Below are 57,056 nucleotides of genomic sequence, written 5' to 3'. Positions count from 1 at the left end.
AGGAGGGGCCTATGCGTCAACATCGCCAACGCTATACCGTTGTGAATACACGCGGTGATTATCTGGTTAATGATAACCTGCTGTTACTGCCGGAATGGACCCCGGATATTCGCCAGCTGTGGCTGACCACTAGCAAGGTCGAAGCCGCCCGAGTGGCCAACCAAGTCGGCGGTCGTGCCTGTGCGATCACCTTAGAGCCACTACCGGTCGAGACGCATCACGCGATGCGTGGGATTCCGGTAAGCGTGCAACAGCAGGTGATTACGCTGCACGAGCAAGGGTTGTCTTACCGCGAAATCGCTCGCTTGTTGTCGATTGCCAAGTCGACGGTGGGCAATATCGTCAATCGTCACTGAGCCATCATTGATTTTGCACAGACTGGGCATGCCGCCATCACGAAATCATCACAATTCGCCGGTAGTATTAACAACATAGAAATGAGCTACCCCCTTATTTCTACCAACCCAGTTTTCTTTTCGCACCGCACGTGCCCGCGTGTGGTGCACTCCTCCACGTCGAGTGCACACTCGACTAACCCCAACCCCGAGACCACCAAGCCCATGGTGGTCTTTTTTGATGGCATATTTTCTGACCAATGTCATGAAACCTGACATGAACAATGGACAACGCCCCAGATTTCCAATAAGGTTAAACTATTGTGTATTAATTCTGGAGTAGAAAGTGGTGTTGACATGAAACGTAAATGGCTTTGGTCCACCTTGGTTGCCGGTTTCGTCGCATTGATGGTGGGGTTTGTCCCGCAGCCAACTCAGGCGGCCACCGAATCGTACACAATCGGCACCGATGTCACCTTTCCGCCGTTCGAGTTTGCCAATAAACAAAACCAGTATGTCGGCATCGACATCGATTTGATGAATGCCATCGCCAAACAACAAGGCTTCAAGGTGACCATCAAGCCGCTGGGGTTCAATGCGGCGGTACAGGCTTTAGAGGCCGGGCAAATCGATGGCGTGATTGCCGGGATGAGTATCACCCCGGAGCGCCAAGAGAAGTTTGCCATGAGCGATCCATATTATCAGTCCGGGACGGTCATGGCCGTGGCCAAAGACGCCAAGATTAAGGGGCTGAGCGGTTTGCGCGGCAAGCGAGTCGCGGTGAAAACCGGGACCGCCTCGGCCGATTACGCCAACGCGCAAAAGAAGAAATATGGGTTCAGCGTCGTGACCTTTGACGATTCGAACAATATGTACCAAGACGTCATGACCGGGAACTCCGCGGCGTGCTTCGAGGATAAGCCGGTGATGCAATACGGCATCGCCAGCGGTATGAAGCTCAAAATCGTCGGCAAGACGACGATGAAGTCGGATTATGGGATTGCCATCAAGCGCTCGGAGTCGGCTACCTTGTTGAAGAAGGTTAACGCGGGGCTCAAGGCGTTGAAGGCCAATGGGCAATACGACAAGATTGTCCGCAAGTACCTCGGTAACGGTAGCGAAGCGGCACAGAAAAAGAAGACCGCGGGCACCAGTGAAACGGATCGCAGTTTCATGGGGTTGTTGAAGAGCAACTGGGGAACCTTAATGAGTGGGCTACAACAAACGTTGTGGCTGACCATTCTTGGGATCCTGTGCGCCACCATCGTCGGCGTATTGGTCGGCTTGCTCGGCGTCGTTCCTAACAAGTTTGCGCAAGGCGCGGCGACGACGTTCATCTACATTTTCCGCGGCTTGCCGATGATGGTATTGGCGCTGTTCATCTACAGTGGCGTGCCGAGCCTGATTAACGAGAAAATCCCCGCCTTCGTCGCCGGGATCATCACCCTGACGTTGAACGAAGGGGCTTATACCGCCGCCTTTGTCAAAGGGGGCATCGCTGCCGTTAACCCCGGCCAAATGGAGGCTGCGCGCAGCCTCGGCCTGCCATGGGGCAAGGCCATGCGGCGGGTTATCTTGCCACAAGGAATCAAAATCATGGTGCCGAGTTTCATCAATCAGTTCATCATCACCTTGAAGGATACGTCGATTCTTAGCGTGTTGGGGTTACTTGAACTGACCCAAACCGGGAAGATCATCATCGCCCGCAACATGGAAGGATTCAAGATCTGGTCGATGATTGCGCTGATTTATCTGATTATCATTACGTTGCTGACTTGGCTGTCGAATTGGGTTCAAAAGAGGGTGAATGCTGCATGACGATTCCACGTGTTGAAATGAAAAATGTCCGCAAGCGATTTGGGGACAACGAAGTCATCAAGAACATCAATCTCAAAGTCGACGATAACGAGGTCGTCGTGTTGATTGGACCATCCGGTGCCGGGAAAAGTACGGTGCTGCGCATGATCAACGGCTTGGAAACGACCACCAGTGGCGAGATTCTCATCGATGGTGACGATATTGCCCACGCCGGGAAAAGCATCAACCAGATGCGCGAGAAAATCGGAATGGTGTTCCAGCACTTCAACCTGTTTCCGAACATGTCGGTGCTGGATAACATCACGCTGGCGCCGGTCGAGCTCGGGATTCGCAACAAAGCCGATGCGGTGACGCAAGCCAAGCAATTTCTCGAGGTCGTCGGGCTGACGGATAAGGCCGACGCGATGCCGGCATCGCTGTCTGGCGGCCAAAAGCAGCGGGTAGCGATTGCCCGGGCGCTGGCGATGCATCCGGAGATCATGTTGTTCGATGAGCCGACCAGTGCGCTGGACCCGGAAATGGTCGGCGATGTGCTGGGCGTCATGCGGCGGCTGGCCAAGCAGGGGATGACGATGGTCATTGTCACCCACGAAATGGGCTTTGCCCGGGAAGTGGCTGATCGCGTCGTCTTCTTTGCCGATGGCGAACTGCTGGAACAAGGCACGCCGACAGACATCTTTGACCATCCGCAACATCCGCGCCTGCAACAGTTCTTGAAGCAAGTTCTAAACGTCTAATAACATGAAAACGGCCATCCTACTTTTGCAGGATGGCCGTTTTGACGTCTCGCAATTACTTTTGCTCGGCGAGTTTTTTATACAAGTCGACGATTTCGCCGGCCAAGTCGCGGAAGGTGATGGCGTTCATCAAGTGGTCTTGACCGTGCACCATGAGTAACGTGACCTTGGCGTGGTCACCATTGGCCTCGGCCGTGAGCATCCCGGTTTGGGCGTTGTGCGTCTCGGTCAGGAAGTTGTCTGCTTCCTTCAGCTTGGCGTCGGCGGTGGTGAAATCGTTGACCTTGGCGGCGTGGATTGCCTCGAAGGCGGCGCTTTTGGCGTTGCCACCGTTGACAATCAGGCCCATCGTTGCGGATAAGTTTGCGGATTCGTCTGCCATTATTCGTTCTCCTTTGCGTTGTCTAGCCTCATCATACCATGCCCGCCGTTTTCGTGGACAGGAGAAACCGCGTCTCGGTATGCTAAAGGCAAAAGGAGGCATTCATCATGGCACGCTTAGGCATTTCACTCTACCCAGAACAATCCACCCCCGCCGCGGATCGCGCATACTTGCAGCTGGCTCACGAGCTCGGGTACCGGCGGGTGTTTACTTCACTGCTGCAGCTCACCTCGGCCGACGGGGAGGACTTAGTTGCCCCGTTTCGCGACACGGTCGCTTTTGCCAACCAATTAGGCTTTGCCGTTATTGCTGACGTTAATCCCGCCTTGTTCTCTGACCTTGGCATCACCTATCAGGATCTCAGCTGGTTCGACGCGTTAGGCGTCTGGGGGATTCGGCTCGACGAAGGCTTCACCGGTAGCGAGGAGGCGGCGATGACCCGCAACCCCTTTGGCTTGAAAATCGAGCTGAACATGAGCCACGGTGGCCAGTACCTGGCCAACATCCTCAGTTACTCGCCGAACCGGGCCAACCTCATTGGCTGTCACAACTTCTATCCGCAACAATACACCGGGTTGGGGGATGCCCGGTTTACCGAGTATTCCCAGCCCTATCGCGAAGCAGGGTTAACCAGCGCCGCGTTCGTCACGAGCCACGAAGCGAGCTTCGGGCCGTGGCCGGTGAACGAAGGCCTCCCAACATTGGAAAGCGATCGCGAGCGGCCCATCGCCAGTCAAGTGATGCACCTGCGCCTCACAGATGCCGTCTCGGACATCTTGATCGGCAACGCCTATGCCAGCGATGCCGAGTTGCGCGCGGCGGCTGCCGCATTCTCGGCCCCTAATCCAGGGCTACAGGTCGAGCTGGCGCCAGACATCACCGCCATTGAGCGCGAAATTGTCTTGTTGCCCGCACATCTCTACCGCGGCGATGCCAGCGATTATTTGATTCGCGACACCCAGCCGCGCGTGACCTATCGCGCCGAAAGCATTTCCGCCCGCGCCGGGGCCGCTGCGCTGCGGCGCGGCGACGTGGTTGTGGTGAACAATGACTACGCGCGCTATAAGGGGGAATGCCAAATCGTGTTGCGCCCCGTCCCCAATGACGGTCGGCGCAATGTCGTGGGCCACATCGCCCAAAGCGACCTGGCGTTACTGGACGAGCTACGACCGTGGCAGCAGTTCGACTTGTTGGCAGATTAATTCAGCACCGCAGTGAGTTCGGCGGCCACACTGGCGGCATAGCCACCACCGAACTTGTCCAGATGCACCATCAAGTAATACAGCCGGTAAAAATGCGCGCGCTGGGCAAAGCCCGGCGCCAGCGGGTAGGCATTTTGGTACGCCTCATAAAATGCCGCATCAAAGCCGCCAAATACGGTGGTAATGGCCAAATCAAACTCGCGGTCACCATAAAACGCCGCCGGATCGATCAAGGCGGGTGCACCGCTGGTCGTAAACAAATAGTTGCCACCCCACAAGTCGCCATGCAACAGCACCGGTGTCGTGTGATGGGCGGCTAACGCAGCAACAATGACGGCGCGCGCCTGCTGGTAGCGCGCCGTTTCTGTGGCTTGCCAACGGCCATCCCGGCGCAGCTTGGCAGCTAAGGGGTCCAAGCGGTCCCCGATAAAGAGAGTCGCCCAATCAGCCGCCCAGTGATTAGTGAAGGAGATACTGGTGCCAACATAGGGGTAGTCGAAGCCGTACTGACCGGTGGGACTGGGGAATTGATGCAACTTAGCGACCAGTCGCCCCAAGTCGGCCTGACTGCCACGGCCACGTTCGAGGTAGGTTAAGACCAAGTAGGCGGTGCCGGCGTTAACACCGGTGGCGACCACTCGCGGGGCCAAGACACCAGCTTGGGCCAAGGCCTTGAGCCCGGCTACCTCGCCGGCATAAAAACTCGCCGGCTGGTGCGGTTGGGTCAGCAAAAAACGCGGTCCGGCAGTGGTGTCTAGGCGATAGGCGCGATTGACATCGCCACCGCCAACCGGGACGACCGCTTGCAGGCCGGGAATCGGTAATTGGGTAAACCAGGAGTTGGCCATCTTACTCACCCAGCCCAAATGCTGGGTCGTATTGAATCGTCCCGGTGATGGTGGCCAAGGCGTTAGCGCGAAGCGGGCGAATCTGCAAGTATGGCGCGCTGTGCGGAATCGGGGCGGTGATGCCGAACCGTTCGGCCAGCTTGAAACCAAACCGGGAATAATAAGCGGGGTCGCCAAGCACGCTAATCGCGGCGGCACTATTTTCGCCAGCTTGGACGCACAGGTAGTTGATTAAGGCGCTACCCAGCCCTTGACCTTGGAATGCCGGGGCGATGGCCACAGGCGCCAGCACTAAAATGGCGGTCGTACCGACGCGCGCAGGACTTAACAAGGCGCACCCGACGATTCGACCAGCGTCGTCGCTGACGACCGCGTCATAGTCGGCGCGGTAGTGTGGGCTGTCGCGCAATTTTGCCACGAGCTCGCCTTCCGTGCCGTCGTGGTGGGCGGCCTTGGCGAAGGCCGCCGTGACGACGGCCTGGCTAGCAATAAATTGACTTGGTTTAGTCGGGGTGATGCGCATGATGATCGTCCTTTCTTATGAATCTGGAAATAGGTGGTGAATAAAGCGGTCGGGGTCGGCCAGGAAGTTTCGCATGAATTGCACGTGGGCAATGTCGTCGAAGCGGGTCGGGGCAAGCGTGTCGCCCAGTTCATAGAGTGTTGCTCCGGGCAGTGCCATCAGGATCGGGGAGTGTGTGCTCAAGATGAACTGGGCCCCTGTAGCCGCCGCGTCGTGAATCAGCGCCAACAGGGCCAGCTGATTTTGCGGCGTCAACGGTGCCTCTGGTTCATCGAGGAGGTATAACCCGCCAGACCGCAACCGACGCTCAAACATCCCCAAAAAGGCCTGTCCGTGCGAAAGGTGGTCGAGGTTGGCGGCGTACATGTGGCGGATTTCCGCCAAGGTGTTTAAGTAAGGTTGCCGTTCGAGGCTGGTTGGGTCAACGGCGTCGATGCGGGCAAGCTCCTGAGTCGCAAAGGCTTGGCGCTCTCGAGTAGCCCGCAAGTAGGAAATAAAGTCGTCGGCGCGGAAGAAAAAGCCGCCTCGCGTCTTGTGCGTCCATTCGAGCTTGAAGTGTGCCCCGAGTTCGCGCGCTAAATCATACTCTTTATTATCGACCAAGGCGGCGCCACTCATGAGGATGGCCTCGTAGTTGGTGGCGATGGCTTCTAACAAGGTCGATTTACCGCTGCCGTTTTCGCCAACCAGAATGGTGATTGGTGTCGTGAACGTTAGGCCGGGCCATCCTTGCAACCAAGGAAGGTTGAAAGGATAGGCCTGAGTGGCGGCCGGGGCGTGATAGCGAATGCGGGTGAGTAACATGGGGACTCCTTAGTCTGTTGCCAGTAAAAATGGCGCAGTGGGCTGATACCAGGTGAGAATTTCGGTAATCGTGGCTAGCGGTAGGTAGTTCACGGTGAGTGTTTCGTTGCTGTCCCCGGCGCGCACGTTGACCTCGAGGTGGCCAAGATTATGCTGCGCGAGCCAGACGCTATTTTTCACTGTCAGCGACTGGATATTGGCTCGCCGGACGTAGAAGCGCTCGCGGGCCCACCAGCTGCCGGTTTGCACGCAGAGAATCGTCTCGGCAGCCACCGCCACACCGGATTGCCGGGCGGCATTGTATGCCTGTGCGCCGAAGAACACCAGCCAGAGGACTGCGCCTAAGCCTGCCCAGCCGAGCCAGCTCGGTAACCAAATCCCTGTAGCTACCAGCCCCGGCACCAACCAAACGAGGTTGCCGATGATCACATTACGCACGTAGTACCACCGGTGGGTCGGTGCCACCATCGTCAAGGTGGGGGCAATTGCCGGTAGCCAAGCGACAAACCGGCGGGCCGTGGCGAGACTGGCCGCAGTGCGCACCACCGGCAACATGACCAGGTCGTTTTCCTTTTCGTCGTCAGCCGCGTTGCTGGCGGTAAGGGCTTGGATGGTAGTGAGGCCGCACCACTGGCGAAGCAGGCTTTGCTTGAAGCGTAGGGCCTGGATGCGGTTCAAGCGCACGGAGACACTGATGGTTTTGAACAGGCCGCGCGTAGCCGTGAGGGTCTCCCCGGTACGGGTGAGGGTGAAGTGGAAATAGCGCTGCAGGATGTTCAAATACGAAACAGCCAGGCCAATGACGAGGACGATGACAACTAGAGCGGCAAGTAGCACCACGGCGAGGTGAGCCATTTGGTTGTCGATGGTGTGTTGCCAGGAATCCGGCGCCAAGTCGGTGAACTTGTCGATTAGCCAGAACATCCCGGTGATGATCGGGATGAAGCCTAACGAGGTTAAGGCGAAGACGTTCAGGTCATGCGCATCGATGCGGTAGCTGGAGCCAGCGGGGGTGGCGGGAGCGGCCTGTGAGGCCATTGCTGGCGTTGGCTCAGTTGGCTTGGGATGGTGGCGCCGAGCTTCGATGGCAGTGGCCACGCTCAGCGGCACGGCGTACAAGGCGGCTTCACCGCCTTTGCCTTCTTGGCCCGAGGTTTCAAGCGTCACGCTTTCTAAGTGAAAAGGGCGCAGAAAGAACCACTGCTGACGTTGGACGGTTTGGATTTTCGCGTAAGGGATGTGGCGTACTTTACGGACAAACAGGCCGGTATTGATAGTCACGGCGTCGACGTCGAGCAAGTAAGTGAAGCGGCCGTAGCGTACGCCTACCAGCACGAGGCACAAGGCCAATATCGCCAAACCACCGGCTAAGGCTTGCAGGCCGCCGCCTTTGAATAGGCCCACGACCATGATTAATAGCGCCCACCCCCAGCTCTTGACCTCTTCGATGAGCATCAGCACCAAGGCTAACACAGGCAGATGCTTAGGCGTCATCGCGCGCCTCCTGGGCCAGCTGCATGATCCGATCGCGGAGCTGGCCAGCCACGGCAGTCGTTACGCCGGCGATGCTGTGTTGCGTCGACGCCGTTTCGATTTGGACTTCCTGTAGTCCCTTGCTAGCGAGGAGTGGCCCCGCCTCAAGAGTGACGTTTTGGATGCGACTGATTGGTACGGCCTCTTCCTTGCGAAACACGAAGCCGCTTCGCAAATACACCGCCGTTTCGGTGATCAGATAGCGACCGAATGCGTAGCGGTACGGGATGAAGCTAAACTGCAGCAGGGGATGCAGAAGCCCAATGGCCAAGAAGATGCCGGCCAGCCACAGTGGCCAATGCCATAGCCCATGTGCGACGGTTAGACCCAAGGCGATGACAAGCCACACCCCACCCCAAATGACAGCGTGTAATCGCCACACCTGTTTGATGCTTGCTGGAAGCTGTTCACCCATGTTTTCTCCTCCGTGAAATCGAATTCAGCCATCACCGGGTAGTGTAGCATAGGCGACAAAAAAAGTCGCCGAAGTCGGCGACTGCATCAATAAGGCTGGTAAACGAATTCAACGAGTTGTTTGTGACTGGCGAAATTGATCTGAGTAATGGGTTGTTCGAGAATCTTCTGGTACTCTTCAAGCACGTCGTAAGGCAGCGGCGTCAGGAGATGCAAATCGTCGATCACATCGCTAACGGTCGTCGCGGTCGCGAGATCGACGAAGATATCCAATTTGTTCAGACAGTCACTCAACAACCCGGTGAACTCGCTGTCGGGTTTGCCGGTGGCGTCCGTCATCACAACTTGGGCGTGATTTAACGGCAAATGATCGAATTGAATCAGTTTCAATGCGGCAAAGACATTCATCGTGACACCTCGTGGCGGTTTTCCTTATTTTACGGCAATGCGTACCGAAAAAACAATCAGGTTCCCCAAACTGCTGTTTCACGTGAAACAAAAGGCGATGCCAGGGGCATCGCCACATTCTTATTTATCTGCGCGTTTTTGATACGTGCCGGTAGCGGTGTTAATCTGAATGACCTCACCCGTTTGGATGAATTCAGGCACGTTCACCACTAGGCCGGTTTCCAGGGTGGCGGGTTTGCCGCCAGAGGTCACGGAACCGCCCTTGATGGTCGGTTGGGTCTCGGTAATCTTCAAGTCGACGGTCGATGGCAGGGTAATCCCAATTACCTCGTCGCCGTAGAATTCGATTTGGACCATGGCGTTTTCGAGCAGATACAAGCGTTCATGCTCGATGGATTCGTCGGGGAGCTCGTATTGCTCGTACGTATCGGTGTCCATGAAGAAGCTGGTGCCATCTTGCTCATATAAGTATTGAGCGGATTTCTTTTCCAAGACGGCGGGGGTGATCTTTTCGGAAGGGCGCATCGTGGTTTGCACCGTGGACCCGGCGCGCACGTCGTACAACTTGAGCTGCATCAACGTGTTGCCTTTGCCTGGCTTGTGATGGTTGGACTCCAACACCTTGATTAATTTGCCATCTTTTTCAAACGTCATGCCTGCGCGTAATTCGATTGCTTCCATATTGTGCTCTCCTCATTGACCTGTTTCATCTATTCATGTGGGCGCCACAAACGTTGCGTGCGCCGCCCATTCCCGTAGCTCATTATGCCAGAGTTTACGGGTGGCGTAAACTCTGGCGCGTTGGCCGGGTGAGGATGTCTTGCTTGATGTAGTCGATGATTTGTTGATTCTCAGGCAAATCACTATGGCCGGCGTCTTGGCCGGACACGGTGATTTGCGTGTAATGCCGTACTTGGTTTTGAAAAATATACTTCCCTGCGCTGGCGCTGGTCAACGGAACTGTCCCGTCGCCAGCGTAGGTTTCGGTGCCGGCGACGGCATAAACAGTGAGTTGCTTTGGCAACTGGGCTCGTCCTTTGACCAAATCGTGGAGTAACTGCGTGCGGTTCAAGGGGTTAGACTCCTCGAGGTTGTACGGGGTACCAATGGTCATGAGCCGGGTCATGGTTGCGTCATCGGCGGTGAGGTATTTTTCTAGGAACAAGGTGAAAATCAAGCCGCCGTTACTGTGACCAATGCCGCGAAACTGGTTGAAATGGTACGTGGCAGCCAACTGTTTGAACGCGATGTTGAACCACTTGGCCTGTTGCTTAATGTGAGTGTAGCCGTCACGGTTATCCGAAAAGGCGACCACGATGTAGGGCTCATCGTCATGGGGCGCAATTGCTCCGGATTCACTTAGGCTACCGTCTGGGTGGACGGTGACCTTGAGGAGGCTGTGGCCGGTGGTTTGTTTGTTGAGCGTCGCAATTACGCTGTTGAAACGCTCCTGGGTGGCGCTTGAACCAGGAATGAAAATGATGGGTTGCAAACGGGAATTGTGGACGACGCGTTGCGAATGCACGGTTGACTTCATCCAGCGCTGAGCCGGCCAAGCCACGGCACCAATGAGTCCGCAGGCAAGCACGACCAGGAGCCACTTGACCCAAGGCTTATGCCACATGGCGCTCACCTCCTGCTTGAACCATCCGGACGAAAGGCAGGTAAATGGCCACGCTCACCACCAGGCACACGCTGGCCACGGCCAGTGCCGCCCAGTTGCCATTGGTGCCAAGCCATGCCCGTAACGGCCCAGGGGTTGAATCCGGGAGTGGGTAGACCGCCGGGGGCATCAGGTGTAGCGCCAAAGCGCCCCACGCGATCACTGAGCAGGCGGCCGGGGCCAACAAATAAGGAATTAGGAGCAGTGGGTTCAAGACCACGGGCACGCCGAGCCACAGAGGCAGGTTCAGATTAACCAACCCGGGACCTAATGCTGACCAGGCTAGGCGGCGCCGGTAGTGGCAAATGACCATTGCAATCAGCAAGCCTAGCGTTGCCCCCATTCCACCAAACGTCGCAAACGGGCGATAAATGGTGGCCGTGGTGAGTGGATACGGCACCTGGGTGAGGTGGGCGTGGGCCAAAGCGTAATTCAAGTTGGCCGCCCCGTGGGGATCGAGTAAGGCCAACTGCCGCACCGGCAGGCCTAGCCAACTGGCCAGTTGAATAATGGGTAGCCACAGGCCGCCGAGGAACCGTTCCAGTTCGGCAATTGCGCCAGTGACTACGGCGATGACGCTACCATGAGGAATCGCTTGTAAAGCGACTCGGCCGGCGGCGGCAATCGCCACCACCAGGCCCGACCACAACATGGCAAACCGGTGCCGAGCCAGCCAGCCACACCCAGCCCCAAGCAGCAGTCCGGCCAGCAACCAGGCACTGCTCAAGGCCGGTAGCGTCAAGGTCACAATGCCGCCGCGATCGGTGGTGGCGGCCAAGAGCAAGTAAGCAATCAACGCGGTACCCACGGCGAGGCGCTGGCGACCGGCGGATTCGGCGAAGACAAGGGCACTGATTCCCGCTGCGGCGATGCCCACCAGCCCCAAGGTGAACGTGCTCAGCAAGCTAAAGACTTGGTGCCAGTATGGGAAACCAGGGAGGCGGTGGGGCAGATCGTAGATTTGGGCGAAGAACCCGTCGCGGCTGACGCAACTGGTTAAAATGGCCTCACACCAGCTGCCAATCACGACCAATGGTAACAGCCGGGTAAACACGCGCTGAAGTTGCTGGTAGCTGTGATGTGCTTCTGTCCAGCGTTGAAGTGTAGTTAATTTTGTCCGCCACCCGTGCATGGTGCGACCTCCTCGTGGTACTCACTGTTATTCTAGCAGAGTTGTCGGTAGCTGATCGGGTGATTAACGGCAAGTTGGCCGCAAAAAAACCGAGCCTGAGCTCGGTTTCGGGTTAATGGATTTGATCGCCGCGAGCCGCAATGATTTTTTGGCCGTAGGGACTGGTATAGATCTTGGCCAGCTCAGCGGCAAACTCTGACTCGGGAATCGCGGCGCCAAAAAGTGGACTACCGGGTTCAAGCAACAAGCCAAAGCGCAATGGGCCGATGAAGAATGGGGTGAACCCGAAACGCGCCAAGACCGCTTCGACTTGCGGCTTGATGCTTTCGTGATCGGTGGCGTACGCCATCGCCCGCGGCACAGCAGGATGCCGGTCGACTTCGATTTCCAAGTCGTGGTAGCCCATGTGGTTGAATGCCTTGGCTACCAGCGCTTCGGGTAGCCAAGCTTGAATGACCTCGGATGATGATGTGTTAAAGTCCGAGATGAGATTCTTGGTGCCGTCGACTTCGGCCCAGTAGTTGGTGGCATCTAAGACGATTTTCCCAGCGAAGGCGGTCGGATCGAGGTCGCGGTAGCGGTTCAAGGGAATGGCAAGGATGATGATATCACTAGTCGCCACCACGGCTTCGGCCGTCATCGTGACAGCACCAGGCGCGAGGGTATCGATCACCCATTGCAAATCAGCGACGGAATGACGGCTGCCGATGTGAATCGACAGACCGGCTTGAACACCGATGCGGGCTAGAGTGGAACCAAGTTTGCCAGCGCCGAGAATACCGATAACTGGATCTGCCATTACGCTTCACCCCCTATGAGCTCCCGGACCCGTGGCACGACCTTGGTGGCGTAGTTCCGGATGGTCGCTTCGCGTTGGTGAATCAGCTGGCCGCCGGTGCCATACACGAGATCAAAACGGCTCATATCCAATGCCTTCATATTTTTGGCCAGCTTCTGCGCGACTTGCTCAGGCGTGCCGACATAGTAAGCCCCCTTGTCGATTTCAAACTCAAACCGGTCTCGCGTCATTGGGGCCCAGCCGCGGTCGATGCCGATGCGATCCATTTCGGCGCGAATGTATTGCCACCCGACCGATCTGGCTTCGGCTTCATCGTCAAGAATAATGCCATGCGCATGCATGCCCAACGGGTGCTCAGGTTTTTTCAGCTGTTGTGCCGCCTTGTGGTACAGGTCGACATAGGGCCGAAAACGCGTCGGTTCGCCGCCGATAATCGCAATCACCACGGGGATGTCGTAATAAACTGCCCGGATAATCGATTCCGGTGAGCCGCCTACCGCTAAGCTAGTGGCGATGGTTTCACCCTTGGGCAACTGCGGGTAAACCGTGGTGTTGGTCAGCTTCTGGGTGAACTTTCCCGACCAATTCAACTTGCCGCCGGCTAATAGCTTCTGCCACAGCGCGATTTTCTCCGTGAACAGTTCGTCGTAGTTCTGCAAATCGTAGCCATAAAGGGGAAAGGACTCGGTGAAGCTGCCGCGGCCGAGCATAATCTCCTCGCGGCCATGGCTGAGGCCATGCAAGGTGCTGAAGCGCTCGAAGACCCGCACCGGGTCGTCGCTGCTTAAGACGGTGACGGCAGTGCCGAGCTTGATCTGCTTGGTCACCATGGCGATGGCGCCGAGCACGATCTCAGGACTGCTGATGGCGAACTCCGGGCGATGGTGTTCCCCTAGCGCAAACATTTGCAAACCAAGCTCGTCGGCGAGCTGTGCCTCATGCACGACCTGACGCAGTGTCGCGTCTGCGCTCATGGCGGTCCCATCTTCTTGAAAGGCCAAGTCCCCAAACGTATCGAGGCCGAATTGTAATTTTGCTGGCATTATTTTTCCTCCGCGGTTACTTTTTGTAAGTATACTGTACCGAGAACCAAACCGAATTGCAAGTCCGAGGGCAAAATCGGTGACCATGGGGTAAAATGGCGAGGAACGGGAGGACGACTTCGTGGATCTTATCTTAGTAATGATTGCCGTGATGTTTCTTGGGAGTATTCGGCTGACACCGCGGCCCGATCACCTGGACCGCCAAACGACCGCTACCATTAATGGATTCTTTCTATTGTTGGTGATGTTCAGTCATTTCATCACCTATTTGCCTAGCGCGCCGCCGTTGACTCGGTTGTGGATGGGGACGAAAGGTGGACTGATTGTCACCACGTTTCTTTTCTTCTCCGGCTATGGCGTGATGACCCAAATAATGCGGCGCGGGCATGGCTATGTCGACAGTTTTCCCCGGCGCCAGCTGCTGTTTGTCTGGGTGAAATTTGCCGCGGCGATTACCGTGTTCCTTGTGGTGGCCTGGCTCCGGCACTTACCACTGCCGCCAATGCAGGTGGGCCTGGCCTTCGTGTTCGTTTTGCTCAGCACCCTAATCTTGGGCTGGGGCTTTGATCACGTCATCGACCGGACTTTGCGGCGGTCGATGCGCAAGGAGGTAACGGCATGACACAGTTAGTGACGGGCTTAGTGGCCCATGTTGATGCCGGCAAAACAACGCTAGCGGAGGCGTTGTTACATCGCGCCGGGAAGCTTCGGCAGCTAGGGCGAGTGGACAAAGGAGACGCGTTTCTTGATCCCGACGCCTTGGAAAAGGCGCGCGGTATCACAATTTTTTCACACACGGCGCGGTTGCAATACGACGATCTCACCTTGACCCTTTTGGATACACCCGGCCACGTGGATTTTGCCAGTCAAACCGAGCAGGTGTTGCCCGTGCTCGATGTGGCGATTCTGGTGGTGTCTGCCACTGCGGGCGTGCAAGGCTACACCCGCACCTTGTGGCGGCTCTTGGACCGGTATCGGGTGCCAACGGTGATTTTTGTCAACAAGTGTGACGCCGAAACTGCGAATTTTGCGGGCACATTGGCGCAGTTGCAAACGCAACTCGGTGCGGGTTGCCTCGACTGGACGGCCGGGTGGACCTCGGAGCTGGCCGAAGCGGTGGCGGTTCAAGATGACACCGTGTTGGCCGATTACCTCGAGCGTGGCGAGTTACCGCGAGCGACGGTTCAGGCGCTCATTGCCCAGCGCCAAGTTGTCCCAGTGTTTGCTGGCTCCGCCTTACGCGAAAACGGCATTGGTGAGCTGCTGACAGGGCTGAACGAGTGGGTCAAACCCCGTCCGGCCCAAGCCGAGTTTGCCGCGCAAGTATTTAAAATTACTCACGACAAGGCTGAGCGGTTGACCTGGTTGCGCGTGCTCGGCGGGCAGCTGCAAGCTAAGGCGATGCCGTTGCCCGAGCAGAAGATCAATCAGTTGCGGCAATACGACGGCGAGAAGTATACCGTCGTGCAGACGGCGCAGGCCGGCGATATTGTCGCGGTGACCGGATTGACCGGCACTTGGCCTGGCCAGGGGTTGGGGGCGGCCACCACCGAGCCGGCACCAATGCTGCAACCGGTGCTCACCTATGCCTTACAACCGGGTCCCAATGACATTCATGATTGTTTGGCCGCGTTGCGGGAACTGGAAGACGAGGACCCGTTGCTGCAAGTCAGCTGGTCTGAGCAACTGCAGGAACTGCGGGTACAACTGATGGGCCACGTCCAACTGGAAATCTTGACTGAGGTGTTGGCCTCGCGGTTTCACCTGACGGTCTCCTTCGATGCCGGCAGCATCTTGTACCGAGAAACTGTCACCAAGCCGGTGGAAGGCGTCGGCCACTTCGAACCGCTTCGCCATTATTCCGAGGTGCATTTACGCATCGAGCCCCTGCCGCGCGGGGAGGGCATCCGGTTTGCCAGTGAATGTTCACTAGAGGTGCTTGGCCGCAACTGGCAACATCAGGTACTGACTGCCCTTGAGGCCAAGACGCACCTTGGGGTATTGATTGGCGCGCCCCTTACCGACGTGGCGATCACTTTGACGGGTGGGGCCGCGAACTTGAAGCATTCAAGCGGCGGCGATTTTCGCGAAGCCACCTGGCGGGCAGTCCGGCAGGGGCTGATGATGTTGCGACCAACCGGGCTACAACTCCTTGAGCCGTGGTATCAATTCACTTTGCACGTGCCGAGCACTGCGGTCGGTCGCGCAATGAGCGATATTCAACGCATGAGTGGCGAATTTGCCCCTCCTGAGACCCAAGGCGACTGGGTGAGCCTCACCGGCACCGCACCGGTGAGCGAGCTGCAAGACTATGGCCCGGCCGTGACCGCATACACCCACGGGCAGGGACAATTGGACTGTGTCGTGGCGGGCTACCGGCCTGCGCATGATGCTGACGCCGTGATTGCCGCGGCGGGGTATGTCCCAACCGCGGACCTGCCGAACACGCCAGATTCCGTTTTTTGCGCACACGGGGCGGGGTATCCGGTCGCGTGGGATGCCGTGCCGCAAGCGGCGCATTGTCCCTATCAGTTGCAACCGTGAGTGCTATACTCAACACATTAAGGGGGCAATGAGTTTGGTTAAAATCGAAGAAGGCTACATGCCATTTCATGAATTCAAAACGTATTATCGCATCGTAGGTGAACGCACACCTGGCAAGGCGCCGTTGCTGCTGATTCACGGTGGACCAGGCTCTAGCCATAATTATTTTGAGTTGCTCGACGATTACGCCGACACTGGTCGCCAGCTGATCATGTACGATCAAGTCGGGTGTGGGTTGTCGAGCCAACCCGAAGACGAGAAGTGGTACGTCAAGGAAACTTGGGCGGAGGAACTGATCGCTTTGCGGCAGTATCTTCACCTCGACGACATCCACATGCTTGGTCAGTCCTGGGGCGGAATGCTGGAAATGTTTTACCTCACCCACTATGACCAAACCGGGATTCGGTCGGTGATGATTGATGGGTCGCCGGCGTCGATCAAGCTGTGGACGCAAGAGCAGCACCGGTTGATTCAATACCTCAGTTATGAAGACCGGCAGGCCATCGCAGAAGCGGAACGCACCGGCGACTTTACCGGTGCGCAGTACTTAGCCGCCAATGAACGATACATGGCTGCCTATTGCTGGGATACGCCAACGGCCGACTCGCCGGAGCCGATGCGGCGGCCGACGCACGGGCAGCGCGCCAGCTACATTGCTGAAGGGCCTAACGAGTTTACCGAGAATGGCACGTTGAGCGATTACGACGTGACCGATGATTTGCACAAGATCCACGTGCCGACACTGGTGACGAATGGAACCGATGATTTGTGCACGCCGCTGATTGCCAAGTCGGTGTATGATCACATTCCCGGGGCCAAGTGGCATTTGTTCGCGAATTCTCGGCACCTGGCGCTGTTGGATCAGCCCGCCGAATTCCGGCAGGTCTTAGACGATTGGCTAACGGCTAACGATTAAGGACAATTCAGCTAGCGCGCCGGCGCGGATAGTGAAAATGAGTGATGACGACGAAACGGGCGGATCCGCAATTTGGGTCCGCCCGTTTTTTGATAGCGGTAACAAAGCCGACAGCCTTGCGCCGCGCTGCCTGCTCCCATACGCTGGAAGGAGATTGGAGGCGATGGCAATGGGTGCTTGGTACGACCATGCAATCATCTATCAGATTTATCCCAAGTCATTTCAAGACAGCAATGGGGATGGAGTTGGGGACCTCAACGGGATTCGCCAACGGATCCCGTATTTAACGCAGTTAGGAATCAACGCCGTGTGGTTGAATCCCGTCTTCACGTCGCCGCAGGTGGACAACGGCTATGACGTGGCCAATTACTACGCCATTGACCCGGCGATGGGCACCATGGCGGATATGGATGACTTGATTCAGGCGTTGCACGAGGCGGGGATTCACGTGATTCTCGACTTTGTGTTGAATCACACGTCGGATCAGCATCCGTGGTTCCAAGATGCCTTGCGCGGCCCGGCGAGTCTGTATCGCGACTATTATATTTTCGCCGGTAGCCACAACCAGCGGCCGAATAACTGGGGGAGCTTCTTTGGCGGCTCTGTCTGGGAGCCGGATCCCAGCGGTAGCGGCCAGTCCTATTTTCACTTGTTTGACAAGCACATGCCGGACTTGAATTGGGCGAATCCCGAGGTGCGCCACGCCATGGGCGATGTCGCCAATTATTGGCTGCAAAAAGGAATCGATGGACTGCGCGTCGACGCGTTCATTCACATTGCCAAGGCTGCGTTAGATCAAGATTTGCCGACGCCAACTGGCACGAGCGCGCCCGTGACTGCCGAGCCATTTTACGCGAACCTGCCTCAGGTGCAAAGCTGGTTGCGGCCGTTTTGCGCGCAACTCAAGGCCGACTATCCCAACGTCTTCTTGCTCGGGGAGGCAGCGAGCGCCAACGTTAATCTTGCCGTGGATTACACGGCACCTGACCGCGGGCTGATGGACAGCGTTGTGACTTTCCGTTACTTCACGGATAGCAAGGCTGGGCTTGATCCCAATTTGCCCGAACAGTACCAAACCCATCAGCTCGATTTTGCGGCGTTCAAGCAGACGCAAGCCGTGTGGCAACAAACGCTAGCCGGCGTCTCGCAGCCCACGCTGTATTGGGGCAATCACGATATGCCGCGGGTGAATGGCCGCGTTGCGCACACGCCGACGCAGGCGCAGAGCTTGGCCATGCTGATGTATCTCCAACGCGGGATTCCGATTATCTATTACGGCGAGGAACTTGGCATGCAAAACCTCACGTTGCCCACTGCCGAAGCGTTTCATGATCCGAGTGTGAACGCATTTGTTCAGGAGGCAGTGGCTCACGGCATCAGTGAACCCGATGCCTTGGCCATGGCGAGTGCGAACCACAAGCTGCCGGCGCGCGGGCCGATGCAATGGACTGCTACCGGTGGCTTCACCAGTGGCACCCCGTGGCTTACCGGGCAGGCAGAGCCGCTGGCAAGTGCGGCCGAGCAAGCCAAAACACCAGGGAGCACTCTGGTGTTTTACCAGCACTTATTGGCGTTGAAGCGCCAATCATTGTTCCAAACGGGAGACTACCGCCTGTTGACCACTGACGCCGCAAGTTATGTCTACCAGCGACGCCTGGGCAATCAGGTGGCGATTGTCGCTGTGGCGCTCGGTGAAACCGAAACGACCATCAAATTGCCGGCTGGGCGCTATCATGTGCGCCTGCAAACGGGCGATGCGACGTTGACCGGGCACACCTTAACGCTGGGCGCGCATGCCGGAGTGGTGTTGAGTTAGCTTTCACAACTTAATCGTGCTCGCGAAGGCAAGCTGCTGCACACAGGACCACCTCGTACCCGAAAGGCAAAGACCGCCTTTCAAGCACGAGGCGGCGCCTGTGCTCCGCCTCTTCCCGCCTTCGCTCACAACTTAATCGTGCTTGCGAAGGCAAGTTGCTGCACACAGGACCACCTTCGCTCGCAACTGACAAAGGAGTTCATTCATGAATATTGCTGCTATGGGCCACCGGCCTGAAAGTGAAGACTGTTTCTTGTATACCGACCACGAATTGCGCCTGCGGTTTCGAACTGCAAAGGGCGATGTGGCGGCGGTAACGGTGATTTACGGCGATCCGTACTGGAGTCTGCCAGATGCAACTGGAAAGGTGACTTATCGGTACCAGACACAAGCGATGACGCGGATTGGCAGTGGGGAGACTCATGACTATTGGGCCGTTACCCTGACGGCGCCATTCGATCGGATTCAGTACGTGTTTGCTGCCAGCGGTCAGGATGGCACGACCACCTTGTTCGGCGACCGCGGTCCACGGGAGGATAGCGAGGCCCAACGCCAAGAGCTTGGGAACTATTTCCGCGTGCCGTATTTTCACGCGATTGACCGCACGCGAGTCCCGGCTTGGGTAAGTGAAACGGTGTGGTATCAAATCTTTCCTGAGCGGTTTGCCAATGGCGACTCGACCAATGATCCAGCAGGGACGAAACCATGGCGGCCGGCCGATCACCCTGGTCGCGAGGATTACTATGGCGGGGACCTGCAAGGCGTCCTGGATCACCTCGACGACTTAGCGGCGTTAGGCGTGAACGGGTTGTATTTTTGCCCGGTGTTTAAAGCCAGTTCCAACCACAAATACGACACCATTGACTACTTCGAAATCGATCCGGACTTTGGTGACAAGGCCTTGTTCGCCAAAGTCGTTGCGGGTGCCCATGAGCGCGGTATGAAGGTGATGCTTGACGCTGTTTTCAACCATCTGGGTAACCAATCGCCGCAGTGGCAAGACGTGTTGGCTAAGGGCAAGGAGTCTCGCTATGTCGACTGGTTCCATATTCGCCAATGGCCGCTGACGCCGTATCGTGATCCGACCAAGGGCGAAGGCGACCCACAATTTGACACCTTTGCCTTTGGTCCGGGGATGCCGAAGCTCAACACGGCAAATCCCGAGGTCCAAGATTACCTGTTGGATATTGCGACTTATTGGTTACGCGAGTTTGACATCGATGCCTGGCGCTTAGACGTGGCTAACGAAGTCGATCATCACTTCTGGCGGCGGTTCCGCCAGGCCGTCACCGCGGTGAAGCCGGATTGTTACGTCCTTGGTGAGGTATGGCATTCCGCCCAGCCATGGCTCAACGGTGATGAGTTCAGCGGCGTGATGAACTATCCCTTCACTCAGCAAATTGAGGACCATTTTCTCACTGGGAAAACCGATGCGGCGACGCTTGAAGCGCGGTTGTTCGATCAGTTGATGTTGTATCGCGATCAAACCAACCAGGCGATGCTGAACATGCTGGATTCTCACGACACACCGCGCCTGTTGACGGTGGCGGGAGAGGATCAAGATAAGGCGCTGGCCGCATTGGCCTTCACCTTCTTGCAAACCGGCGCACCGTGCATCTACTACGGTACGGAAATGGGGATGAGTGGTGACAATGATCCCGATGACCGCAAGCCGATGGACTGGCGTAAGCTCAACGGCCCCGTGTGGCAGGCCGTGCACACCTTGGTCGCGTTTCGGCGGGCGCACGCGGCGGTGTTAGGCACAGGCACCACAGCCTACACGGTGACAGCAACCGGCCTGATTCAAGTCACCCGGCAGCTGGCCGAGACGACCATTACCGGCTGGTTCAACACTGGTGAGCACCCTGTGGCCTTGACGGCTAAACCCGCGCTGGCCGCGGGTTTCCAGGCCGGCCAACTCAATCCAAAAGGTTTTGTCGTGACCGTCCATTAGCATTTTGATAGCGGTAACAATAACTTCTTGATTGTAAACCGCCGCTCGCCCCGGCAGACTTAGGGGTGTAAACGAAACGGAGTGAACGACAATGACAACGACGATGAACAGACTCTTTGCAATCGACCCGTGGCAGGTGACCACGACGCAGTTCAACCCCGCCACGAAGCGGCTGCAAGAAAGCCTGACCGCCATCGGCAACGGGTACATGGGGATGCGCGGTAACTTCGAGGAAGGCTATTCCGGCGATACGCTGCAAGGCACATACCTTGGTGGCGTGTGGTTCCCCGATAAGACTCGCGTCGGTTGGTGGAAAAATGGCTACCCCGAATACTTCGGTAAGGCCATCAATGCCCCGAGCTTCATCGGCATCGGCATCACCATCAACGGCGAGCGGGTCGACTTGGCCACCAGTCAGTTCCGCGACTTCTCGCTGACGTTGGACCTCCACCAAGGCTTGTTGACTCGGCGCTTCACCATTGAGGCTCCGGAGGCAGCGGTGCAATTCACTTTTCGCCGCTTCGTCAGCAACGTTATCCGCCAAGCCGCGCTCATTGAAGTCACCGCCAAGGTTTTGCACGGGCAGGCACACCTCCAGTTTAACGCGACGCTCGACGGCAACGTGACGAACGAAGACAGCAATTACGACGAGCGCTTCTGGGTACCGCTGCAGGAAGATGCCAACGCCGGTAGCATCCAGTTGGAAACGCGCGAGAATCCCTTCGGCGTGCCGCGCTTCACCGTGTTGCTTCAACAAGGCTTGCGCCTCAACGGGCAGCCGATCGCCGGTGAGCGGACGACCACCAGCGGCACGCTAAGCGAGGCGCTAGCCGTCGACTTGGCTGCTGGCGAAAGCATGACCCTGGAAAAAGACGTGATCGTCGTCACCAGCCGCGATGTCGCCGAAACGGCACAGCCGGCCGCCAGCGCAACCTTGTTGGGACAGCTGCAAACGAATTCCTTCGCTCAGACTCTAGCGGCGCACACTGCCGTTTGGGCCGAGCGGTGGGCGCAAAGCGACGTCGAGATTAGCGGTGACGACGCGGCGCAACAAGGGATTCGGTTTAACATTGCGCAGTTGTTCATGACTTACTACGGCGAAGATAAGCGATTGAACGTCGGGCCGAAGGGGTTCACCGGGGAAAAATACGGCGGCGCGACTTACTGGGACACCGAGGCATACGTGGTGCCGATGTACTTAGCGGTGACACCGCCAAGCGTGACCAAGGCCCTCTTGCAATATCGCCATGATCAACTGCCCGGCGCCTACCACAACGCCCAGCAGCAAGGCCTGGCCGGAGCCCTGTTCCCGATGGTGACCTTCAACGGCATCGAGTGTCATAACGAATGGGAGATCACCTTCGAGGAGTTACATCGCAATTCAGCAGTGGCCTTCGCCATTTATCAATACACGGCCTACACCGGCGACGAAAGCTACGTCAACACAGCCGGCATCGAAGTGCTCGTCGGCATCGCTAGATTTTGGGCCGACCGGGTCCACTTCAGCCAGCGCGCCGGCAAGTATATGATCCACGGTGTCACCGGTCCTAACGAATATGAGAACAACGTCAACAATAACTGGTACACGAACCTGATGGCCAGTTGGGTGCTCGAGTACACCTTGGCGCGGCTCCCGAAGGCCGACCCCACGATTACTGGCAAGCTCGCTGTCACCGACGCCGAGCAGGCCCATTGGCAAGACATCATTGACCGGATGTACTTCCCAACCGATGACAAGCTCGGCATTTTCGTCCAAAACGACACTTTCCTCGATAAGGATTTACGTCCGGCCAGCACGATTCCTGCGGATCAGCGGCCATTGAACCAACACTGGTCATGGGATCGCATCCTGCGCTCGCCGTTTATCAAACAGGCGGATGTGCTGCAAGGCATCTACTTCCTCAACGACCGCTTCACCCGTGAGCAAAAAGAACGCAACTTTGACTTTTACGAGCCGCTCACGGTCCATGAAAGCTCGCTATCCGCCTCGATCCACGCGATTTTAGCCGCGGAATTGGGCAAGGCAGATAAGGCCGTCGAGCTGTACGCCCGGACCGCCCGACTGGATCTAGATAACTACAACAACGACACGGCAGACGGCCTGCACATTACGTCGATGACCGGCAGCTGGCTGGCGATCGTGCAAGGTTTTGCCGGCATGCGATACGACCACGACCGGTTACGGTTCGACCCGTTTCTGCCGAAAAAATGGCAGCGCTATAGTTTCGCCATTAACTACCGCGGCCGCGTCATTGCCGTCAGTGTCAGCGACCACACGACCTTGACGCTGCGGGCGGGTGAGCCACTGGATGTGTGGGTGAACGGAGAACGGCGCCACTTGGTAAAGGAGGAGGGGCATGCTTAAAGGATTACTGTTCGATTTGGATGGGGTAATCGCCGACACGGCGCGCTTTCACCTCGCGGCGTGGAACCGCGTGGCCGAGTCGTTAGGCATCACGTTACCACCGGCGGCAAACGATGCCTTGCGCGGGCGCTCGCGCCAAGCCTCACTGGATTTGATTCTGAATTACGGCCCCGGGGCAAACCACTTCAGCGCTGACGAGAAGGCGGCCTTAGCGGCGAAGAAAAACACCGAGTACCTGCAGGCCATCGCCACCTTGACACCAGCCGACATTTTGCCAGGTGTACCGCAGTTGCTGGATGACGCACAGGCGGCAGGTCTGCAGTTGGCCATCGCGTCGGCGTCCAAGAACGCCCCGGCGATTTTGGCCAAACTCGGTATTGCGGATCGCTTCTCTGCCATCGTCGATCCGGCGCAGCTGCAACACGGCAAGCCGGATCCCGAAATCTACCTCAAGGCGCAGGCGCTACTGGGGTTAGCGGCCAATGAAGTCGTGAGCTTCGAAGACGCCAGCGCTGGCGTGGCGGCCATTAAAGCCGCCGGGCAGTTCGCTGTCGGGATCGGGGATGCCACCGTGTTAGCGGCGGCCGATCTGGTTGTGCCAAGCACGGCCGACTTAAAGCTGGCGACCATCACCGCCGCCTTTAACCGGGAGGTGAGCGCATGAGCGCCTGGTGGCAATCCGCCGTCGTCTATCAGATTTATCCCAAAAGCTTTCAGGATAGCAACGGCGATGGGATTGGCGATATTCCCGGTATCATTTCCCGGCTTGATTACTTGGCTGACCTTGGCGTCGACGCGATTTGGCTCAGCCCGGTGTATCAGTCACCCGGCATCGATAATGGCTACGACATCTCGGATTACGAAGCCATTGACCCGCAATTCGGGACGATGGCCGACATGCAACACCTCATCCAAGCGGCCCAAAAGCGCGGCATTCGCATCGTGATGGACCTCGTGGTGAACCACACCTCGGATCAACACCCTTGGTTCAAGGCGGCGGCTAAGTCGCGAGCCGATCCGCACCGCGACTGGTACGTTTGGCGCGACCCGGTGGCCGGCCATGAACCCAACGACCTACAGTCGACTTTTTCCGGCTCGGCGTGGACCTATGACGAGCCAACCGGCCAGTACTACTTGCACCTGTTTAGCCCGCAGCAACCGGACCTGAACTGGGCCAATCCCGAGTTGCGTCAGGCGGTGTACCGCATGATGAACTTCTGGCTGGATCAAGGCATCGGCGGGTTCCGCCTCGATGTGATTGATTTGATCGGAAAGGACCCAGACGCCGGCATCACCGCCAATGGCCCACACCTGCATGAATACCTGCAGGAAATGAACGCCGCCACCTTCGGCCGGTACCCGGTGATGACCGTCGGGGAAACCTGGGGGGCGACGCCGGCGATTGCGCAGGAATTTTCAGACCCCGACCGGCACGAGTTGTCGATGGTGTTCCAGTTTGAAACCATGCAACTCGATGTCGGCACCAGCAAGTGGGACATCAAGCCGCTGGCGCCGCAGGCACTGCGGGACACCTTGGTGAAATGGCAAACCCAGTTGGATTATCGCCACGGCTGGAACTCGCTGTTTTGGAACAATCACGACCTGCCTCGCATCGTGTCCCGCTGGGGAGATCCCGGGCAATACCGGGAGCGAAGCGCAAAGATGTTTGCCATCTTGCTGCACCTGCTACGCGGCACACCGTACGTTTACCAAGGCGAAGAAATCGGTATGACCAACCGGCCAGTCGCCAACATTGCTGAGGTCACGGATATCGAAAGTCGCAACGCTTATGCCGCCGCGGTGGCGACCGGCACGGCGCCGGCCACGATGATGCAAGCAATCAACCGTATGGGGCGCGATAATGCGCGGACCCCGATGCAGTGGACAGCGGGCGCCCAGGCGGGATTTACCACCGGCACGCCGTGGCTGCCGGTCAACGCCAATCATGACCACATTAACGTTGCGGCCAGTTCTGGCGCCGATTCGGTGCTCGCGACTTACCGGCAGCTGATCCACCTTCGCCACACCACGCCGCTAATTGTGCACGGTGATTTCATCCCGGTGGCAACAGCGCCTGGCGTCATGGCGTACTACCGGGTGGATCAAGGCGAGCGGTGGCTCGTTGTGGCCAACCTCACCGGCACCACGCAATCATTTACCAGTTCGGATCACCTCGAAGCCGTCGTGATCCATAACCTTGAGGCCCCAACGACCTTAACGGGGCTCGAATTGCAACCATATCAAGCGTTTGCCGCACGTGTTGAGGCCGGCGCAGACAATCAATCGGAGGGATAATCATGACATCATGGAAAAAGGTAACAATGGGGAGTGCCGCGGTTTTAGCAGCGGTGATGTTGGCTGCTTGTGGCAAAAGTAGCACGGAAAGCACGAAGACGACCAGCAAGGACCTGACCGGGACCGTGAAACTGTGGGTCGACACGACCAACGTTGATTACTACAAGACGATCGTGAAGAACTTTAGCAAGAAGTACCCGAAGGTCAATGTCACCGTTACCCAAAGCCCGAACGGCTCGGCCAACGCCAAAACCGACGTCGGTAAGGACCCAAGTAAGGCCGCCGACGTCTTCCAGGTGCCGAACGACCAGCTTGGCTCCATGGCCGATCAAGGCTACATCAACCCGCTATCACCGGCCGCAACTAAGGCCGTGAAGAAAGACGACGTGGCGGTGGCCGCCGACGCCGTAACCTGGAAGGGCAAGATGTACGCCTACCCAACCGACCAGCAGGCACAAACGTTGTATTACAATAAGTCCATGCTTTCTGCAGACGACGTGAAGTCCTGGAAGACGCTGACCGCTAAAGGGGTGCTGGCCACCGACTTCACCAACGCCTACAACTTCTACCCGATTTTCTTCTCCGCCGGCACGCAACTGTACGGTAAGGATGGCGAAACCTTGAAGGGCACAAACATCAACAATGCCAAAGGGGTTGCTGCCATGACCTGGTTTGCGGAGCAAAAGCAAAACAAGAACGTCATGCAAACCAGCAACACCCTCAACCAAATGAAGTCTGGCCACGCGGCTGCCACCATCGACGGCCCGTGGAACGCGGCGAACATCAAGAAGATTCTCGGCAAGAACTTCGCCGTAGCCCCTTACCCGACCATTAATGTGGGCGGTAAGGAAGTCCAGATGCAGGCCTTCCTCGGCATTGGGAGCTTTGCGGTGAACTCGCACACGGCGACCAAGAACCAAAAGGCTGCCGCGACGCTTGCCCAATTCGTCACCAACAAGCAGTCGCAGCTGATTGGCTACCGCCACAACGGCTCTATTCCGGTCAACAAGTCCGCGCAAACCAGCAAGGAAGTGGCCGATGATCCAGTCGCAAAGGCCGTCATGGTGATGAGCCAACCAGGCAACTCCGTCGTGATGCCAAAGATGACGCAAATGGCCACCTTCTGGAACCTGTCGGCACCGCTGATCAATGGTGCCTACACCGGCTCCATCAAGCCTGCCCAATACGCCACGAAACTCGACACCTTCGTGAACGCGATTTCGAAGGATAACTAAGTCGTCGATTGATGCACCACCGCGCCAGCCAAGCTTGGCTGGCGTCATGGTGCACCAATCACCAAGGAAGCCGGCACGCCGGCTTGGGGAGGGAGCAGTCATGTTTAACCGTAAAAAGAAACACCTACCGCCTGCCGCCACGTTCCGCGAAGTGTGGCAAAAAGGGGACGCTAGCTTCAAGCTCTCGTTCTTCTTCATGGGCCTAGCCCAGCTGAAGCACAAGCAGTGGGCCAAAGGCATCGCCTATCTTGGGCTAGAGGTCGCCTTTCTGATTTGGCTAGTATTCACCGGAATCAGCTCGTTGCGGATGCTGAGCAACCTCGGGGCGATCAAGCAAAAAAAGGTCGTCTTCGATGAAGCGCAAGGTGTCTACATCACCAAGCTGCCAGATAACTCCGTCGTCATCCTGCTGTTCGGGGTGCTCAGCGTGATTCTGGTGGTGGCGATGATTGGCCTTTACATCAGCAACCTGAACTCCGTGCGCAAGCTATACGTGCAGCTGCGCGACGGTGAGCACGTGCCAACCAACAGCGAAGATCTCCACTCGCTGTTCGACTCTCGCCTGCACACCACGCTGATGACGATTCCGATTATCGGTATCGTGGCTTTCAACATCTTGCCGACGCTGTACATGATCTCTATGGCCTTTACGAATTACGACGGCAAGCACGCCATCGGGTTTTCCTGGACCGGGTTCAAGGCGTTTGGCAACGTCTTGACCGGTGACTTGGCCGGCACCTTCTTCCCCGTCCTCGGTTGGACGTTGGTGTGGGCCGTGATGGCCACCGCCACGACCTTCTTCTTCGGCGTCTTGTTGGCGCTCTTGATCGAATCGAAGGGGATCCAGCACCGGGCGTTTTGGCGGACGATTTTCGTGATCGTCTACGCCGTGCCGCAGTTCGTTTCGCTGTTGATGATGGCGCAGTTCCTGGATTTGCAGGGCCCGCTGAACAACATCTTGATGAACTGGCACTTGATTGCCCATCCGATTAACTTTATTGGCGCCTCGGCCAATCCGTTAGTGGCCCGCATCACGGTCATTGTGGTCAACATGTGGATTGGGATTCCGGTGTCCATGCTGGTCTCGACTGCCATTATTCAAAACTTGCCGCAGGACCAAATCGAAGCGGCGCGCATGGATGGCGCTAACGCGTTTCAAGTCTTCAACAACATCACGTTCCCGCAGATTCTCTTCGTGATGGCGCCGGCCTTGATTCAGCAGTTTATCGGGAATATCAATAACTTCAACGTCATTTTCCTGTTGACCAAGGGATTCCCGATGAACAACAACTACAACGGCGCCGGCGACACCGACTTGCTGGTAACCTGGCTGTACAACTTGGTCTTCGGGCAGACGCAACGCTACAACGCGTCGGCGGTACTGGGCATCTTAATCTTCCTGCTCAGTGCGACCTTCAGCTTGATCGCATACCGGCGGACCAACGCATTCAAGGAGGGCTAACATGACATCATATCGCGCACAACGGCACCTATCCTTGGCGCTCCGCTATCTCTTACTCATCGTCTTGGCCGTGATTTGGATCGTGCCAATTGTTTGGATCGTTTTGGCCAGCTTTTCGGCTAACGATACCGGGTTTGTCTCGACCTTTTTCCCGGAGAAGTACACCATTCAAAACTACGTCGATATCTTCACCAGCACGCAGTTTCCATTCGTCTACTGGATTCGCAATACCCTGTTTGTCGCCGTGATTTCGACGATTCTCTCGACGTTCGTGACGATTTGTGTCGCCTACACGCTGTCGCGCCTGCGCTTCCACTTCCGGAAGCCGTTTCTCCAAATCGCGCTGGTGTTGGGGATGTTCCCTGGCTTCATGTCGATGATTGCCTTGTATTACATCCTCAAGAGCTTCAATATGTTGAACCTCGGCGGCTTGATTCTGGTATACGTTGGTGGCGCGGGCCTTGGGTTTTACGTCGCCAAGGGCTTCTTCGACACCATTCCGGTGGCCATCGATGAAGCCGCGGTGATGGATGGCGCGACGAAGTGGCAGGTGTTCTGGCACATCGGCTTGCCAATGTCCCGGCCAATCATCGTCTACACCGCTCTGATGGCCTTCATTGCCCCATGGATCGATTTTATCTTCTCCGGGATCATTCTCTCGGCATCGGGGAATTCGAAGAACTACACCATCGCCTATGGGCTGTACAACATGCTCAACGGGACGCTGGGGAAGTCCACGACTTTCTTCACGCAGTTTATCGCCGGGTGTGTCATCATCGCCGTGCCGATTACGATTTTCTTCGTGATCATGCAAAAGTTCTACGTCAGCGGGATTACCGCCGGTGCGGACAAAGGCTAAATCAGCAGAGCGCCACGCCGATTCGGGTGGCGCTTTTGTTATGCATGGGCGGACCCAAACTCTGGTCATGCGGATTTTGATAAACATGATAAAATATAATTAATTAGCAGTAGCGGAGGGGGAACGTGCATGGTCACCTTGTCGGATGTTGCCAAGCAAGCCAATGTCTCAAAAATGACAGTGTCCCGGGTGATTAACCACCCGGAGCAGGTCACCACCGAACTGAGGGAACTCGTGGTGGCGGCGATGCAGGAGCTGAACTATCAACCTAACGCCGCGGCTAAGGCGTTAGCCAATAACCGTAGCAACGTGGTGAAGTTCCTGATTCTGGAGGACATCGACACCACCGAGCCATATTATATGAACTTGTTGTTCGGCATCGCTCGCGGCCTCGATAAGCGGCAGTACGCCTTGCAGCTGATCACCGACCGCCAGAAGCTCACCGCCGGCAACGCCGATGGCTACCTGATCACCGGCGCGCGCACGAGCGATTTTCCCTGGTTGGACCAGCTGGAAAAACCACTTGTGCTCTTTGGCGAAAACCGCTATGGCTATGATTTTATCGATACCGATAATAAACTTGGCACCCAAATGGCGACCAAATACGCATTGGCCAAGAACTACCAGTCCATCATTTTCATCGGCATCGACGTGAAGGAACCTTTCGAGTATTCGCGTGAGGCGGGCTATATCAACACCTTGCAGCAGCACGCCAAGCTACCGCGGATTTACCGACTGGCCAACCACAGCCGGTTATCCCAACAATATATCGAGGAGCACTGGCGGGAGTTTGCGCCGAATACCTGCTTTATCTGCGCCAGTGACCGCCTGGCCGTGGGCGTCGTGCGCGGCATCCTGCACGAAGGCGGCGCCATTCCCCGCGATTTTGGCGTCATCGGCCACGACGGCGTGTTTCTCGATCAAGTCTCCAATCCCCAGCTAACCACCGTGCAGCAACAGGTGCCCGAACTAGGCGAGCACCTGGCGCGGATGTTGCTGTCGAAGATTGCCCAGTCCGGCGCCCAGCAAGGTGAGCTCCTGTTGGCCCCGAAGCTGGTGACCCGCGGCACGACCCGCGAATAACGGCACAAAAATAGGCCTCCCATTGTGGGGAGGCCTATTTTCGTGCCGCTAAAATTCATGCGAATTGCGGCGGCGCCAGAAGTGGACACCGAGGGTCACGGCGAAGGCGCCGAGCACGAAGATGCTAAAGAAGGTGTTGGAGACCTCGATGTGAATCATCGGCAGCGACAAGCCAAGCTTGATGCTGATAAAGGCGATGAGGACATAGGCCATGTACAACAGCTCCGGGACCTTGGCCAGCAAGACGATCATCCCTTGGGCGACGAACCGCATCGCCAAGATGCCGATGAAGCCGCCGATGAGCACAATGACAGGATTGTCGTCGATGGCCAAGGCGGTCAAGATGGAATCAATCGAGAACACGAAGTCCAACAAGACGATGGCGACGACGGTGGCCCAAAACGAGCGAGGCTTCGCCAGTTTAGGCTGATTACCGCCAGCCTTAGGGACGTGCTGCTCGTAGAAAAAATGCAACGCCATCCATAACAGGTAACCGGCGCCAATGGCCTTTACCGCCCAGAACTTGATGAGAAAGCTGCCCAGCCCAATGGCGATGAAGCGAAACAAGTAGCTTCCCCACAACCCGTACATCAATGCCCGGTGCTCGAGCTTCGGCACTTTCAGCGAGGCGGTTTGGGCCGCAAGCACGACGGCGTTATCCACGGACAATAGGCATTCCATGATGGCCAGCGTTGCGATGGTCATCAGCCCCCCGCCAGTCATGATGGCGGCGTGCCAGTCGGCGCCGCTAAAAAAAGGACCATATAGTTTGATTAATGTATTGATTGCGGCCACCTCCCCAGCGAGTTAATCCTATTGTACCGAACTTTTGACTCAAAATTGCGGCAGTGGTAAAAAAATGCGGCGCCAACGCTGGCGCCAGCGTCTGTACAAGGGGTGATAAGCCCAAGCCGGCGCGAATGCCGCGTCAGTTTCCCCTTTATGGTAAAATACACGGGACTAAAGTTTTTCTTAAGCTGTGAGCCAAGATAGGGGAACCGCTCAATGAAAAAGCTCTTCGCAAAAATTAACCTGCCGGCGTTTCTTGAAGACGTTCGGCTGCGGTATGCGGCCGGGGCCATGGTGTTGCTGGCGGTAGTGTTAATTGTGTTTGCCAGTTTCGTTAGCCCGTGGCTGGGCCTGATCATGCTCGTGACCCTGATTGTACTGATCGGGGCGACGTTTTTTGCCTTGGCCACCATTACGGCCAATACCAACAAATACATTTCTAACCTTGCCTACCGCATCAAGCGTGGCGAGCAAGAAGCGCTGATTAAGATGCCGGTGGGGATTTTGATCTACGACGACCAGATGAACGTCGAGTGGACCAACCCTTACCTGGCGCAGTACTTCACCGATGCCGACATTCTCGGCCGACCGTTAAGCGAGGTGGATCCCGAACTCAGTGAATTGGTCGCGGCGCATCAGGATTCGACCGAGACCCACAGCATCACCTGGGGCGAGCACGAATTCGACATGATCATTCAGCAAAGCATCGGCGTGGTGTACCTCATGGATATCACCCGCTATGCGGAAATCGAGGCGCGTGCGGAATCCGAGCGCATCGCCATCGGCCAGGTGTTCCTGGATAACTACGACGAGATCACCCAGACGCTCAATGACCAGACGATCACCAACTTGAACAGCTATGTCACCAACACGTTGTCTGATTGGGCGCGCGACTTCGGCATGTACATTCGCCGCATCAGTAACGACCGCTTCATTCTCATTGCCTACGTCAAGGCGTTGCGGCAAGTCGAGGCAGACAAGTTCAAGATTCTCGACGTGATTCGGGAGGAAACCTCCAAGCAAAACTACCCGCTGACCTTGTCGGTGGGGATCGCGTACGGCGACCCCGACCTCAGCAAGATCGCTGCGACGTCACAAAGCAACCTCGACTTGGCCTTAGGGCGCGGCGGCGACCAGGTGGTTGTCCGCGCCAAGGACGAGCAGGCGAAGTTCTTCGGCGGTAAAACCAACCCGATGGAAAAGCGGACCCGCGTGCGAGCTCGGATGATTTCCCAGGCCATGCAGGAGTTATTCAAGCAAACCGATAAGATTTTCGTCGTCGGGCACAAGCGCCCCGACATGGATGCCGTCGGGGCGGCGTTGGGGATTCGCCGCATCGCCCAGATGAACGGCAAGGACTGTTACGTTGTCATCGATCCGGCCAATTTGCACTCCGATGTCGAGCGCCTCATGAGCAAGGTCGGCCAGGATCCGGAAATTGCCAACGCGATTCTCACGCCAGATGCGGCGCTGTCTCAGGCCACTGACCGCAGTCTGTTGGTGATGGTGGACCATTCGAAGGCCTCGATGACCAGCGCCCCGGCGTTGTATCAGGCACTGGCCTCTCGGGTCGTGATCATCGATCACCACCGGCGAGGCGAGGAATTCCCCGAAAACCCGATGCTGGTGTATATCGAGCCTTACGCCAGCTCAACGTGTGAGCTGATTACCGAAATGCTGGAATACCAGCCGAGCAACGCCGCTTCTGTCGATAAGCTCGAGGCGACGGCGATGCTGGCCGGGATTACGGTCGACACCAAATCCTTCTCCTTGCGCACCGGCACGCGGACCTTCGACGCCGCGAGCTACTTGCGTTCAGTGGGGGCCGACGGGTTGCTGGCGCAGAACCTGTTGAAGGAAAGCGTCGATAACTACATTCAAAAGAATCATCTGATTGATACCGTTGAAATGATTTCCCAAAATATGGCATTATGTATAGGTGAAGCCGACAAGACGTATGATCCGGTCATTGCGGCGCAGGCCGCGGACACCTTGTTGACCCTCAGCGGCATCGATGCCAGTTTCGTCATTTCGCGCCGTAGCGACGGCAAGGTGGGCATCTCCGCCCGGTCGCTGGGCGACATCAACGTTCAAGTCATCATGGAGAAGCTGGGCGGCGGCGGCCACCTCAGCAACGCCGCGACGCAGGTTGAGGGCAAGTCCATCGCCGAGGTGAAGGACATGCTGCTGACGGCTATCGACGACACGGCCGAGGAAGAGTAACGGTCCGGTCACAGAAAGAGGGATAAACATGAAGGTTATTTTTACCCAAGACGTACGCGGTAAGGGCAAGCGCGGCGAAATCAAGGAAGTTCCCGATGGTTACGCCCAGAACTTCTTAATTCGCAACGGTAAGGCCAAGTTGGCCACGCCGCAAGCGATGAGCGCATTGCGCGGCCAACAGAAGCTCGAAGAGAAGAAAGAAGCCGAAGCCAAGGCGGCGGCAGAGGCCGTGAAGGCGCAGCTCGAAGACGATAAGACGATCGTCCAGATTCAATCCAAGGCCGGCGAAGATTCCCGCCTGTTCGGCTCGATTCCCAGCAAGCAAATTACCACGGCGTTGGAGAAGCAATACGGCATTAAGGTCGATAAGCGCAAGCTCGACTTGCCGCAACCGATTCGGGCGCTAGGGTACCGCAACGTGAAAGCCACGTTGTACCCCGGCGTCGAAGCCTCGATTCGGGTGCATGTCACCGAGCAAAAGTAAACGACAAGCCAGCTGCGGCTGGCTTTTTGTGTGGTGTGAGCAGACGAAATTGGCTGTGACGGGTATACTTAACGCAAAACCCGGAGGTGCCTCATGACGACCGAAGCTGATTGGCTATTCAGCCCTGAATTTGCGCGACAATACGATTATGATGGGCCACTGGGTGTGGTGTACCACCCGGCGGCCACGACCTTTCACCTGTGGGCGCCAACGGCCACGCAGGTTTGGGTGCGCCTTTATTCGGATGCACAACCCGCCACGGAAGGCTTCAGCCAATTCGGTTTGACAGCCGGTCGCAATGGTAGCTGGCAGCTCACCTTGCACGAGGACTTGGCCAGGGTGGTGTACACCTATGTGTTACGGTTCGCCGATGGGGAGCAAACCGAAACCATCGACCCCTACGCCACTGCGGCTATCGTCAACGGAACGCGCGGCGTGATTCTCCCGTCGCCGGCACCAGTCGCGCCGCTACCGCCGTTTCACGGGCGAGCCAGCATCATGGAGGTGTCGATTCGCGATTTTTCGAGTCATCCGGCCAGTGGTATTCGCCACCGTGGCCAATACCTCGGGCTCACAGAAGTCGGGACCAAGACGCCTACCGGAGCCGGGTCAGGGTTAGACTACCTGAAGCAAAGCGGCGTCACGCACGTGCAACTGATGCCGTTTTTCGACTTCGCCACCGTCGATGAAACCGCCCCGGGGCGCGATTATAATTGGGGCTATGACCCGCAAAACTACAACGTACCGGAAGGAAGCTTCGCCACGGCGCCTGCCGATCCGCAGACTCGAATCAGCGAGGCGCAGGCGATGATCACCGCGTTGCACGCCGCGGGGCTGCGGGTGATCATGGACGTCGTGTATAACCATGTCTATGACCCGCGGGCCCAAGCGTTGGCGCTGACCGTTCCTGGCTACTATTTTCGCCAGCACGAGGGCCAGCTAAGCGACGGGACGGGCACCGGCAACGACTTGGCCAGCGAGCAGCCCATGGCGCGACGCTATATTGTCGATTCGGTGCGGTACTGGGCCAAAACTTATGGGGTCGATGGGTTTCGCTTCGACTTGATGGGGAGCCTCGACGTCACGACGATGCAAGCCGTGGCCGCGGCGCTACCAAATCTTCTCCTGTTAGGCGAGGGGTGGCCAATGGCGACCCCGTTGCCGGCTACGCAGCAAACCACACCGGCCCAGGCCACTGCGGTCCCGAGCATTGGTTTTTTCAACGACGGGTTACGCGACCTCATCAAGGGTGACAACTTCGTCGCGGCCGCCCCGGGGTTTGTGACCGGGGCGACGGGCAACGAATGGGCGCTTGTCGCCGAGCTATTGGCAGGCATGACGGTTGGGCCGGCCCCTTATTCGCCGGAGTCGATCAGCGGCGCGCACGGCCGGTATGCCTGGCCGCAACAGGCGATTCAATATGTTAGCGTGCACGACAACTTGACCTTGTACGACAAGCTGGTGGCGACCAACCCGGCCGATGACGCGGCAACGCGTGAGGCTCGAGCGCGGCTGGCGTTGTTAATGGTGGCGTTAAGCCAAGGCGTGCCATTTTTCCCGTTGGGGGCAACGGGGCTGCGCACCAAGGGTGGTGACGCCAATTCCTATCGTTCAGGCGACAACGTCAACGCCATCGATTGGAATCGCCTCGGGCGGCATCGTGAGTTGAACCAGTTGATTGCCCGGGTGTTGATCTGGCGGGCGGCCCAACCGGAGTGGCAGGCGCAAAGCTATCCCGAATTAGCGGCCCTATACCGCGGCAGCGATATCCAGCCCGGGGTGATTGCCTCGCGCCTCGGGGCGTTGTGGATCGCGTTTAACGCGCGGCCGGCCGCGGTGACGCTGTGGGCGCCGGCTGGGACCGTGCTGCTCAATGGGACCGCATTTGCCCCGGCAGGACTTGCAACGCATGCCGGTGGCGACTATTCGATCCCGCCGTTGAGTGCCGTCATTTTACGGGAAAAAAGTTAGGCCCGACCCTGCGGCCTTTGTCGTTAAAATGGCCGGTTGACGCGGGTTAGCGGGGTTTGCTTTAACTCGTGGGGTAACGTAAACTGAATAGCGATGTGAACAGTCAGGAGGACCAAGATGGATAATGCAGACATTCGGCGGACACCGCCGTTTAATAAAGAAGCTGAGCAAGCCGTCTTAGGCAGCGTCTTCCTCAATCCGCAAAAGTTGGTGGAAGTCGCCGAGTTCGTGACGGCAGAAGACTTCTACGTCCGCGCCCACCGGCTGATTTTTGCCGCGATGAGTGCGTTATCCGACCGCGACGAGGCTATCGACGTGGTGACGGTGCAAGACTACCTCGATGCCCACAACCAGCTCGATGACATCGGCGGCGTGGGGTATGTCGTCGAATTGGCCGATGCGGTACCAACCGCCGCCAACGCGGTTTACTACGCCAAGATTGTCGCCGAAAAGGCCCAGGTACGGCGCCTCATTGCCACCGCAGAAAGTATTGCTGCGCGGGGGTATGACGAGCAAGCCGACGTGCCGGCACTGTTGGAAACAGCCAGCGATGAGATTCTCAGTGTTGCCGACACCACGAAGCGCTCGGGCTTCCGGCACATCAAAGACGTGTTGAACGCCACCGTGTCTCAAATCGACAAGCTGTACCAAAACGACAGTCAGATCACCGGCTTGCCCACCGGCTTCGTCGACCTCGATAAAATTACGACCGGCTTGCACGACGGCGAGCTGGTCATCATCGCGGCTCGGCCAGCCGTCGGGAAAACGGCCTTTGCCTTAAATATTGCCCAAAACGTTGGGACCAAAACCGGCAAGACGGTTGCCATTTTCAGCTTGGAAATGGGGGCCGAACAGCTGGTGTCCCGGATGCTGTGCGCAGAGGGGAGCGTCGACGCCAATCACGTGCGGACCGGCCAGCTCGACGAACAGGAATGGGAAAGTCTCGTGGTCGCCATGGGATCGTTGTCGCAAGCCGACATCTACATCGATGACACGCCGGGGATCCGCATGGCCCAGATTCGCTCGAGCTGCCTCAAGCTGCAACAGGAACACGACCTGGGCTTGGTGGTGGTGGACTACCTGCAGCTGATCGAAGGTTCCGGGGAAAATCGCCAGCAGGAAGTGTCTGCTATTTCCCGGGCAATGAAGAAGCTGGCCAAGGAACTAGGCGTGCCGGTCATCGCCTTGTCGCAGCTGTCGCGTGGCGTTGAGCAGCGTCAAGACAAGCGGCCGGTGCTGTCAGATATTCGTGAATCCGGGTCCATCGAACAAGACGCGGATATCGTCGCATTCTTGTACCGCGAGGATTATTACCGCTCGGATGATGACTCGGATGACGAGGACCAAGGGGACCAAAACGTCGGTCCGGTCGAGGTCATTATCGAAAAGAACCGCTCAGGCGCGCGCGGCACGGTGAACCTGCTGTTCGTGAAGTCCTATAACAAGTTCACCTCGGTGGCCGTTACCGGCTTGAATCAGCCCGGGCCAACCCCGCCACCGCCAACCGGGGCACCGTTTTAGGCGCTTAGAGGAGTAACCATGGATTCAATTTTGATGAGCCTGATGACGGCATTGAACGAGCAGCTCTTGATCAATGTCTATCAGCGGGATACAGACGATTTTTATACCGGCTACGTGCAGGTGCTGGGCCGCGACCATGTCGTGCTCAGCACCTTCAACGACTATGGCATTGCTGATGGCGCGGTGTTGTTGAGCTTCAACATCATTGCCACGGTTGAATTTGCCGGCGCGGACCTGGCCGACATGGAGTTTCGCATGAATGTGGCGAAGCGCGAACACTTTTTGTCCGTCGCCGGGCTCGACGCGGCGTTGCAGTTCGACCCGCGCGCGAACCTGTTGGGTCAGTTGGCCACGCAGGTGCAAGCCAGTGGCCAGATGATCATGGTGATCCTGGCCGATGACGAGGCGTACCTGGAAGGCCAGGTCACCGCGGTGGCGGCGGATCGCTTTACGCTGAACGTCTTCAATAAGTTCAACTACACGGATGTGCGGGCGCTACAGGTCGATTTTAGTGACGTCTTGGTGGTGGAATTTGGTGGGTTAGACCTGCATCAAGAAACTGAATTAGTGCGCCACCGCGACCAACTGCACCACGTCAAAACGGTGTTGCATCAAAACGATGGGCAGCTCGGCACAGTGCTCGCTGCGGCGCAAGCGGCCAATCGCTTGATTGCGGTAGTGCCGCGCGAAAGCGAGGATCAGTTTTTCGTCGGTACGGTGCGCGCGGTGAACGACACCGTCGTCATCTTGGCTTTGCGCGACATGGCCGCGCAATTCGGCGGCTATGTGGCGATTCGCATTCGGGCCATTCAAAGCATCACCACCGCCAGCGACTACTTGCAAACCGTGAGCGCGTACGCGGCTTGGGATGAGGCCCACGACCTCGTGCTCCAACCGGTGCTGAACGCGGAACGCGCCTTTGACGCCAACGATGACCTGTTCAAGGTGTTGGTCAATGAAGCGGCGGCGTTCCAACGCGTGATTCGCGTGCGTACCGCCACCGACGAGACCCACATGGTTGGCTATCCGGTGCAGGTGGCTCCGAATAGCTTCATGTTGCACCTGATTGATCCTGATGACGGGAGTGTCGCGGAAATTAGCTTTGATGCTGTCCTCGAAGTCGCATTTGGCCATTTATTCGCCTACTTAGCCGAGGCAGAGCTGCATGAAGAGTAACTGCCGAACTACTAATGTTCGGCTTTTTATTTGTAATCGTATATTTAATAAATTAACATTCGGTTTTTCCTTGTTTTCGTCCCGCCTGGCTGATAAAATATCCGTGGCGGTGAATGGCCGTTAATGGGCAGTCAAAAGGAGCGCAAATCATGGGAACAGTCGTAGTTGTTGGGACGCAATGGGGCGATGAAGGGAAGGGGAAGATTACCGATTTCCTCAGCCAAGGCGCCAAGATTATCGCCCGCTATCAAGGTGGCGATAACGCCGGTCACACGATTCACACGGACGGCAAGGTGTTCAAGCTCCGCCTCATTCCTTCTGGGATTCTGTATCCCCACCAGCTGTCTGTGATTGGTAATGGAGTGGTGGTGAACCCCAAGAGCCTCGTCGAAGAGCTGGCCTATTTGCGGCAGCAAGGCGTGGCCGGCGACAACCTGCGGATTTCCGACCGGGCCCACGTGATCTTGCCTTACCATATTGCCTTAGACAAGGCACAGGAAACGGCCAAGGGCGCCAACAAAATCGGGACGACCAACCGCGGCATCGGCCCGGCTTACATGGACAAAGCCTCTCGAGTGGGGATTCGCATCGCCGACCTGCTGGACCGAGACCTGTTCGCCGAGCGGCTAAAGGCCAACCTGGCGGAGAAAAACGAACTGTTCACCAAGCTGTACGACCTGCCTGCGATGCAGTTTGACGACATCTTCGAGGAATATTACCAATATGGCCAACAGATCAAGCCTTACGTCACCGACACCTCGGTGGTCCTCAACGATGCCATCGACGCCGGCGAGCACGTGCTGTTTGAAGGTGCGCAAGGCGTCATGCTGGATATCGACCAAGGCACCTATCCGTTCGTGACTAGCTCCAATCCCGCCGGTGGGGTGACCATCGGCGCCGGGGTCGGCGCCAGCAAAATCGATCGCGTCGCCGGAGTGGCCAAGGCCTACACCTCACGCGTCGGCGACGGACCGTTTCCCACCGAGCTCTTCGATCACGATGGCGACTTCATTCGCGAAGCCGGCCACGAGTACGGCACGGTGACCGGCCGGCCGCGGCGCATTGGGTGGTTTGATGCCGTCGTCGTGCGGCACGCGCGGCGCGTGGCGGGGGTCACGGACCTGTGCCTGAACTCCGTCGATGTATTGACGGGGCTGAAAACGGTCAAGATTTGTGCGGCATACGAGCGAAACGGCGAGCGGATCTATCATTACCCGGCGTCGTTAAAGGAACTGGCGGAATGCCAGCCCGTTTACGAGGAGCTGCCCGGTTGGGATGAGGACATCACCGGCGCCAAAACGCTGGCGGACTTGCCCGCCAATGCGCGCAACTACATCAAGCGGGTGGCAGAACTGGTCGGCGTCGACTTGCTGACCTTCTCCGTGGGCCCAGGTCGGGATCAAACCAACGTCTTGGCCAACATTTGGGATAAGTTTTAATTTCTACCGTCAGGCCCGGAGCCTGGCGGTATTTTTGAGTCATGCTATGCTAGAATTAAAGCGCATTTACAAAGGAGGTAATCGCATGATTGAAATCGAAGCTTCCGATCAGGCCAGCGTGGACCAGTTCTTATCCCAACAGTTCGCCGCGCAACAAGCGGCGGCCGGCTACCCGGCCGAACCTGATGAAACCTTGGTGTTCGTCGCGCGCGACGGTGACGCCATCGTCGGGGCACTCGTGGCCAAGCGTAGCTATCGCAACGTCTATGTGGACATGTTGGCCGTCGACGCCGCTGCGCGACACGAGCACATTGGTTCGCGACTACTGGCGGCGGTGGAGGCTGCCGCCAAGGCGCGCCACGCCATCAACGTGACACTGACCACCAAGTCGTTTCAAGCCAAGGATTTCTACCTGAAAAACGGCTACACCATCTTCGGTGAGCTCGCGGACACACCGTTTGCGGGGGTCACCAAGTATTACTTCGTCAAGCGGCTGTGATACACTGATAACATCGTTTGCGGAGGTGAGGCTAATGCTCGAGCTGGCAGAAATCGCGGCCCAATTTGAACGCGACCAAAAAATCAACTTCGACAAGATTTTGCAAGGCGTGATTGCCGGCTGGCAGCAGGCGGCCACGCGCCCGAAGATTTTGCTGCACAGCTGCTGTGCGCCGTGTTCAACGTATACCTTGGAGTACTTGACGCGCTATGCGGATGTGACCGTATATTATTACAACCCCAATATTCACCCGCGCATGGAATACGAGCGGCGCAAGCTGGTTCAACAGCGCTTCATTCAAGACTTTAACGCCAAGACTGGCCAGCACGTTCAGTTTCTCGGCGCGGAATATCGGCCTAGCGATTGGCTGGCACAAACCGCGGCGTTGAAAAACGAACCCGAAGGCGGCGCCCGCTGCCACGTGTGCTACCGGTTCCGGCTGGATGCCGTGGCCCAGCAGGCACAAGCGCTAGGGTTTGACTTTTTCGGCAGCGCCTTGACCATCAGTCCGCAAAAAGACGCCGAAGTGATCAATGAGGAAGGCCTAGAGATTCAACACCTGTACGATGTGGCGTATCTGCCTAGCGACTTCAAGAAACGTGGGGGCTATGCCCGGTCGGTGGCGATGTGCAAGGAGTACGATGTTTATCGTCAGTGCTACTGCGGGTGCCTGTTTGCCGCTAAGGCGCAAGGCATCGATTTAGCCGCCGTCAACAAGGCGGCGACGGCGTTTGTCAAGGCGCACCAACACGAGAATTTTGACCAGATTCAATTTACCTTTCCCACGACAAAAGGCTGAGCGGATGCTCAGCCTTTTTGCTTACAACTTGATGTTCCAAGCCGGAATCACACTGCCTTGATTGACCTTTTTGATCAACTTGGCAATCTTCTCGGTTTGGTAAGCCTTGACGATCTTCTGGTACGTCTTGTTGTGAACGTCTTTCTTGCGGGCGGCAATGCAGTTGATCCAAGGCTTGCTGGCCTTGGTGACCTTGGCGCGGTACAAGGCGTCGGTCGGCTTCAACTTGGCGTCGCTGGCGATACCTGAGTTGATGATGGCGAGATCGACATCCGGCAGGGCCTTTGGGATCAGGTTCGGGGCCAGCTCCTTCAGCTTGAGCTTCAACTTGTTTTCGGTGATGTCGGTGAGCGTCGGCAGGTCCTTGCTGGGGTCAACCTTGATCAGGCCGGCTTCACTTAGCAGTTGCAGGGAGCGGGTTTCGTCGGTGGAGTCGTTGGGAATGGCGATGGTGGCGCCTTTCTTAAGGCCCTTCAGGCTTTTGAGCTTGTCCGAATAGACGGCCAGCGGGGCGATGACGGTGTTGCCGATGGGCGTGAGGGTCGTCTTATGCTCCTTGTCCCAGGCGGCTAGAAACGACCGCTGCTGGGTGGCGTTAATATCCAAGTCACCGTCACGTAAGGCGATGTTGGGCTGATCGTAGTCGGAGAACTCGACGACTTTCAGGTTGATGCCGTCTTTTTTGACGTCTGCGGCAACGGTTTTCCACACACCGCCCTTGTCGGAGCCGACGATGCCGACTTTGACCGTTTTGCCGCTGCTACTACTCTTGCCGCATCCGGCCAAGCCAATCACCGCTATGCAGGCTAAGGCCACGCCTAACCACTTGAATCGTTTCTTCATGACAATTTCCCCCTTATTGATCCAAACAAAAAGACTCCCCCACTTCATAGAAGTGAGGGAGCCCACGGTACCATTCTAATTCGACCGCTAAGCGGTCCTCGACGGACAAACATCCGCGTGCAAGGTAATGGTTGCCGACCAGCGACGCCTAGCAATTGCTCAGCGCCGCCATGGTATCGTGCCATCTTCACCATTCCGCGCTACCCCGCTCTCAGCACACCGGGTTTTCTGGACAGTCTAGGAAAGGTTACTCACACGATTCTGTTTGGAAATCTGAAATTGCCATTATCTTACCACACGGGAATTTCATGTCAATCTCATTTATTGCTCATCGTGAGCCCGTGGCCGCCAGTCGGCCTCACCGTGGTGGTGCCGATGGTGGGGACCCATGCGGCGCCCGTCCCAGCGGAGCATATCGTCTTGAAAGCGCGGCGGGAACGGCAGGCGATCGTCGTCGGGGTAGGTGGTCTGCAGCTGGTCGAGCAGCTTATTCAGCAGCTGACTCAGCGTCGCTTGCTCGCTGTCGCTAAGCCCGCCGAGGATGTCCTCACTAATGGCATCATGTTGCGCCCGCCGCTTCTCGATGAGCGCCTGGCCGGCGGCAGTCAGCGTGATTTGCATCACCCGGCCGTCGTCAGGATCGGGTTGCCGGGTAATCAAGCCACGCTCCTCTAGCTTGGCCACTAAGGCAGACACGGAACTCGGCCGTATGTCGAGGGCCTCGACGATTTCGGCGTTGGTCAGTGGCTGCTTGGTGGCGAGCAGTTGCAGCACTGGCAACGGCCCGCGTTGCGCCGCCGGGGAAGCGGTGAGGCGTTGGCTAAACATCACCGCCTGGGTAAACGTCGGCTGGCGAAATAAGCGCGCAAACACTTTGAGTAACTCTTGGGTATCGTTGGTCATGAAAAAGTCTCCTTGCTGGTTAGCCTTGACTGAGCGCTCCTAACTAAGTGCCACCAGTTTAACAAGGCTAGTTCGTTTCTGTCAACAAAAACGAATTAGTTTGGTAAACGCCAGGTAAGCGAAGGAATTCTAGGAGTAAAAATGACAAGGCTTGGCGGTGGCTAGCAGGGTTAGCCCTATCGGTTGGGGTTAACGCGAGGCAAACAAAAACGACGAGCCTCCGCTGACCTTCTGAACGCTTGCGCGCCGATCTTGGAGAACTCGTCTATGGTTTGGCACCGTCAGTGATTATCGCATGTTCGGTGGGTGACGTCAACGGGCACAACATAACGGCATCGGAATATCGCTGTCCACGGCGCCCGCTTGATGAGGCGACGTGGACAGCGACGCCCAAAACTGCCACAAAAACACACCAAAGACGCCTCTGGGTGACCCCTCAGCGTCCTTGGCGTGATTGCCTGCGGGTTGCCCCGCAGCAGATGGCCGAGCCCAAGGCCGTTGCCACCTATCGCCATTGCTGGCGATGCCTTCAATTAGGATGCCCAAGCAAGCTCGGGACTTCAGCGTTGCGCTGGACCTGGCGTTGCCGCCTGCCGCGAGTTTCTTTACTCTTGGCTGTGCCTGTACCCCCTGGTGTGCCCCAGTTTTAGGGCCGTAAGCTTCGGCTGTGGAGGGCCACTAGCCCAGCGCGGGCGTTACCCGCGCCAGTAGGCAACTAGTCGTCTTACCCCGGGAATGCAGTGGCCCTACGTATGACCCCACCCAACGATAACGGACTTGTCTGACATCATGATAGCATGGTGACGTTTTCACGGTCAACAATTTAGTCGTGGTCAATTTTTAATCTATTCGTCTCGATTTTTTGCGCCTCGGTAAAGCAACACCCCCTGCGGCAGTAGGCCGCAGGGGGTGGGGTTGGTGAGGATTAGTTGGCCATACCACTGGCGTAAAGCTTGAGCTTGCCGGCGACGATGCTGTCGACGAGTTCGGGGTAGCTGACGCCTTCCGCCTCGGCCTCTTGGGGCAACAGCGAGAGCGGCGTCATGCCAGGTAGGTTGTTGCCTTCGATGACCCAAACGCCGTCGTCATTGGCGAAGAAGTCGATGCGGCCGTAATTCTGCATACCAAGCACCTGCATCGTTTGCACCGCGACGCGCTTCATTTCGTCGTGCACGGCAGCTGGCAGGTCGTGTGGCGGGGTGATGAAGTCGGTGTGGCCGGGCTGGAACTTGTGCTCGAAATCGTACCAGCCGTCATGGACCTTGATTTCGATAGCCGGGAAAGCGTGACCGTTGACCACACCCAAGGAAAACTCACGGCCGGTGATGAAGGCTTCGATGATGGCGGAATTATCAAACCGGAACACGTCGGCCAAGCCGCTGGCCAGCTCCGCGTCGTTGTGCACGATGTGGGTCCCGACGCTGGAGCCGCCGCTGGTTGGCTTCAAGACCACCGGGTAAGGGAAAGGCAACGTGTGGCCGGTGGTGCCTTGATCCCGGGTGATTTCGACGAAGGCCGCGGTTTTGATGCCGTGATACAACATGATCTCCTTGCTATATACCTTGTTCATGGTGTTACCACTGGCCAAGGCGCCGGAGCCGGTGTAGCGGACGTTGTTCAAGTCGAGGACGGCTTGGACCTTGCCGTTTTCACCGTCGCCGCCGTGTAAGGCGAGAAAAACGATGTCGGCGGCTTCGCAAATGGCCAAGACGTTCGGGCCGAAGAGCTGGGTGGTGCCGTCAGCGCGCAAGGCATTGATGTCCGCGTCGGTCAAAATGGCGTCTGAGATGTTGAGATCCTGGCTCGTGTTGGCGTCGGCAAACACCGATTCCGGCGCGGCGCCGTGCAGGTCGTAGCCGAGGAACAGGTCGATAAATGTCGCCTCATGCCCGCGTTCGCGCAAGGCGTTAGTGATGCGGTAGCCGCTAGAAAACGAGACGTTGCGTTCGGTACTGCGGCCGCCTGCTAAAACGACAATCTTCATGGGATTTCTCCTCCGTGTATGTGATAGAACCTTAAGCTTACCACAAAAGCCGCGGCTGGCCGAGGCCAGCGCCGGCTTTAACCGAAATTTAAATCGCTTACACAATTGGGCAGCCCGGTTTGAAAAGGGTACACTGGCTTCAAAGGAGGGCCGCAATGACCTACTATTATCAGCACCTCACACTGCACCATGACTACCTGATTGTGACGAATGACAATGGCGCCTTGGCATTTGTCGGCAGTCCAGACGCCGGTTTGGCCGAAGCGGGGCGGTTTGGCCTCACCTCACTGATCGACTCAGCGCTGGCGGCGCCGGCTGTGGCCGGCGTGCGGGCGTTGCTGACCGGCCAGGCGCGGCGGTACGCCGGCGCCTTGGCCTTGACGGGAACGGCGTTTCAGCAGCAGGTCTGGGCGGGGTTGCAGCAGATTCCATACGGGGCGACCTGGACGTATGGTCAGCTTGCTACTGCCATCGGCCGGCCGACCGCGGTGCGCGCGGTGGCCACGGCCGTGGGGAAGAACCCGGCGATGGTGGTGGTGCCTTGCCACCGCGTGATTCGCAGCGATGGCCAAATCGGGCAGTTTCGTGGCGGCGTGGCGATGAAGCGAGCGTTGTTGGTCCTTGAGGCCGGTGGCGTTAGCGAATTTTAATGGTCGTGCCACAATAGTCGCATCGGCGGGTTGGCCACGCTATACTAAAAGTATGCGGACAAGTTGTGCGCAGTTTATTGAGAAAGAGGCGAACACTGTGAAAATTATTGCGTATGGTGCCCGGATTGACGAGATCCCGTACATGCAGCAATGGGCCAAGGAAACCGGCAACACCCTGACCATTCATGAGGAATTGCTCGATGCATCGACCGTCGACTGGGCAAAAGGCTACGAAGGCGTCAACGCGTTACAAACGACGCCGTATTCGGCCGAGGTGTTTGCCAAGCTCCATGAGTTTGGCATTCATTATTTGGCGGTCCGTAACGTCGGCACCGACAACATCGACTTGGCTGCCGCTGCCGCCAACGACGTGAAAATCAGTAACGTGCCGGCGTATTCACCGGCTGCCATCGCCGAGTTCGCCGTGACCTTGACCTTGCAGGTACTGCGGCGTGTGGGCGAAGTCGCCGCGCGGCTACAAGCCGACGACTACGATGGCGCCACCAAGTTCATTGGCCGCGAGCTCGGTCAGCAAACCGTCGGCGTCATCGGAGCCGGCCGCATCGGTCGCACCGCCATTCGGATTTTTGAAGGTTTTGGCGCCAAGGTCCAGGCCTACGATCCCTATCCAGTGACCGATCAGGACCATCTTATCGATTACGTTGGCCTGGACGAGTTGTTGCGAACCAGTGACGTGATCGATTTGCACATTCCCGGCATTCCGGCCAATACCCACATCATCGATTCAGCGGCCATTGCCAGCATGAAGCCTAACGCGGTGTTGATCAACACGGCGCGAGGCAACCTGGTCGATACTGAGGCGATGGTGGCCGCGTTGCGTGAGCATCGGCTCGCTGGCGCCGGCATCGACACCTATGAACACGAAACCGCCGATTTGCTAACCCTCAGCAAGGAAGGCCGCTTCCACGATCCGCTGTGGGACGAGCTACTGGCGATGCCGAATGTCGTGTTGACGCCGCACATTGCCTACTACACGGAAACTGCCGTGCACAATATGGTGTACTTCTCCCTGCAACACCTCGTCGATTTTTTGACCACCGGCACCACCAGTACCGAGGTTAAGCGCACCTAGCCCCGCATTGTTTGGTATGCTAGAAGCAACGAACAAGGAGGTAGCGGGATGCGAAAATGGGTGGTCGGAATTGTGGTCGTGGCCGGCGTGGGGTTGGCCGGTTGCCAGCGCCACAGCGGACCAAGCGCCACGCATGTGTTGACCAAAATGAGCACGGCGGCGGCAGCAGTCGATTCCGGCACGATTCAGGCGCGCCAAACCGTTAAGGCCAGCGGCGAAACGGTCACGAACCGCACCAAGATGCAGTTTTCCACCGACCCGACGGTACTGCACGCCACGGTGGCAATTGGCGCGCCCAAGGTGAAGACGCAAACCATTGCGCTGTACCAAACGCAGGCCACCGCCTACGTCCAAACCGCGGGCAAGTGGTACAAGCAAAATACCGCCGACCTCGGGGTGAACGTCAAGGCGATTCAACAAACGATGACGACCAAGGCCTTCACCCAGGCTGCGGCCAAGGCGAAGGGTAAGGTCACCACCAAAGGCCACACCTATGTCGTCACCGTCAGCGGACACGGCAAGGCGCTGCGGCCGCTGGTGAAGCAGGTGTTGCGGTACGGCTCCGCCGACAACACCCAGGTCGCCGCGCAGGTGAAGGCCAGCAAGATCAAGGCGGTGACGTACACTGTCACCGTGGCGAAAAAGACCTACCTGCCGAAGCGGGTCCACCTGAGCATGACGCTGACGACGAACGGCAGCAAACTGGTGGAAACGGCCACGCAGACCTACACCCAATTGAATGCCGGCCACACGGTCACGATTCCGGCGGCGGTGCGGCAACAAGCCACCACGGCCACCACAGATCGCTAGACACCATCCGGAGAAATCGGTCAGAATTTGATCGATTTCTTTTTTATTGGCCGTCATCGAACGTTAATCCGAACGATAATCAGAAAAAGTCAAAGAATAATCAGATTTGCTCTTGCGCCGTGGCGGGGTTTTGGGTATGCTAACCTTATCAAATACGAACGAAGGAGCACATCATGGAGTCATTCTTTCATTTAAAAGCGAACAATACCCGTGTTGGTACGGAAATTGTCGCCGGTTTAACTACATTCTTCGCCATGTCCTACATTCTCTTCGTTAACCCGCAGGTCCTGTCGCTGGCCGGCATGCCGTCGCAAGCGGTGTTCATGGCGACCATCATCGCTAGCGCGGTGGGGACCTTGGTCATGGGGCTGTTTGCCAACGTGCCTTACGCCTTGGCCCCGGGGATGGGGCTCAACGCCTTTTTCACCTATACCGTGGTCTTCGCGCTGGGTTACACCTGGCGCCAAGCGTTGGCGATGGTGTTCATCTGCGGGATGATCAACATCCTGATCACCGTCACCAAGGTGCGGAAGATGATCATCATGGCGATTCCCGAAGTGCTGCAACATGCCATTGGCGGCGGGATCGGCGTCTTCATCGGCTACATCGGCTTGAAGAACGCCGGCTTCCTGCAGTTCACGTCTGATTCCAGCAATATTTTGTCGATTAACGATACGGCGTTCAAGGCCGCCACGACGACCTACAAGGGCGGGGTGACCTCCGTTGTCACCGGCGGCGGCATCGTCCCGGCGCTGACCAACTTCACGCAGTCCGGCGCCTTGCTAGCCTTGATTGGCCTGTTCATCATGGCCATTCTCGTCATCAAAAAAGTCCCGGGCGCCGTGCTCATCGGCATCGTCGTCACCACCTTGATTGGGATTCCGATGGGGGTCACCAACCTGCACTTCACCGCTTCCGATAGCCTCGGCAACTCCTTCCAGCAGTTAGGCACGACGTTTGGCGCCGCCTTCTCCGCTCAGGGGATGGGCAGCCTCTTCACCACCCCGGGTAAAGTCGTGATGTCCATCATGTCGATTTTCGCCTTCAGCTTCTCGGATACCTTCGATACCCTGGGCACCTTCATCGGTACGGGCCGGCGCACCGGCATCTTCTCCGCTGCCGACGAACAGGCCATGGAAAATGGTCACGGGTTCTCCAGCAAGATGGATAAGGCCTTGTTCGCCGATTCCATCGCAACCAGCATCGGCGCCATCTTCGGCACTAGTAACACCACGACCTACGTCGAAAGTGCGGCCGGGATCGGGGCCGGTGGCCGGACCGGGTTAACCTCCGTGGTGACCGCCGCGTGCTTCCTGATTTCCGCCGTGTTCGCCCCGCTCATTTCGGTGGTCCCGACGCAAGCCGTCGCCCCAGCCTTGATTCTCGTCGGCGTCATGATGATGGCGAGCCTCAAGGAAATCGATTGGAGCAACTTGCGCGAAGCCGTGCCGGCGTTCATGGCCTCAATCGTCATGGGCCTGGTGTACAACATCTCTTACGGCATCGCCGCCGGATTCATCTTCTACTGCCTGATTAAGATCATCGATGGCAAGATTCGCGAGATTCACCCGATTCTCGGCATCGTCACCATCGGCTTCATCCTGAACTTCATCGTGCTTGCCGTTTTGTAAGGCACGACACCAAAATGGCCGCCAGTTGGCGGCCATTTTTGCGTTAATCAAAGTCGGCTTGCGCGCTGATGCGATCGAGCAGCGCGAGCAGTTGGGTTTTTTCCGGCGGCGTGAGCGGGGCGCTGACCCGGCGTTCCAGCGCGATGAACACCGCGCGCACGGCCGTCACGAGGTCCTGGCCCGCGGGGAGCAGGTACAGCCGCTTCTCCCGGGAATTATCGGGGTCGGCGCGGCGGGTGATGAGTTGGCGCGCCTCGAGGACCTTCAAGATGTTCGTGGTGGTGGCGGCAGACTTACCCAGGTAGTGCGACAAGTTGCGCTGAATGCTGGCGGGGTGGGTCGCAATAAAGTTGAGCGTCTGGGCCTGCAAGACGTTGAGTCCGGATTGCTTTAACCGCCGTTGAATAAACTGTTGCTCCGCCTGCGTCAGGCGAAAAACGTGCTCGACGAGTTCGTCGTCAATGCCGAGTTCCATGCTGGACCTCCCTCGAGTGAATGACTAAATTTTACAAGTTTGACGTTGACAAGTCCAGTCACTGTGCCTATGATGCATAGTTGTATTTACAACTACATGAACGGAGGCATCATCATGTCATTAACGCCAGCCCAAACCGTCGCCACGCGTGAAGAATTCAAGGCCAATATTGCTAACTCAGGGCTCAGCCTAGCCGCCATCGGCCAGGCCTTGGGCACCACGGCGTCAGTGATTGCGCAAAGCGTGGACATGCATCCACGCCGGATCGAGGATAATTGGATCATTCGCGAGTACCTGTTAACGTATTTGACGGCCCATCACCTACCTGTGACGCCGTTCACCGCGTTAACCGGCGACTATCACCGGTATTGGTTCCTCGACGCCGCGACAATCGAGCGCGGCGTCATCGATTAATCCTAGGAGGGCATATATGTCAGCAATCGAAGCAATTAGTCAGTTGGTGTTATGGGAGCGCCAGGCGCGCAGCCGCGGTCTCAATGAAGAATTAGCGGCGTGCTACTGGCCGGACGGCACGGTGACGACGAGTTGGTCAAGCGGCAATGCCCGTGACACCTTCATCGGCCAACGCCCCGTTGATTACGCGCCCGCCTTGCCGCTGGTTGGCCGCTACGCCGCGCCAGTCGTCCACGTCAGTGGTGACCGCGGCTACGCGGAGCTGCCGAGCACGACGAAGCACTGGGTCGACCTTGATGGCAACGTCGCCATCGTCGAATCCTTCATGCGCCTGATTTATCGGGTCGAACGGCGGGCCGGCGAGTGGAAAATCAGCGATATGACCGCCATCGATGAAGCCGACACGGTTGCCCCGGAGATTCCTGGGACGGACCTCCACATCGACGCGGCCTTGGCCAAGCAGCAGCGGATTGCGTACCGGTGGTTGGCCTACACGCGAATCAAGGCCGGGGGCGAGATTGGTAGCGACGGCATCGGCACGGACCGGCCGGAAACGGTGGCGCCGGTATACGCCAAGGCTGAGGCGTGGCTGAACCACAAATAAATGTCTGCAGACTGCCGCTGGCGGTCTTTTTTTTGTGACGAGGCGACAGTGGCCGGCCTAGCTGAATTTACGCTGATAATGCCAAAGGTGGTACGTGAAGAAAATTGCCATGATCGTCAGCTGGGCAAAGTAGCTGGAGTCACTGCCGCCAATCACATCGTGTCCCTGCGCCGCGCGCAGTAGGATCAAAACGATGTCAACCAGTGCGATTAGCTTAAACGTGGCCGCCGAAGCGTTGGTCACGATCAAGCGGCGGCGTTCATCACCGCCGCGGTAAAGTGCGACCATCATGATCACAATCATGACGAGGCTCACCAATAATAGGCCGCCGCCAATCAGTGCTGCCAGTAACATAGGTTATTCCCCCTTGAATAAAGCGTCTACCGTCGTCCCCAGGCTCTTCGCCAGCGCGAAGGCCAGGTGCAGGGTCGGGTCGTATTTGTCATTTTCGATGGCGTTGATGGTTTGGCGCGAAACGCCGCACTGCGCAGCGAGGGCTTGCTGCGTCAGGCCACGGGCGTTGCGCAACCGTAAAATTTGATTGTCCATTCGCTGCCCTCCGCTTGTCAAAAGTATTTTACATTGCCAGCATAGCGACCTGCCGGCAATCTGTCAAATGTTTTTGACATTAAGGCCTGCCAATACTGACGCACGCAAAAACACCGCCGGCCCAGGCCGGCGGTGCGCAATCACTTAGATTACCATGGTTTTGTAGCCGCGGCCGATGAGCCAAGCGACCAAGGCGGCTAAGGCAATTGCGGCGAGGTCGAGCCACGGACTGAACACTAGGCCGCCGACGAAGATGATCAAAGCCAGGAAAATCATGCTGACAAAGACCATGGCAAAGCCAATGGCGCCGCCTTGCATGCCTTTTTGCGGCCCGAATTCTTCGGAAAACGGCAACTGCTTGGGGCCCATGCTCCGGCCGTACACCAAGGCGACCATGTACGTCAGCGCGATGCTTAAGGCCACCGGGGTGATGGCGTGCACGCCGCCAATGGCCAGGGCGACCACGGCGATGACCAACAGTAGCGGCAGGAAGATGCGGGCAAACACCGCCTTCACGATGCCGCGCAGCAAGAGCCCGGGGTGCGCCAGCGGCACGTAGCGAAAGACGCCCATCGCTTCGGGCTGACTGGAGTAGGCGAGGAACCAAATCGCTGTCGGTAGGCCAAAGATCACGCCGACGCCGAGGTAAACGAGGTAGTGGCTGGCCTGGCTAAAGCTCATGTTCCGGAGCACGTTGGCGCCGAGCACCATCGGTAAAATCAAGCCATACACCAGCTGTGGATAGACTCGCAGCTTGTACTCGCGCTCGCTTTGCAGCATGCGCCAGCCCAGCGTGAAGTAGGCGGCCTCGTCGCCGTGACCGGCAAACAACCGGCGCATCAGGCGAAAGTAGCGGCTGTTGTGGCGAATCGTGGTGCCGCTTTGGTCGAGTTTTTCCAGATATTGTTCAAAGGCCGCGGCGTGGTGGAGGTAGGCCCAGGTTAAGGCAATGGTGCCGATGAGGCTCAGCCCTGTCAGCAGGAAGGCCAAGGCGGTGAAGGTGCCATGGGCCAACAGCGGGAGGCCGGCAAACCACACAGGTAAGGCAATCAGGTACCACCAGCTGAACCCAGTGTGCAACAGGCCGCTGAAGTCGACGCTATTCGGCAACAGGTTCGGTAGCTGGGAGACCAGATAGATGCCGGCGACCAAGGCGATTTGCACGATGTTCAGGATGTTCTTCAGCTTTTCGCCGTCAAAAAAGCGTAGCACCAGCAGGTAGAACAGCAAGGCAATCATCAAGGCAAACACGCCGAGCAGCACCACGCTGATGAGCCCGGCCAGGCCAACCAGCGGGCCGAAGCGCAGCACCAGCACGATGATGGCCGGCCCGCCTTGGGCTAGCATGGTCGCCCCGAGAAACAGGGTGACCAAGCCGACACGCACGGCGTTCAGCGTCCGGTCACCGACCCCGCGCACGCCGAAGATCAGGCGGTCTTTGGGGTCTAGCAACAGCGTCGCGTAGCTGGTGAGCATCGTGAGGAAAAACATCAAAAACAAGGCGCTGGTGAAGCTGCTTAAGCCAAACATCAAGGGCAGGGGCAATGCCAGAAAAATGGCCAGCGCACCGCCAATCAACAGGTTCCATAAGAAGCTGGTCCGCAATGGATGGGCGCTGGGTTTGGCGGATTGATTGAGCCGCAAGCCCAGGCCGCCGCTGCTGCGCGTCACCAGCAGGAGTTTGGTGCTTAACAGCAGGCAAAATTGGTCGAAGTTCACCCCGCGGCGGGTCAGCCAACCGCGCCAGTGGGTCAACCACCCCAGCCCCTTTGGCAACTGGTCAGTCATGCGCGTCACCGCCCATCACCAGGTCGACGAATTCCTTGGCGCGCTGACCGTGCTCGTTGAAGCCGGTCAATTGACTAAACAACTCCTGCAACCCGGCGTTGGCGTCCACCGCCCCGGCGATGTCCTTGAATGCCCCGTCGGCTGCGACGACCCCGTCGTTCAACAGGATGATGCGATCGGACAGTTTTTGCACCACGTCCATGATGTGGCTCGAGTAAAAAATGGTCTTGCCGCGATTGCGCAGCTCCTGCAGAATCTCCTCGACGATCAGCACCGTGTTGGCGTCCAGGCCGTTCAAGGGCTCATCCCAAAACAGCAAGTCGGGGTTGTGCAAGAGGCTGGCGATGATCAACACCAGCTGGCGCATGCCCTTGGAGTAACCGGCGATGCGCCGATCAAACGCCGGGGCCAGCCCGACCACCGTGGCTAAGCCTTGCGCCTTGGCTTCGGCAACGTCGGCAGAGAGGCCGTAGACTTGTCCAATCAAGGTGAGGTATTCCCGGGCAGTCAAGGCGTCGAACACGTCGGCGCTTTCCGGCACGTAGCCGATGCGGCGCTTGTAGTCGTTGTCCTCCGGCCGCAGCGGCGTGCCGAAGAGGTTGATCGTCCCGCCGTCTTGTTGCAGCAGACCCAAGATGATTTTCACCGTGGTGCTTTTGCCCGCGCCGTTGGGGCCGATATAGCCCACGATGGTGCCGGGATCGATGCTGAAGCTAACGCCTTGCAGCACCTGTTTGTTGCCGAAGTGTTTGGTAACGTGGTCTAAGCTGATTGCTGGGGTCATGACTCGTCCTCCTTGGCTTATGTAAGCGGTCCCTATCGTGCGGGCTGTTGCCATTATGCTACTAATTGGGCGATTCGCCAAGCGGGCAATCTGGGCGAAAAAAACCGCCGCCACTCGAGGGTGGCGGCGGTCGGAAATCAATAGATTTTCATTTTGTTCAGTGGCCAGTAGCGCCAAACGACGACGGATTGAATCTTGTTCTTGGCAATGAAGCCAAAGTCGCGGCCGTCGTGGGAGACGAGGCGATTATCTCCCATCACGAAGTAGGCACCCTTGGGCACCGTGGCGCGGTGCGTCGATTGCAGGGTTTGGAGGCTAAAGTCATAGGTGAAATACGTGGCATTTTGCGCGGTCATTTCTTGAGCCATGAACTTTGACTTGAGGTAAGGTTCCTTGGTTTGCTTGCCGTTGATGTAGAGCTTTTCGTGTTTGACGGCCACCGTGTCGCCGGGCATGCCGATGACGCGTTTGATGTAGAGCTCGCCGGGCTTGTCCGGCGCGTCGATCACCACGATGTCGTTGCGGTCAATCGAATGGTGGCGCGCGGAGTAGAGGCGGTCGCCGTCTTCCAAAGTCGGCTGCATCGACGTGCCTTGCACCACGTCTTTAGAAATGACAAAGTGCATCAGCAATTGCACGCCGATGATGACGGCGGCGAATAGCACGACGACCTCTATAATGAAACGGAGTGTTCCACTTTTCTGTTCTTTCACGCTGACACCTTCCGTTGCTTAGGATTGGGTTAAATATAGCACAAGCCTTGTGAAAAATGAAAGGACGGGCACTGGGGCTTCCCCTAGGCGGTTTTGGTGGGGAGGCGGCGAGTGTGCTACACTGGTAAGAAGAATTTTCAGAAAGATAGGAGAATATCGTGAGTGTTTTAACCGTGACGCACCTGTCCCAGCGCTTCTTAGATAAGCAGCTGTACGCCGATGCGAGTTTTCAAGTGAATCAAGCCGATCACCTCGGCATCATCGGCCAAAATGGGGTGGGGAAAAGTACCCTGATCAAAATCCTGACCGGGGCGCTAACGCCCGACGCCGGCACGATCGTGTGGCAGCGCCACCTGCACGTGGGGTATCTGGACCAGTATGCCAACCTCCTACCGGGGCAAACCATTCACGACTTTCTGAAAACCGCGTTCGCCGACCTTTACGCCAAAGAGGCGAAGATGAACCAGATCTATGCCGACTACGCCGATCATCCCGACGACGAGCTGCTGGCCAAGGCCGGCGAGCTGCAACAAGAGCTCGAAGCGGCGGATTTTTATGACCTCGAAACGACCATCGACACTGTGGCGACCGGGCTGGGGCTCGATGCCATCGGGTTGGACCACCCGGTGGACGCCTTATCCGGCGGCCAGCGCTCCAAGATTATCTTGGCCAAGCTACTATTAGAGAAGCCGGATATGTTGCTGCTGGACGAGCCGACCAACTACCTCGACGTGTCGCATATCGAGTGGCTCACCGCCTGGCTGCAAGACTTTGAAGGGGCCTTTATCGTCATCAGCCATGACTTCGACTTTCTCGAAGGCGTAACCAACGCGATTCTCGACATCGAGTTTGGTCAGATCACCAAGTATACCGGCTCGCTGCACCGCGCCTTGCGCCAAAAAGAGGCCGATCACGAAACCATGCTGAAGGCCTATAACAAGCAACAAGCCGAAATCAAGAAAACCGAGGCGTTCATTCGGCGCTTCAAGGCCGGGACCCGCTCAACGATGGCCAAGTCCCGGGAGAAGCAGCTGGCGCATATGGACAAACTGACGCCGCCGGGCAACTTGATGAAGGCCAAGCTGGCATTCCCTTACACGCCGGTGGAGCGCCAGATTCTCGTCGACGTCAACGACTTGGTGGTCGGCTACGACAAGCCGTTGTTGCAGCCGGTGAACTTCTCCATCGCCCGAGACGAGGTGATTGCCTTGGAAGGATTCAATGGGATCGGGAAGTCGACATTGTTGAAAACCATCTTGGGGCAGCTGCCAGCCCTGGCCGGGGATGTCGCCGTGGCCCAAAACGTCACCTTTGGCTACTTTGAACAGGAGCTGAAGTGGGAGACGCCGCGGCAAAGCCCATTGCAGTTTTTAATGGCGAAGTATCCCGCCCTTGGCCAAAAGCCGCTGCGCCAGGTGCTGGCTCGCACGGCGATGACGCGGGACCAAGTCGACCAACCGTTGCAGACCCTGTCCGGTGGCGAGCAAAGCAAGGTGAAGTTGGCGGACCTAATGTTACAGCCGGCTAATATTCTGGTGATGGATGAACCGACCAATCACCTGGACGACGACACCAAGGCGTCCTTGCGCCGCGCGTTGCAGGAATACCCGGGCGCCGTGCTGCTTGTCTCACACGAAACCGGGTTTTACGACGATTCCTGGGTCGACACCCGAATCAACATTGAGCACCTGATTGCTCAGGCATAACCCTGGCGCCGGCCATTTGTGGTCGGCGCGTTTATTGATGCCAACTTTGCAGGGTGAACGTATAGTGGGTGGTGACCGGCAGCATGACGTGCGGATCCTGGCCTGGTGTCAGGTCGCGCGCCAACGCCTGCATTTGGCTCACGGTGATGGGGACACCAAACTCGGGCAAGACGTCGGCCAACGCCAGCGGCTCGCGCCGATCATAATTGAAGGTGCGCAGGTGAAAATCGCGTCCCGGCTGGTCGGCCCAGCGGGTGATGGCCGCCGCCAGGTGGGGGTGGCATTGCGGCACGCGCGGAATCTGCAGCGTCAACGCATTGGCCACGGCGGTGATGAGGGCGTTGACTTGTTGGGTTTGCAGGTTGATGGCCACGACTTGGCGGGTGAGGGCAGTTAACTTCGGGAGATCGGCTACCGTCAGGGTCGGCAGCTGACTGACGAAGACGAGGTCGGCGACGCCCGCTGGTAGGTCGTACCAGTCGCTGACCGTCGTCGTGAAGTTGGTGCGGTGGTGAGCGACAAGCCACTGTTGGGCTAATGCCAGCATGTTGGTGGCCCAGTCGCTCATGGCGACGGTATGGTAAGCTACACTCAATGGCAAGGCGTACCGGCCGCTGCCGGCGGCGACATCGGCGATGGTCCATTGCGGCTGCGGGTACCAATCGCGGAGTGTCGCGGTGACGTCTTGTTCAATTGGGAGCCGGGATTCGCGTTGAATCTGCGCATAGGTCGCGGCAAAGTCGTTCCAATCGTCAGCTGTCAGCATGGTGGGCCTTCCTTCATTAATGGATTGCATTCATTTTGTGCTGTTTTCATTAAGGCGTCAAATATTCTGAAAATGTAATTGACATTGATTCGGCGTGACGGTATGATATTAAAGTTGCCGATGCGGAGAAACAGCGTTGCGGCAACGCAAAATAAATTCGTGCTTGACCACGAAGGTCTCGAATGATAGACTTATCAAGTTGTCTTTTGAGACAAAGTAGTCCTTTGAAAACTGAACAAAGTTTCGTAAATGTGATAGGGCTTTTCGATTTA

54 protein-coding genes are annotated in these 57,056 nt (G+C 57.5%); 31 read left to right on the top strand and 23 right to left on the bottom strand.

Features of this window, described 5'->3' with window-relative positions; all coding sequences use genetic code 11:
- Window positions 1-11: 11 nt before the first annotated feature.
- The 3 genes from FD02_RS02020 (at window position 12) to FD02_RS02010 (ending at window position 2,890) form a co-directional block, all read left to right on the top strand.
- A complete protein-coding gene (locus FD02_RS02020; protein WP_054721359.1) occupies window positions 12-356 on the top strand; it encodes a sigma factor-like helix-turn-helix DNA-binding protein in 345 nt (114 codons plus the stop codon).
- 336 nt (window positions 357-692) lie between these two features.
- Entirely contained in the window at window positions 693-2,153 is a 1,461-nt protein-coding gene (locus tag FD02_RS02015; protein ID WP_056950044.1) for an amino acid ABC transporter substrate-binding protein/permease, read from the top strand.
- Window positions 2,150-2,890: an amino acid ABC transporter ATP-binding protein gene (locus FD02_RS02010; RefSeq protein ID WP_054721361.1), complete on the top strand. Its 741-nt coding sequence runs from the start codon at window positions 2,150-2,152 to the stop codon at window positions 2,888-2,890. Before FD02_RS02015 ends, FD02_RS02010 begins: the two co-directional genes overlap by 4 nt.
- Before the next feature lie 55 nt (window positions 2,891-2,945).
- On the opposite strand, the gene FD02_RS02005 is transcribed toward FD02_RS02010, so the two are convergent.
- Window positions 2,946-3,272: a PTS lactose/cellobiose transporter subunit IIA gene (locus FD02_RS02005; RefSeq protein ID WP_056950042.1), complete on the bottom strand. Its 327-nt coding sequence runs from the start codon at window positions 3,270-3,272 to the stop codon at window positions 2,946-2,948.
- Window positions 3,273-3,379: 107 nt separating this feature from the next.
- Between FD02_RS02005 and FD02_RS02000 the strand changes: the two genes are divergently transcribed.
- Window positions 3,380-4,474: a DUF871 domain-containing protein gene (locus tag FD02_RS02000; RefSeq protein ID WP_054721364.1), complete on the top strand. Its 1,095-nt coding sequence runs from the start codon at window positions 3,380-3,382 to the stop codon at window positions 4,472-4,474.
- On the opposite strand, the gene FD02_RS01995 is transcribed toward FD02_RS02000, so the two are convergent.
- The 11 genes from FD02_RS01995 to FD02_RS01945 all read right to left on the bottom strand — a co-directional run bounded on the left by FD02_RS01995 (window position 4,471) and on the right by FD02_RS01945 (window position 13,641).
- Window positions 4,471-5,322: a fructosamine kinase family protein gene (locus tag FD02_RS01995; protein WP_056950040.1), complete on the bottom strand. Its 852-nt coding sequence runs from the start codon at window positions 5,320-5,322 to the stop codon at window positions 4,471-4,473. The two genes, FD02_RS02000 and FD02_RS01995, sit on opposite strands and share 4 nt — an antisense overlap.
- A gap of 1 nt (window position 5,323) precedes the next feature.
- The gene (locus FD02_RS01990) at window positions 5,324-5,845 is read right to left on the bottom strand and encodes a GNAT family N-acetyltransferase (protein ID WP_056950038.1); all 522 of its coding nucleotides are present in this window, start codon (window positions 5,843-5,845) and stop codon (window positions 5,324-5,326) included.
- A 15-nt stretch (window positions 5,846-5,860) separates the two neighbouring features.
- A complete protein-coding gene (locus FD02_RS01985) occupies window positions 5,861-6,649 on the bottom strand; it encodes an AAA family ATPase (protein WP_054721368.1) in 789 nt (262 codons plus the stop codon).
- A gap of 9 nt (window positions 6,650-6,658) precedes the next feature.
- Window positions 6,659-8,143 carry a PH domain-containing protein gene (locus FD02_RS01980; protein WP_056950036.1) on the bottom strand — a complete coding sequence of 495 codons (1,485 nt, stop codon included), beginning with the start codon at window positions 8,141-8,143 and terminating at the stop codon, window positions 6,659-6,661.
- Window positions 8,133-8,597, bottom strand: coding sequence for a PH domain-containing protein (locus FD02_RS01975; protein ID WP_054721372.1), 465 nt, complete (start codon window positions 8,595-8,597; stop codon window positions 8,133-8,135). The genes FD02_RS01980 and FD02_RS01975 overlap by 11 nt, the downstream gene beginning before the upstream one ends.
- 86 nt (window positions 8,598-8,683) lie before the next feature.
- Entirely contained in the window at window positions 8,684-9,004 is a 321-nt protein-coding gene (locus tag FD02_RS01970; RefSeq protein WP_054721373.1) for a hypothetical protein, read from the bottom strand.
- Between the two features lie 120 nt (window positions 9,005-9,124).
- The gene (gene efp / locus FD02_RS01965) at window positions 9,125-9,685 is read right to left on the bottom strand and encodes an elongation factor P (protein WP_056950035.1); all 561 of its coding nucleotides are present in this window, start codon (window positions 9,683-9,685) and stop codon (window positions 9,125-9,127) included.
- A 94-nt stretch (window positions 9,686-9,779) separates the two neighbouring features.
- A complete protein-coding gene (locus FD02_RS01960; RefSeq protein ID WP_056950033.1) occupies window positions 9,780-10,628 on the bottom strand; it encodes an alpha/beta hydrolase in 849 nt (282 codons plus the stop codon).
- The gene (locus FD02_RS01955) at window positions 10,618-11,799 is read right to left on the bottom strand and encodes a PTS sugar transporter subunit IIC (RefSeq protein WP_056950031.1); all 1,182 of its coding nucleotides are present in this window, start codon (window positions 11,797-11,799) and stop codon (window positions 10,618-10,620) included. The genes FD02_RS01960 and FD02_RS01955 overlap by 11 nt, the downstream gene beginning before the upstream one ends.
- Window positions 11,800-11,911: 112 nt before the next feature.
- Complete coding sequence (locus FD02_RS01950) at window positions 11,912-12,598, bottom strand: NADPH-dependent F420 reductase (protein WP_056950029.1); 687 nt, start codon at window positions 12,596-12,598, stop codon at window positions 11,912-11,914.
- Complete coding sequence (locus tag FD02_RS01945) at window positions 12,598-13,641, bottom strand: LLM class flavin-dependent oxidoreductase (protein WP_054721376.1); 1,044 nt, start codon at window positions 13,639-13,641, stop codon at window positions 12,598-12,600. Before FD02_RS01945 ends, FD02_RS01950 begins: the two co-directional genes overlap by 1 nt.
- Before the next feature lie 121 nt (window positions 13,642-13,762).
- On the opposite strand from FD02_RS01945, the gene FD02_RS01940 reads away from it, so the two are divergent.
- From FD02_RS01940 to FD02_RS01885, 12 genes are all read left to right on the top strand, one after another.
- Window positions 13,763-14,263 carry a hypothetical protein gene (locus tag FD02_RS01940; protein ID WP_156408207.1) on the top strand — a complete coding sequence of 167 codons (501 nt, stop codon included), beginning with the start codon at window positions 13,763-13,765 and terminating at the stop codon, window positions 14,261-14,263.
- Window positions 14,260-16,185, top strand: coding sequence for an elongation factor G (locus FD02_RS01935; protein WP_056950027.1), 1,926 nt, complete (start codon window positions 14,260-14,262; stop codon window positions 16,183-16,185). Before FD02_RS01940 ends, FD02_RS01935 begins: the two co-directional genes overlap by 4 nt.
- Before the next feature lie 28 nt (window positions 16,186-16,213).
- Window positions 16,214-17,101, top strand: coding sequence for a proline iminopeptidase (gene pepI / locus FD02_RS01930; protein ID WP_054721378.1), 888 nt, complete (start codon window positions 16,214-16,216; stop codon window positions 17,099-17,101).
- A gap of 169 nt (window positions 17,102-17,270) precedes the next feature.
- The gene (locus FD02_RS01925) at window positions 17,271-18,917 is read left to right on the top strand and encodes an alpha-glucosidase (RefSeq protein WP_056950025.1); all 1,647 of its coding nucleotides are present in this window, start codon (window positions 17,271-17,273) and stop codon (window positions 18,915-18,917) included.
- Between the two features lie 205 nt (window positions 18,918-19,122).
- The gene (locus FD02_RS01920) at window positions 19,123-20,871 is read left to right on the top strand and encodes a glycoside hydrolase family 13 protein (RefSeq protein WP_056950023.1); all 1,749 of its coding nucleotides are present in this window, start codon (window positions 19,123-19,125) and stop codon (window positions 20,869-20,871) included.
- 103 nt (window positions 20,872-20,974) lie between these two features.
- Window positions 20,975-23,236: a glycoside hydrolase family 65 protein gene (locus FD02_RS01915; RefSeq protein ID WP_056950323.1), complete on the top strand. Its 2,262-nt coding sequence runs from the start codon at window positions 20,975-20,977 to the stop codon at window positions 23,234-23,236.
- Complete coding sequence (pgmB, locus tag FD02_RS01910) at window positions 23,229-23,900, top strand: beta-phosphoglucomutase (protein ID WP_056950022.1); 672 nt, start codon at window positions 23,229-23,231, stop codon at window positions 23,898-23,900. The genes FD02_RS01915 and pgmB overlap by 8 nt, the downstream gene beginning before the upstream one ends.
- A complete protein-coding gene (locus FD02_RS01905) occupies window positions 23,897-25,531 on the top strand; it encodes an alpha-glucosidase (RefSeq protein WP_056950020.1) in 1,635 nt (544 codons plus the stop codon). Before pgmB ends, FD02_RS01905 begins: the two co-directional genes overlap by 4 nt.
- 2 nt (window positions 25,532-25,533) lie before the next feature.
- Window positions 25,534-26,766 (top strand): extracellular solute-binding protein, encoded by a 1,233-nt coding sequence (locus tag FD02_RS01900; protein ID WP_056950018.1) that lies wholly within the window; start codon window positions 25,534-25,536, stop codon window positions 26,764-26,766.
- Between the two features lie 100 nt (window positions 26,767-26,866).
- Window positions 26,867-28,228, top strand: coding sequence for a carbohydrate ABC transporter permease (locus tag FD02_RS01895; protein WP_056950017.1), 1,362 nt, complete (start codon window positions 26,867-26,869; stop codon window positions 28,226-28,228).
- Between the two features lies 1 nt (window position 28,229).
- On the top strand, window positions 28,230-29,087 hold the full coding sequence (locus FD02_RS01890) for a sugar ABC transporter permease (RefSeq protein ID WP_054721381.1): 858 nt from the start codon (window positions 28,230-28,232) through the stop codon (window positions 29,085-29,087).
- Window positions 29,088-29,216: 129 nt separating this feature from the next.
- The gene (locus FD02_RS01885) at window positions 29,217-30,170 is read left to right on the top strand and encodes a LacI family DNA-binding transcriptional regulator (RefSeq protein ID WP_054721382.1); all 954 of its coding nucleotides are present in this window, start codon (window positions 29,217-29,219) and stop codon (window positions 30,168-30,170) included.
- Between the two features lie 48 nt (window positions 30,171-30,218).
- Here the strand turns inward: FD02_RS01885 and FD02_RS01880 are convergent, their stop codons facing one another.
- The gene (locus FD02_RS01880; RefSeq protein WP_082603286.1) at window positions 30,219-30,893 is read right to left on the bottom strand and encodes a TerC family protein; all 675 of its coding nucleotides are present in this window, start codon (window positions 30,891-30,893) and stop codon (window positions 30,219-30,221) included.
- A 282-nt stretch (window positions 30,894-31,175) separates the two neighbouring features.
- Between FD02_RS01880 and FD02_RS01875 the strand changes: the two genes are divergently transcribed.
- From FD02_RS01875 to FD02_RS01840, 8 genes are all read left to right on the top strand, one after another.
- Entirely contained in the window at window positions 31,176-33,182 is a 2,007-nt protein-coding gene (locus FD02_RS01875) for a DHH family phosphoesterase (protein WP_056950015.1), read from the top strand.
- Window positions 33,183-33,210: 28 nt separating this feature from the next.
- The gene (gene rplI / locus FD02_RS01870; protein ID WP_054721384.1) at window positions 33,211-33,666 is read left to right on the top strand and encodes a 50S ribosomal protein L9; all 456 of its coding nucleotides are present in this window, start codon (window positions 33,211-33,213) and stop codon (window positions 33,664-33,666) included.
- Window positions 33,667-33,759: 93 nt separating this feature from the next.
- Window positions 33,760-35,637, top strand: coding sequence for a type I pullulanase (gene pulA, locus FD02_RS01865; RefSeq protein ID WP_056950014.1), 1,878 nt, complete (start codon window positions 33,760-33,762; stop codon window positions 35,635-35,637).
- Window positions 35,638-35,754: 117 nt separating this feature from the next.
- Window positions 35,755-37,158 (top strand): replicative DNA helicase, encoded by a 1,404-nt coding sequence (gene dnaB / locus FD02_RS01860; protein WP_056950012.1) that lies wholly within the window; start codon window positions 35,755-35,757, stop codon window positions 37,156-37,158.
- 18 nt (window positions 37,159-37,176) lie between these two features.
- Window positions 37,177-38,334, top strand: a complete 1,158-nt coding sequence (locus FD02_RS01855; RefSeq protein WP_054721394.1) for a hypothetical protein — start codon at window positions 37,177-37,179, stop codon at window positions 38,332-38,334.
- Window positions 38,335-38,483: 149 nt separating this feature from the next.
- The gene (locus tag FD02_RS01850; protein WP_054721396.1) at window positions 38,484-39,773 is read left to right on the top strand and encodes an adenylosuccinate synthase; all 1,290 of its coding nucleotides are present in this window, start codon (window positions 38,484-38,486) and stop codon (window positions 39,771-39,773) included.
- 85 nt (window positions 39,774-39,858) lie between these two features.
- Window positions 39,859-40,272, top strand: coding sequence for a GNAT family N-acetyltransferase (locus FD02_RS01845; RefSeq protein WP_056950010.1), 414 nt, complete (start codon window positions 39,859-39,861; stop codon window positions 40,270-40,272).
- 34 nt (window positions 40,273-40,306) lie between these two features.
- Window positions 40,307-41,071: an epoxyqueuosine reductase QueH gene (locus tag FD02_RS01840; protein WP_056950008.1), complete on the top strand. Its 765-nt coding sequence runs from the start codon at window positions 40,307-40,309 to the stop codon at window positions 41,069-41,071.
- Window positions 41,072-41,092: 21 nt separating this feature from the next.
- On the opposite strand, the gene FD02_RS01835 is transcribed toward FD02_RS01840, so the two are convergent.
- From FD02_RS01835 to FD02_RS01825, 3 genes are all read right to left on the bottom strand, one after another.
- Window positions 41,093-41,914 carry a MetQ/NlpA family ABC transporter substrate-binding protein gene (locus FD02_RS01835; RefSeq protein WP_056950006.1) on the bottom strand — a complete coding sequence of 274 codons (822 nt, stop codon included), beginning with the start codon at window positions 41,912-41,914 and terminating at the stop codon, window positions 41,093-41,095.
- A gap of 321 nt (window positions 41,915-42,235) precedes the next feature.
- Window positions 42,236-42,817, bottom strand: coding sequence for a MarR family winged helix-turn-helix transcriptional regulator (locus FD02_RS01830; protein WP_054721402.1), 582 nt, complete (start codon window positions 42,815-42,817; stop codon window positions 42,236-42,238).
- A 925-nt stretch (window positions 42,818-43,742) separates the two neighbouring features.
- On the bottom strand, window positions 43,743-44,801 hold the full coding sequence (locus FD02_RS01825) for a D-alanine--D-alanine ligase family protein (RefSeq protein WP_056950004.1): 1,059 nt from the start codon (window positions 44,799-44,801) through the stop codon (window positions 43,743-43,745).
- 155 nt (window positions 44,802-44,956) lie between these two features.
- Between FD02_RS01825 and FD02_RS01820 the strand changes: the two genes are divergently transcribed.
- From FD02_RS01820 to FD02_RS01805, 4 genes are all read left to right on the top strand, one after another.
- Entirely contained in the window at window positions 44,957-45,451 is a 495-nt protein-coding gene (locus tag FD02_RS01820; protein ID WP_056950002.1) for a methylated-DNA--[protein]-cysteine S-methyltransferase, read from the top strand.
- A 97-nt stretch (window positions 45,452-45,548) separates the two neighbouring features.
- Window positions 45,549-46,544: a D-2-hydroxyacid dehydrogenase gene (locus FD02_RS01815; RefSeq protein WP_056950000.1), complete on the top strand. Its 996-nt coding sequence runs from the start codon at window positions 45,549-45,551 to the stop codon at window positions 46,542-46,544.
- 48 nt (window positions 46,545-46,592) lie between these two features.
- Window positions 46,593-47,354, top strand: coding sequence for a DUF6612 family protein (locus tag FD02_RS01810; RefSeq protein ID WP_056949998.1), 762 nt, complete (start codon window positions 46,593-46,595; stop codon window positions 47,352-47,354).
- A gap of 173 nt (window positions 47,355-47,527) precedes the next feature.
- On the top strand, window positions 47,528-48,985 hold the full coding sequence (locus tag FD02_RS01805) for an NCS2 family permease (RefSeq protein ID WP_056949996.1): 1,458 nt from the start codon (window positions 47,528-47,530) through the stop codon (window positions 48,983-48,985).
- Between the two features lie 43 nt (window positions 48,986-49,028).
- On the opposite strand, the gene FD02_RS01800 is transcribed toward FD02_RS01805, so the two are convergent.
- Window positions 49,029-49,460 carry a MarR family winged helix-turn-helix transcriptional regulator gene (locus FD02_RS01800; RefSeq protein WP_054723354.1) on the bottom strand — a complete coding sequence of 144 codons (432 nt, stop codon included), beginning with the start codon at window positions 49,458-49,460 and terminating at the stop codon, window positions 49,029-49,031.
- A gap of 114 nt (window positions 49,461-49,574) precedes the next feature.
- Between FD02_RS01800 and FD02_RS01795 the strand changes: the two genes are divergently transcribed.
- Both FD02_RS01795 and FD02_RS01790 read left to right on the top strand, forming a co-directional pair.
- Window positions 49,575-49,874: a DUF2316 family protein gene (locus FD02_RS01795; RefSeq protein WP_054723355.1), complete on the top strand. Its 300-nt coding sequence runs from the start codon at window positions 49,575-49,577 to the stop codon at window positions 49,872-49,874.
- A 16-nt stretch (window positions 49,875-49,890) separates the two neighbouring features.
- Window positions 49,891-50,478, top strand: a complete 588-nt coding sequence (locus FD02_RS01790) for a nuclear transport factor 2 family protein (protein WP_054723356.1) — start codon at window positions 49,891-49,893, stop codon at window positions 50,476-50,478.
- A gap of 57 nt (window positions 50,479-50,535) precedes the next feature.
- Here FD02_RS01790 and FD02_RS01785 read toward each other — a convergent pair whose 3' ends face one another.
- From FD02_RS01785 to lepB, 5 genes are all read right to left on the bottom strand, one after another.
- A complete protein-coding gene (locus FD02_RS01785) occupies window positions 50,536-50,832 on the bottom strand; it encodes a hypothetical protein (RefSeq protein ID WP_054723357.1) in 297 nt (98 codons plus the stop codon).
- Between the two features lie 3 nt (window positions 50,833-50,835).
- The gene (locus tag FD02_RS01780; RefSeq protein WP_056949994.1) at window positions 50,836-51,027 is read right to left on the bottom strand and encodes a helix-turn-helix transcriptional regulator; all 192 of its coding nucleotides are present in this window, start codon (window positions 51,025-51,027) and stop codon (window positions 50,836-50,838) included.
- A 144-nt stretch (window positions 51,028-51,171) separates the two neighbouring features.
- A complete protein-coding gene (locus tag FD02_RS01775; RefSeq protein WP_056949993.1) occupies window positions 51,172-52,815 on the bottom strand; it encodes a hypothetical protein in 1,644 nt (547 codons plus the stop codon).
- Window positions 52,808-53,599 carry an ABC transporter ATP-binding protein gene (locus tag FD02_RS01770; RefSeq protein WP_056949990.1) on the bottom strand — a complete coding sequence of 264 codons (792 nt, stop codon included), beginning with the start codon at window positions 53,597-53,599 and terminating at the stop codon, window positions 52,808-52,810. The genes FD02_RS01775 and FD02_RS01770 overlap by 8 nt, the downstream gene beginning before the upstream one ends.
- 137 nt (window positions 53,600-53,736) lie before the next feature.
- Window positions 53,737-54,312 (bottom strand): signal peptidase I, encoded by a 576-nt coding sequence (gene lepB, locus FD02_RS01765; RefSeq protein ID WP_054723360.1) that lies wholly within the window; start codon window positions 54,310-54,312, stop codon window positions 53,737-53,739.
- A gap of 158 nt (window positions 54,313-54,470) precedes the next feature.
- On the opposite strand from lepB, the gene FD02_RS01760 reads away from it, so the two are divergent.
- Window positions 54,471-56,018 carry an ABC-F family ATP-binding cassette domain-containing protein gene (locus FD02_RS01760; RefSeq protein WP_056949988.1) on the top strand — a complete coding sequence of 516 codons (1,548 nt, stop codon included), beginning with the start codon at window positions 54,471-54,473 and terminating at the stop codon, window positions 56,016-56,018.
- A 31-nt stretch (window positions 56,019-56,049) separates the two neighbouring features.
- Here FD02_RS01760 and FD02_RS01755 read toward each other — a convergent pair whose 3' ends face one another.
- On the bottom strand, window positions 56,050-56,784 hold the full coding sequence (locus FD02_RS01755; RefSeq protein ID WP_054723361.1) for a class I SAM-dependent methyltransferase: 735 nt from the start codon (window positions 56,782-56,784) through the stop codon (window positions 56,050-56,052).
- Window positions 56,785-57,056: the final 272 nt, after the last annotated feature.

Source organism: Lacticaseibacillus nasuensis JCM 17158, assembly GCF_001434705.1.
Lineage (GTDB): Bacteria > Bacillota > Bacilli > Lactobacillales > Lactobacillaceae > Lacticaseibacillus > Lacticaseibacillus nasuensis.
This window is presented reverse-complemented; position numbering and strand designations above follow the sequence as displayed.

Excerpts from the sequence above, each read along its gene's own strand:
- FD02_RS02020 (WP_054721359.1), top strand. The coding sequence starts at position 12 with ATGCGTCAACATCGCCAACGCTATACCGTTGTGAATACACGCGGTGAT.
- FD02_RS02015 (WP_056950044.1), top strand. The coding sequence starts at position 693 with ATGAAACGTAAATGGCTTTGGTCCACCTTGGTTGCCGGTTTCGTCGCA.
- FD02_RS02010 (WP_054721361.1), top strand. The coding sequence starts at position 2,150 with ATGACGATTCCACGTGTTGAAATGAAAAATGTCCGCAAGCGATTTGGG.
- FD02_RS02005 (WP_056950042.1), bottom strand. The coding sequence starts at position 3,272 with ATGGCAGACGAATCCGCAAACTTATCCGCAACGATGGGCCTGATTGTC.
- FD02_RS02000 (WP_054721364.1), top strand. The coding sequence starts at position 3,380 with ATGGCACGCTTAGGCATTTCACTCTACCCAGAACAATCCACCCCCGCC.
- FD02_RS01995 (WP_056950040.1), bottom strand. The coding sequence starts at position 5,322 with ATGGCCAACTCCTGGTTTACCCAATTACCGATTCCCGGCCTGCAAGCG.
- FD02_RS01990 (WP_056950038.1), bottom strand. The coding sequence starts at position 5,845 with ATGCGCATCACCCCGACTAAACCAAGTCAATTTATTGCTAGCCAGGCC.
- FD02_RS01985 (WP_054721368.1), bottom strand. The coding sequence starts at position 6,649 with ATGTTACTCACCCGCATTCGCTATCACGCCCCGGCCGCCACTCAGGCC.
- FD02_RS01980 (WP_056950036.1), bottom strand. The coding sequence starts at position 8,143 with ATGACGCCTAAGCATCTGCCTGTGTTAGCCTTGGTGCTGATGCTCATC.
- FD02_RS01975 (WP_054721372.1), bottom strand. The coding sequence starts at position 8,597 with ATGGGTGAACAGCTTCCAGCAAGCATCAAACAGGTGTGGCGATTACAC.
- FD02_RS01970 (WP_054721373.1), bottom strand. The coding sequence starts at position 9,004 with ATGAATGTCTTTGCCGCATTGAAACTGATTCAATTCGATCATTTGCCG.
- efp (WP_056950035.1), bottom strand. The coding sequence starts at position 9,685 with ATGGAAGCAATCGAATTACGCGCAGGCATGACGTTTGAAAAAGATGGC.
- FD02_RS01960 (WP_056950033.1), bottom strand. The coding sequence starts at position 10,628 with ATGTGGCATAAGCCTTGGGTCAAGTGGCTCCTGGTCGTGCTTGCCTGC.
- FD02_RS01955 (WP_056950031.1), bottom strand. The coding sequence starts at position 11,799 with ATGCACGGGTGGCGGACAAAATTAACTACACTTCAACGCTGGACAGAA.
- FD02_RS01950 (WP_056950029.1), bottom strand. The coding sequence starts at position 12,598 with ATGGCAGATCCAGTTATCGGTATTCTCGGCGCTGGCAAACTTGGTTCC.
- FD02_RS01945 (WP_054721376.1), bottom strand. The coding sequence starts at position 13,641 with ATGCCAGCAAAATTACAATTCGGCCTCGATACGTTTGGGGACTTGGCC.
- FD02_RS01935 (WP_056950027.1), top strand. The coding sequence starts at position 14,260 with ATGACACAGTTAGTGACGGGCTTAGTGGCCCATGTTGATGCCGGCAAA.
- pepI (WP_054721378.1), top strand. The coding sequence starts at position 16,214 with ATGAGTTTGGTTAAAATCGAAGAAGGCTACATGCCATTTCATGAATTC.
- FD02_RS01925 (WP_056950025.1), top strand. The coding sequence starts at position 17,271 with ATGGGTGCTTGGTACGACCATGCAATCATCTATCAGATTTATCCCAAG.
- FD02_RS01920 (WP_056950023.1), top strand. The coding sequence starts at position 19,123 with ATGAATATTGCTGCTATGGGCCACCGGCCTGAAAGTGAAGACTGTTTC.
- FD02_RS01915 (WP_056950323.1), top strand. The coding sequence starts at position 20,975 with ATGAACAGACTCTTTGCAATCGACCCGTGGCAGGTGACCACGACGCAG.
- pgmB (WP_056950022.1), top strand. The coding sequence starts at position 23,229 with ATGCTTAAAGGATTACTGTTCGATTTGGATGGGGTAATCGCCGACACG.
- FD02_RS01905 (WP_056950020.1), top strand. The coding sequence starts at position 23,897 with ATGAGCGCCTGGTGGCAATCCGCCGTCGTCTATCAGATTTATCCCAAA.
- FD02_RS01900 (WP_056950018.1), top strand. The coding sequence starts at position 25,534 with ATGACATCATGGAAAAAGGTAACAATGGGGAGTGCCGCGGTTTTAGCA.
- FD02_RS01895 (WP_056950017.1), top strand. The coding sequence starts at position 26,867 with ATGTTTAACCGTAAAAAGAAACACCTACCGCCTGCCGCCACGTTCCGC.
- FD02_RS01890 (WP_054721381.1), top strand. The coding sequence starts at position 28,230 with ATGACATCATATCGCGCACAACGGCACCTATCCTTGGCGCTCCGCTAT.
- FD02_RS01885 (WP_054721382.1), top strand. The coding sequence starts at position 29,217 with ATGGTCACCTTGTCGGATGTTGCCAAGCAAGCCAATGTCTCAAAAATG.
- FD02_RS01880 (WP_082603286.1), bottom strand. The coding sequence starts at position 30,893 with ATGACTGGCGGGGGGCTGATGACCATCGCAACGCTGGCCATCATGGAA.
- FD02_RS01875 (WP_056950015.1), top strand. The coding sequence starts at position 31,176 with ATGAAAAAGCTCTTCGCAAAAATTAACCTGCCGGCGTTTCTTGAAGAC.
- rplI (WP_054721384.1), top strand. The coding sequence starts at position 33,211 with ATGAAGGTTATTTTTACCCAAGACGTACGCGGTAAGGGCAAGCGCGGC.
- pulA (WP_056950014.1), top strand. The coding sequence starts at position 33,760 with ATGACGACCGAAGCTGATTGGCTATTCAGCCCTGAATTTGCGCGACAA.
- dnaB (WP_056950012.1), top strand. The coding sequence starts at position 35,755 with ATGGATAATGCAGACATTCGGCGGACACCGCCGTTTAATAAAGAAGCT.
- FD02_RS01855 (WP_054721394.1), top strand. The coding sequence starts at position 37,177 with ATGGATTCAATTTTGATGAGCCTGATGACGGCATTGAACGAGCAGCTC.
- FD02_RS01850 (WP_054721396.1), top strand. The coding sequence starts at position 38,484 with ATGGGAACAGTCGTAGTTGTTGGGACGCAATGGGGCGATGAAGGGAAG.
- FD02_RS01845 (WP_056950010.1), top strand. The coding sequence starts at position 39,859 with ATGATTGAAATCGAAGCTTCCGATCAGGCCAGCGTGGACCAGTTCTTA.
- FD02_RS01840 (WP_056950008.1), top strand. The coding sequence starts at position 40,307 with ATGCTCGAGCTGGCAGAAATCGCGGCCCAATTTGAACGCGACCAAAAA.
- FD02_RS01835 (WP_056950006.1), bottom strand. The coding sequence starts at position 41,914 with ATGAAGAAACGATTCAAGTGGTTAGGCGTGGCCTTAGCCTGCATAGCG.
- FD02_RS01830 (WP_054721402.1), bottom strand. The coding sequence starts at position 42,817 with ATGACCAACGATACCCAAGAGTTACTCAAAGTGTTTGCGCGCTTATTT.
- FD02_RS01825 (WP_056950004.1), bottom strand. The coding sequence starts at position 44,801 with ATGAAGATTGTCGTTTTAGCAGGCGGCCGCAGTACCGAACGCAACGTC.
- FD02_RS01820 (WP_056950002.1), top strand. The coding sequence starts at position 44,957 with ATGACCTACTATTATCAGCACCTCACACTGCACCATGACTACCTGATT.
- FD02_RS01810 (WP_056949998.1), top strand. The coding sequence starts at position 46,593 with ATGCGAAAATGGGTGGTCGGAATTGTGGTCGTGGCCGGCGTGGGGTTG.
- FD02_RS01805 (WP_056949996.1), top strand. The coding sequence starts at position 47,528 with ATGGAGTCATTCTTTCATTTAAAAGCGAACAATACCCGTGTTGGTACG.
- FD02_RS01800 (WP_054723354.1), bottom strand. The coding sequence starts at position 49,460 with ATGGAACTCGGCATTGACGACGAACTCGTCGAGCACGTTTTTCGCCTG.
- FD02_RS01795 (WP_054723355.1), top strand. The coding sequence starts at position 49,575 with ATGTCATTAACGCCAGCCCAAACCGTCGCCACGCGTGAAGAATTCAAG.
- FD02_RS01790 (WP_054723356.1), top strand. The coding sequence starts at position 49,891 with ATGTCAGCAATCGAAGCAATTAGTCAGTTGGTGTTATGGGAGCGCCAG.
- FD02_RS01785 (WP_054723357.1), bottom strand. The coding sequence starts at position 50,832 with ATGTTACTGGCAGCACTGATTGGCGGCGGCCTATTATTGGTGAGCCTC.
- FD02_RS01780 (WP_056949994.1), bottom strand. The coding sequence starts at position 51,027 with ATGGACAATCAAATTTTACGGTTGCGCAACGCCCGTGGCCTGACGCAG.
- FD02_RS01775 (WP_056949993.1), bottom strand. The coding sequence starts at position 52,815 with ATGACTGACCAGTTGCCAAAGGGGCTGGGGTGGTTGACCCACTGGCGC.
- FD02_RS01770 (WP_056949990.1), bottom strand. The coding sequence starts at position 53,599 with ATGACCCCAGCAATCAGCTTAGACCACGTTACCAAACACTTCGGCAAC.
- FD02_RS01755 (WP_054723361.1), bottom strand. The coding sequence starts at position 56,784 with ATGCTGACAGCTGACGATTGGAACGACTTTGCCGCGACCTATGCGCAG.